Annotated in this window: 41 protein-coding genes (1 of these 41 running past the window's edge); 19 read left to right on the forward strand and 22 right to left on the reverse strand. The window is 61.1% G+C overall.

What is annotated here, in order from left to right:
* The 4 genes from RBB29_RS02560 to RBB29_RS02575 all read right to left on the reverse strand — a co-directional run.
* Positions 1-1,143, reverse strand: partial view of an FAD-binding dehydrogenase gene (locus RBB29_RS02560; protein ID WP_306116171.1) — the 5' portion only. The gene continues 501 nt to the left of window position 1, outside the view; 1,143 of the gene's 1,644 nt are visible here — the first part of the coding sequence; its start codon is at positions 1,141-1,143; its stop codon lies off the left edge, out of view.
* Between the two features lie 68 nt (positions 1,144-1,211).
* Entirely contained in the window at positions 1,212-2,639 is a 1,428-nt protein-coding gene (gene creD, locus RBB29_RS02565) for a cell envelope integrity protein CreD (protein ID WP_306116172.1), read from the reverse strand.
* Between the two features lie 238 nt (positions 2,640-2,877).
* The gene (locus RBB29_RS02570; protein WP_306116173.1) at positions 2,878-3,072 is read right to left on the reverse strand and encodes a hypothetical protein; all 195 of its coding nucleotides are present in this window, start codon (positions 3,070-3,072) and stop codon (positions 2,878-2,880) included.
* A 33-nt stretch (positions 3,073-3,105) separates the two neighbouring features.
* Positions 3,106-3,282: a hypothetical protein gene (locus tag RBB29_RS02575; RefSeq protein ID WP_306116174.1), complete on the reverse strand. Its 177-nt coding sequence runs from the start codon at positions 3,280-3,282 to the stop codon at positions 3,106-3,108.
* A 531-nt stretch (positions 3,283-3,813) separates the two neighbouring features.
* On the opposite strand from RBB29_RS02575, the gene RBB29_RS02580 reads away from it, so the two are divergent.
* Entirely contained in the window at positions 3,814-4,695 is an 882-nt protein-coding gene (locus RBB29_RS02580) for a DMT family transporter (protein ID WP_306116175.1), read from the forward strand.
* Between the two features lie 141 nt (positions 4,696-4,836).
* Positions 4,837-4,965 (forward strand): hypothetical protein, encoded by a 129-nt coding sequence (locus tag RBB29_RS02585; protein WP_306121099.1) that lies wholly within the window; start codon positions 4,837-4,839, stop codon positions 4,963-4,965.
* 99 nt (positions 4,966-5,064) lie between these two features.
* On the opposite strand, the gene RBB29_RS02590 is transcribed toward RBB29_RS02585, so the two are convergent.
* The 6 genes from RBB29_RS02590 to RBB29_RS02615 all read right to left on the reverse strand — a co-directional run bounded on the left by RBB29_RS02590 (position 5,065) and on the right by RBB29_RS02615 (position 9,455).
* Positions 5,065-5,844, reverse strand: a complete 780-nt coding sequence (locus tag RBB29_RS02590) for a succinate dehydrogenase iron-sulfur subunit (RefSeq protein WP_306116177.1) — start codon at positions 5,842-5,844, stop codon at positions 5,065-5,067.
* 13 nt (positions 5,845-5,857) lie between these two features.
* Complete coding sequence (locus RBB29_RS02595; RefSeq protein ID WP_306116178.1) at positions 5,858-6,178, reverse strand: succinate dehydrogenase; 321 nt, start codon at positions 6,176-6,178, stop codon at positions 5,858-5,860.
* The gene (sdhA, locus tag RBB29_RS02600; RefSeq protein ID WP_306116179.1) at positions 6,178-7,980 is read right to left on the reverse strand and encodes a succinate dehydrogenase flavoprotein subunit; all 1,803 of its coding nucleotides are present in this window, start codon (positions 7,978-7,980) and stop codon (positions 6,178-6,180) included. The genes RBB29_RS02595 and sdhA overlap by 1 nt, the downstream gene beginning before the upstream one ends.
* An 18-nt stretch (positions 7,981-7,998) precedes the next feature.
* Entirely contained in the window at positions 7,999-8,370 is a 372-nt protein-coding gene (sdhD, locus tag RBB29_RS02605; RefSeq protein ID WP_306116180.1) for a succinate dehydrogenase, hydrophobic membrane anchor protein, read from the reverse strand.
* Positions 8,371-8,382: 12 nt separating this feature from the next.
* The gene (sdhC, locus tag RBB29_RS02610; protein ID WP_306116181.1) at positions 8,383-8,766 is read right to left on the reverse strand and encodes a succinate dehydrogenase, cytochrome b556 subunit; all 384 of its coding nucleotides are present in this window, start codon (positions 8,764-8,766) and stop codon (positions 8,383-8,385) included.
* Positions 8,767-9,080: 314 nt separating this feature from the next.
* Entirely contained in the window at positions 9,081-9,455 is a 375-nt protein-coding gene (locus tag RBB29_RS02615) for a MerR family DNA-binding transcriptional regulator (RefSeq protein WP_306116182.1), read from the reverse strand.
* Between the two features lie 116 nt (positions 9,456-9,571).
* Here RBB29_RS02615 and RBB29_RS02620 point away from each other — a divergent pair, with 116 nt between their 5' ends.
* From RBB29_RS02620 to RBB29_RS02630, 3 genes are read left to right on the forward strand one after another with little or no spacing between them, the layout of a single operon-like run.
* A complete protein-coding gene (locus RBB29_RS02620; protein ID WP_306116183.1) occupies positions 9,572-9,994 on the forward strand; it encodes a PaaI family thioesterase in 423 nt (140 codons plus the stop codon).
* Positions 9,994-10,503 carry a PaaI family thioesterase gene (locus RBB29_RS02625; RefSeq protein ID WP_306116184.1) on the forward strand — a complete coding sequence of 170 codons (510 nt, stop codon included), beginning with the start codon at positions 9,994-9,996 and terminating at the stop codon, positions 10,501-10,503. The genes RBB29_RS02620 and RBB29_RS02625 overlap by 1 nt, the downstream gene beginning before the upstream one ends.
* Entirely contained in the window at positions 10,496-11,824 is a 1,329-nt protein-coding gene (locus tag RBB29_RS02630) for an MATE family efflux transporter (protein WP_306116185.1), read from the forward strand. Before RBB29_RS02625 ends, RBB29_RS02630 begins: the two co-directional genes overlap by 8 nt.
* Positions 11,825-11,858: 34 nt before the next feature.
* Here the strand turns inward: RBB29_RS02630 and RBB29_RS02635 are convergent, their stop codons facing one another.
* Entirely contained in the window at positions 11,859-12,419 is a 561-nt protein-coding gene (locus RBB29_RS02635; RefSeq protein WP_306116186.1) for a flavodoxin family protein, read from the reverse strand.
* Positions 12,420-12,529: 110 nt separating this feature from the next.
* On the opposite strand from RBB29_RS02635, the gene RBB29_RS02640 reads away from it, so the two are divergent.
* Positions 12,530-13,723 carry a bifunctional 2-polyprenyl-6-hydroxyphenol methylase/3-demethylubiquinol 3-O-methyltransferase UbiG gene (locus RBB29_RS02640; protein WP_306116187.1) on the forward strand — a complete coding sequence of 398 codons (1,194 nt, stop codon included), beginning with the start codon at positions 12,530-12,532 and terminating at the stop codon, positions 13,721-13,723.
* Between the two features lie 9 nt (positions 13,724-13,732).
* On the opposite strand, the gene RBB29_RS02645 is transcribed toward RBB29_RS02640, so the two are convergent.
* Positions 13,733-14,956, reverse strand: coding sequence for a cytochrome b/b6 domain-containing protein (locus RBB29_RS02645; RefSeq protein ID WP_306116188.1), 1,224 nt, complete (start codon positions 14,954-14,956; stop codon positions 13,733-13,735).
* 172 nt (positions 14,957-15,128) lie between these two features.
* On the opposite strand from RBB29_RS02645, the gene fabD reads away from it, so the two are divergent.
* The 6 genes from fabD to mltG all read left to right on the forward strand — a co-directional run bounded on the left by fabD (position 15,129) and on the right by mltG (position 21,237).
* Entirely contained in the window at positions 15,129-16,073 is a 945-nt protein-coding gene (gene fabD / locus RBB29_RS02650) for an ACP S-malonyltransferase (protein WP_306116189.1), read from the forward strand.
* 53 nt (positions 16,074-16,126) lie between these two features.
* Positions 16,127-16,864 carry a 3-oxoacyl-[acyl-carrier-protein] reductase gene (gene fabG, locus RBB29_RS02655; RefSeq protein ID WP_306116190.1) on the forward strand — a complete coding sequence of 246 codons (738 nt, stop codon included), beginning with the start codon at positions 16,127-16,129 and terminating at the stop codon, positions 16,862-16,864.
* A gap of 412 nt (positions 16,865-17,276) precedes the next feature.
* Positions 17,277-17,510, forward strand: a complete 234-nt coding sequence (locus tag RBB29_RS02660) for an acyl carrier protein (RefSeq protein ID WP_085800856.1) — start codon at positions 17,277-17,279, stop codon at positions 17,508-17,510.
* A 445-nt stretch (positions 17,511-17,955) separates the two neighbouring features.
* Complete coding sequence (locus tag RBB29_RS02665) at positions 17,956-18,699, forward strand: 1-(5-phosphoribosyl)-5-[(5-phosphoribosylamino)methylideneamino] imidazole-4-carboxamide isomerase (protein ID WP_306116191.1); 744 nt, start codon at positions 17,956-17,958, stop codon at positions 18,697-18,699.
* Positions 18,700-18,823: 124 nt separating this feature from the next.
* Positions 18,824-20,083 carry a beta-ketoacyl-ACP synthase II gene (fabF, locus tag RBB29_RS02670; RefSeq protein WP_306116192.1) on the forward strand — a complete coding sequence of 420 codons (1,260 nt, stop codon included), beginning with the start codon at positions 18,824-18,826 and terminating at the stop codon, positions 20,081-20,083.
* Entirely contained in the window at positions 20,083-21,237 is a 1,155-nt protein-coding gene (mltG, locus tag RBB29_RS02675; RefSeq protein ID WP_306116193.1) for an endolytic transglycosylase MltG, read from the forward strand. The genes fabF and mltG overlap by 1 nt, the downstream gene beginning before the upstream one ends.
* Positions 21,238-21,327: 90 nt before the next feature.
* On the opposite strand, the gene RBB29_RS02680 is transcribed toward mltG, so the two are convergent.
* Positions 21,328-22,248: a DMT family transporter gene (locus tag RBB29_RS02680; protein WP_306116194.1), complete on the reverse strand. Its 921-nt coding sequence runs from the start codon at positions 22,246-22,248 to the stop codon at positions 21,328-21,330.
* A gap of 371 nt (positions 22,249-22,619) precedes the next feature.
* Between RBB29_RS02680 and RBB29_RS02685 the strand changes: the two genes are divergently transcribed.
* The 4 genes from RBB29_RS02685 (at position 22,620) to RBB29_RS02700 (ending at position 28,104) form a co-directional block, all read left to right on the forward strand.
* Positions 22,620-25,637 carry an aminotransferase class III-fold pyridoxal phosphate-dependent enzyme gene (locus tag RBB29_RS02685; protein WP_306116195.1) on the forward strand — a complete coding sequence of 1,006 codons (3,018 nt, stop codon included), beginning with the start codon at positions 22,620-22,622 and terminating at the stop codon, positions 25,635-25,637.
* Positions 25,638-25,712: 75 nt separating this feature from the next.
* On the forward strand, positions 25,713-26,069 hold the full coding sequence (locus RBB29_RS02690) for a hypothetical protein (RefSeq protein WP_306116196.1): 357 nt from the start codon (positions 25,713-25,715) through the stop codon (positions 26,067-26,069).
* 77 nt (positions 26,070-26,146) lie between these two features.
* A complete protein-coding gene (locus RBB29_RS02695; protein WP_306116197.1) occupies positions 26,147-26,632 on the forward strand; it encodes a copper chaperone PCu(A)C in 486 nt (161 codons plus the stop codon).
* 194 nt (positions 26,633-26,826) lie between these two features.
* Positions 26,827-28,104 (forward strand): 4-aminobutyrate--2-oxoglutarate transaminase, encoded by a 1,278-nt coding sequence (locus RBB29_RS02700; protein ID WP_306116198.1) that lies wholly within the window; start codon positions 26,827-26,829, stop codon positions 28,102-28,104.
* A gap of 76 nt (positions 28,105-28,180) precedes the next feature.
* Here RBB29_RS02700 and RBB29_RS02705 read toward each other — a convergent pair whose 3' ends face one another.
* The 8 genes from RBB29_RS02705 to RBB29_RS02740 all read right to left on the reverse strand — a co-directional run bounded on the left by RBB29_RS02705 (position 28,181) and on the right by RBB29_RS02740 (position 35,508).
* Positions 28,181-28,615 (reverse strand): hypothetical protein, encoded by a 435-nt coding sequence (locus RBB29_RS02705; RefSeq protein ID WP_306116199.1) that lies wholly within the window; start codon positions 28,613-28,615, stop codon positions 28,181-28,183.
* A gap of 140 nt (positions 28,616-28,755) precedes the next feature.
* The gene (gene phoB / locus RBB29_RS02710) at positions 28,756-29,451 is read right to left on the reverse strand and encodes a phosphate regulon transcriptional regulator PhoB (RefSeq protein WP_306116200.1); all 696 of its coding nucleotides are present in this window, start codon (positions 29,449-29,451) and stop codon (positions 28,756-28,758) included.
* Positions 29,452-29,522: 71 nt separating this feature from the next.
* Positions 29,523-30,197 carry a phosphate signaling complex protein PhoU gene (phoU, locus tag RBB29_RS02715; protein WP_306116201.1) on the reverse strand — a complete coding sequence of 225 codons (675 nt, stop codon included), beginning with the start codon at positions 30,195-30,197 and terminating at the stop codon, positions 29,523-29,525.
* A 10-nt stretch (positions 30,198-30,207) separates the two neighbouring features.
* Positions 30,208-30,969 carry a phosphate ABC transporter ATP-binding protein PstB gene (pstB, locus tag RBB29_RS02720; protein WP_306116214.1) on the reverse strand — a complete coding sequence of 254 codons (762 nt, stop codon included), beginning with the start codon at positions 30,967-30,969 and terminating at the stop codon, positions 30,208-30,210.
* A 64-nt stretch (positions 30,970-31,033) separates the two neighbouring features.
* Positions 31,034-32,293: a phosphate ABC transporter permease PstA gene (gene pstA / locus RBB29_RS02725; protein ID WP_306116202.1), complete on the reverse strand. Its 1,260-nt coding sequence runs from the start codon at positions 32,291-32,293 to the stop codon at positions 31,034-31,036.
* A complete protein-coding gene (pstC, locus tag RBB29_RS02730; protein ID WP_306116203.1) occupies positions 32,286-33,236 on the reverse strand; it encodes a phosphate ABC transporter permease subunit PstC in 951 nt (316 codons plus the stop codon). Before pstC ends, pstA begins: the two co-directional genes overlap by 8 nt.
* Positions 33,237-33,308: 72 nt before the next feature.
* Complete coding sequence (locus RBB29_RS02735; protein WP_306116204.1) at positions 33,309-34,346, reverse strand: substrate-binding domain-containing protein; 1,038 nt, start codon at positions 34,344-34,346, stop codon at positions 33,309-33,311.
* 103 nt (positions 34,347-34,449) lie between these two features.
* Positions 34,450-35,508: an ATP-binding protein gene (locus RBB29_RS02740; protein ID WP_306116205.1), complete on the reverse strand. Its 1,059-nt coding sequence runs from the start codon at positions 35,506-35,508 to the stop codon at positions 34,450-34,452.
* Positions 35,509-35,669: 161 nt separating this feature from the next.
* Here RBB29_RS02740 and RBB29_RS02745 point away from each other — a divergent pair, with 161 nt between their 5' ends.
* Both RBB29_RS02745 and RBB29_RS02750 read left to right on the forward strand, forming a co-directional pair.
* Positions 35,670-36,467, forward strand: coding sequence for a DeoR/GlpR family DNA-binding transcription regulator (locus RBB29_RS02745; protein ID WP_306116206.1), 798 nt, complete (start codon positions 35,670-35,672; stop codon positions 36,465-36,467).
* 49 nt (positions 36,468-36,516) lie between these two features.
* Positions 36,517-38,190 (forward strand): Na/Pi cotransporter family protein, encoded by a 1,674-nt coding sequence (locus RBB29_RS02750; RefSeq protein WP_306116207.1) that lies wholly within the window; start codon positions 36,517-36,519, stop codon positions 38,188-38,190.
* Positions 38,191-38,195: 5 nt separating this feature from the next.
* Here RBB29_RS02750 and RBB29_RS02755 read toward each other — a convergent pair whose 3' ends face one another.
* A complete protein-coding gene (locus tag RBB29_RS02755; RefSeq protein WP_306116208.1) occupies positions 38,196-39,071 on the reverse strand; it encodes a LysR substrate-binding domain-containing protein in 876 nt (291 codons plus the stop codon).
* A gap of 116 nt (positions 39,072-39,187) precedes the next feature.
* Between RBB29_RS02755 and RBB29_RS02760 the strand changes: the two genes are divergently transcribed.
* The gene (locus tag RBB29_RS02760; protein WP_306116209.1) at positions 39,188-40,375 is read left to right on the forward strand and encodes a 2-aminoethylphosphonate--pyruvate transaminase; all 1,188 of its coding nucleotides are present in this window, start codon (positions 39,188-39,190) and stop codon (positions 40,373-40,375) included.
* The last annotated feature ends 93 nt before the right edge of the window (positions 40,376-40,468 follow it).

A 40,468-nucleotide genomic window follows, 5' to 3' on the forward strand; every position in this document is an offset into this window, starting at 1 on the left:
GGTGGCGCCTTTGCCCAGCCGTTCGCGCAGGACGTTAAGCCATTTGCCGGATGTCAGGTCGGGGTTCTGTTCGCTGCCTGACAGGGCAAACTCCTTTTCGATGATCTTCTGCGTCAGGATGAACCAGCTATGCTCATGCCCGGCGGCGAGGATGCGTTTGAGCGTCGAGAGCGTGTCAAAGCCGGGCATGCAGGGCGGCTCCATCCGGTCGCCATTGCCGTCAAGCCAGACCGACGAGGGGCCGGGCAGCACCCGAATGCCATGGTTGGGCCAGATCGGATTCCAATTGCGCAACCCTTCGCAATAATGCCACATCCGGTCTTCGTTGATCGCCCCGGCACCCGCGGCCTTGGCCACGGCCTGCATCTGTCCATCGACATAATCCGGCACGCCGGAGACCATATGCGCCGGTGGCTCTCCCAGCCGGTCACGTGGCCAAAGGGCGCGTACCGCGTCATGGTCGCCACCGATCCCGCCTGACGCCACCACGATGCTTTCGGCTGCAAAAGAGAACTCGCCTGTTACGTCCCGCGTCGTCGACGCCCCGCGGGGCGCGTAATCCACGTCAAGGATCTCTCCGGAAACGCCGGTTGCGCGGCCGTCGGTGACATCAATCCGGGACACGCGGTGGCGAAAGGCGTGGCGCAGAAGGCCAATGTCGATCGCCGCATTGGCCAGACGGATGAAGGGGGCAACAACGCCTTCGCCGGTGCCCCAGGTGATGTGAAAACGCGGAACGGAATTGCCATGACCACCCGCCGCCGCGCCGCCGCGTTCGGCCCAGCCCACAACCGGGAACCACCGCATGCCCAACTCGCGCAGGTAGCTGCGCATCGTGCCGCTGGCAAACTCCAGATAGGCATCGGCCCATTGCCGTGGCATGTCGTCTTCGGGGCGGTCAAACTGCGCGCTGCCGAGCCAGTCCTGCCGTGCAAGTTCCGGGCTGTCGCGGATACCCATGCGGCGCTGTTCGGGGGTATCGACCATGAAGAGGCCCCCAAGGGACCAAAACGCCTGACCGCCCATGGATTGCGGTCCCTCCTGGTCGATGAGGATGACGCGGCGACCGCGATTTGTCGCTTCATGTGCCGCGACGAGGCCTGCCAATCCACTCCCGATAATGACTACATCGGCCTTAATCATGGCCCGCTCCCCAACACAATTGACCCCAGCCTAGCAAAAGGCCGGGGTCTTTGGACAGGAAAGTTTTGTTAACCCTGCGGCACCGGCGCTTCGGGCGGCGCGGCGGGTGGGCGGCGGAACCAGCCGCGACCGGATTTTGCGGTTTTCTCACCATACCAGTTTTCGTTGCGCGTGGCGTACATAGTGCCGGCCACCGCGGCAAAGGCCAGGACCGACCCCGCCAGGAGCGCGTAATCGGCACTGCGCAGGATTAGGTAGAGCACCGCGTAAAGCAGGGTCAGGAGCAGCCCCAGCACGACTGTCCGCTTGCCGAGCGCAAGGGCGGTAGCGCCATAGGCCGTGACCAGCGTGACCGTCGCCGCACCGGAGATCAGATAGGCCAAGCCAAAACCCAACTGCTCGGCCAGGGCCAGCATCAGCAGGAAGAAAGTCGACTGCGCGAGGCCAACCAGCAGGTATTGCACCGGATGGGTCGGGCGTTTGGCCTGTCCTTCGATCAGGAAAATGGTCAGGAAGGTCAGCGCGATGAACATCAGGCCATAGCGCGCTGCGCGATAGGATTTCTGATAAAAATCATTCGGCTGGTAGAAATCGACGCCAAAGCTGGCGGCATGGCGGGCGGTGTGTTCCTGGCTGCTGCGCGACACCTGCGGCAGCGGGCGCGCCAGATGGGGGATCAGCCAATGCGCCGAAAACCCTTCGTCAGAGATCTCAGGGTCGGTCGGAAGAAAAGCACCGCGAAAGGACGGATGCGCCCAATCGCTGGTCATGGTCACTTCGCTGTCACGTCCCACGGGCGCGATTGAAAGGGAATGCGCGCCGTTGAACCCCAGCAAGAGCTTGTAGCTTCCCTGCTTGCGCGGATCACCCGTCGGCGCGCGCAGGCCCCCGGTGCTGTTGTCGCCGGGGGCGAGCGGCTCGATCTGGAGCGGCTTGGCATCGGCGGTCAATTCGGCCACCCCGCGGAGCGCGTGGTTAGAACTGACCCTGAGTTCAATTTCGGCCTTGTCCCACATTGCCACCTCCTTGCCCCGCAATGCGTCGGCAATCAGTTCGGTCGGAAAGTCAAAACTCATCTCCGCCGCGGCGGTATAGACCGGCACAGTGAAAATGCCACGATGGCGTTCCTGCGTCGTGGTGTCGATCCTGGTCGTGAACTGACCGGGATAGAGGTAGACCGGATCGCGGTTGACCGTCTTTTCCACATCGACATGCCGAAAAATCGGCTTGTCATTGTCGTTAAGCCTCTGAAGGCCGCTGAGCGGGTCGAGCACCGGCTGCTTTTCCCGCACGGTGACGGTCTCCTGCACCGGCACGACCAGGACCGGCCCGCTAATCAATTGCCGGCCGCCCCATTCCTGACCGACGCTGTCGCGGGTGAGACGGTTGTAATTGGCACGATCATTGATGATCTCGCCGACGAAGAGGATCGGGATGAACATGAGGAGGATGAGAAAGCCGACGGTGATGAACCTCAGGCCGGGGGATCGTAGCATCTTTGCACTTCCTTGCTGATGAATGTCTCCCAGCATTAGGGGTGCAACTGTGCAGAGGCCGTCGGGGCGGTCGTGCAGATTTTCAGCAGATTTCGGTGTTTGGCGATCTAAGGGGAAAGGTTGGATGCATCGGCGGAATCCATCCCCCGTATGGGGCACGGGCAAGGTTTGGTGCCGGTTCGTAGTCCCAAAAGGGTCATCGGGTGGCCGGAGGGCCACCCGGATCAGTCGTTTGCGGTCAGGCCGCTTGTTTCACGCAAGTTACCCGTTGCGGCGACACCTTGCGGCGGGTCGAGAAGACCAGTTGCCGCTGACGGCGCTTCGCTGATTTGCGGGCCTCTGCGAGGACAAAGAGGTTGCTTTCGCGTTGTTTCAGGATCTCGAGAGCGATCAGGCGGTTGGCGCGGGCTTTTTCAAGAAGATTGGCAGACATATTCGTTTCCTTCGGATGTGCGGTGGTAGTGGGTTACGCGGTCAGGCCGCAGGTCAGGAGAACATGTGTACTGGGCAAAACCTTCGGGGAGGCACAGAGCTGGTTTTTGCGTTTCCGCCAGGCGCTCAGGTCGATCACGTTGTCGATGGACGCAAGGACGCTACGGCGGGGACGCGCATTTGTATTTGCGGTGTTTGTGTCGGTCTTCATCAAGTTACCCTCCAGGTAATTCCGAATGTGCCGTTGACCGGCGGTATCGGCTCGTTTTTTGGGGTATCTCGGGCTTGGCGATTGCGGTGCCAAAACTGTTCCTTGATACCCTGATTTGGGTTGGGGGAAACCAAGAGCACTTGCAAAGTCACGTTTGTACTGAACCGCTTGAATTGAGATCTTTCTGCGGCTTGAATATGACTTTGAAACTAAAAGGTGACATGAATTCAACGAGTTAAAGGCTTTTTGGTGGCGCTAACAACAATCTCCTGCCTTCGGTTCCGATTGTCTTCAATCTATCTAAAATTGTGTCGGTTTTGGCTGGATGATGACGGTTTCCCGTGGGTTTTACGGAGCTGTCGCATCATTTTTTTGAGCGTATTTCGGGATTTCTGCGGTGATTTAGCGGAAATGGGGCGTAATTTGGCGCCTCGGGCGCCCAAATCGCGGGGGCCGATGGGCATGGAATACGACAATATGGCGGTCGGAGACAGGACAGACGACCGCGCGGCGCCGTGATCGTCTGCACAAATGCCTATCGACAATGATTTCACCCCCCGGCGCCTGACCCTGATCGACGTCGCGATGGGGGTTGGCGTGGCGCTGACCTGGGGGCTCGGGATTGTCTTTGCCAAGGCGGCGATTGCGCATTTCCCGCCGATCCTCCTGATGGCGTTGCGGTTTTCGGTTACCGCGCTGGCGTTGGTCTGGTTCGTGAAGGTGCCGCGCGGGCAGCTTTGGGCGCTCTTCTGGATCGCGCTGGTATCGGCAGCATTGCAATACAGCATGACCTATTCGGGCCTGAAGGGGCTGGATGCCGGCGTGGCCGCCTTGGTGGTACAGCTAGAGGTGCCGTTCCTGGTGCTGGTCGGGGCGGTTTTCCTCAGGGAAAGACCGGGTTGGCGCAAATGGGCCGGTATCGCGCTGGCCTTTTTGGGCGTCTACCAGATCGCAGGGGAGCCCCGGATTTCCGCGGCGTTGGGCTCGGTAATGCTGGTGATCGGGGGCGCATTCGTCTGGGCGGTGGGGCAGGCGATGATCCGGCGGCTTGAGGATATCGACGGGCTGACGGTGACGGCCTGGGTCGCGGTCATGGCCACGCCGCAGCTGTTCGCCGTCTCCTTCGCGGTCGAGAGCGGCCATTGGCAGGCCATCCAGAGCGCGGGATGGATTGTCTGGGCAACGGTGCTCTATCTCGGCCTGGTGATGACCGCGCTGGGCTATGGGCTCTGGTACACGCTTGTGCGGCGCAATCCGGTCAGCCAGGTCGCGCCCTTCCTGCTCCTCCTGCCGGTTTTCGCCGTCCTGGGCGGTTGGGTGTTCCTCGCCGAAGAAATGTCATTCAGAACGCTTCTGGGCGGTGCCGTCGTGATCACGGGCGTCGCGGTTATCCTGACCGACAGGCAAGGATAGATCGGGCTTTGACAGCCGCTGATCCGTTTGCCATCGCTCGCACCGTCCGCGCCTGCTGCCTTGCTGAAAGCGGGCGGCTGCCGCAGTTGGACCACCAAAGGCAGCCGGACGCGCGACGAACTCGGCGGCAATGACGACCATATGACAGAGGGGTTTCTGCTCGCGGACGAAGGGGTGCCGAACCGGCCCGATACGGTCGTTTACGATGCTGATACGCAAATCACCGGTGTGAGTGGTTCGATGGTGGATGACCGGCGCTATTGCCGTTGACGGGGATCAGATTAACCATTCCTTCACCGCCAACGGGGTACGGCAATAGCCGCGACGCGTCACAAGTGCCAGATCACCTGAAACCGGCGAAACGCGGGGTCAGACCGCGCGTTCCACCATCATCTTCTTGATCTCTGCGATCGCCTTGGCCGGGTTAAGGCCCTTGGGGCAGGTCTTGGTGCAGTTCATGATCGTGTGGCAACGATAGAGCTTGAACGGGTCTTCAAGGTTGTCGAGGCGCTCGCCGGTATGCTCGTCGCGGCTGTCGATGATCCAGCGATAGGCGTGCAACAGGGCGGCGGGCCCGAGATATTTGTCACCGTTCCACCAATAGCTGGGGCAGGAAGTCGAACAGGACGCGCACATCACGCATTCGTATAGCCCGTCGAGTTTTTCGCGGTCTTCAATCGACTGTTTCCACTCTTTCGCGGGCCGGTTCGTCTTGGTCTCCAGCCACGGCATGATCGACGCATGCTGCGCATAGAAATGGGTCAGGTCCGGGATCAGGTCCTTGACCACGGGCATGTGGGGCAGGGGATAGATCTTCACATCGCCCTTGATCTCATCCATCCCATAGATACAGGCCAGCGTGTTGATCCCGTCGATATTCATCGCGCAGGACCCGCAGATCCCTTCGCGGCAGGACCGGCGGAAGGTGAGCGTCGGGTCGATCTCGTTCTTAATCTTGATAAGCGCGTCGAGGACCATCGGCCCGCAACTGTCCATATCGACGAAATAGGTGTCCACGCTGGGGTTTTTGCCGTCATCGGGGTTCCAGCGATAGATCTGGAACTTGCGGACATTGGTGGCGCCCTCTGGCTTGGGCCAGGTCTTGCCCGTCGTCATGCGGGAATTCTTGGGGAGTGTCAGTTGGACCATGTTCTCAACTCCTTCATATGCCAAGCACCTTGATGCCGTTCTCGGCAATACATGTAACAGCCTCGGGGCGCTGGGCAATCTCCAGCACGGTTTCGACCGTGGATTGATCGACACCGGTGACCGACGCACTGGCGATCCCGATGATTTCGCGGGCCGACGCCGCGTCGATGATGCAATCGGTAATCGGCGCCGCTTTCAGGCCCGGAAACTTATCCTGAACCACGCCATTCACCACCGCCTTGGCCCGATCCCGCGCCACCGCATCGGCGGCGTCATTGGCCGCCGCACAGCCGCTCAGCGTTGCCGCGGCCAGGATCATCACCATGGGACGCATCAGAACGTGCGCTCCTTGGGGGCAATTTTCTTGAGGCTGATGCCGCCCTCTTTCTCGGTGGTCAGGGGATCTTCGATGATCGGGCGGTAGCTGAGGTCGACGTTTTTGCCATCAACACGGGCCACGGTGTGGACGCGCCAGTTTTCGTCGTCGCGTGTGGTGTGATCCTCGTGGGCATGGGCGCCGCGGCTTTCCTTGCGGGCCTCTGCCCCGGCGATCGTGGCTAGCGCGTTAGGCATGAGGTTCGTAAGCTCCAGCGTCTCCATCAGGTCGGAGTTCCACACAAGGCTGCGGTCGGTGACCTTGATATCGTCGAGCTTCGCCGCAATCGCGTCCATTTTCTTGACGCCCTCGGCAAGGGTCTTGGACGTCCGGAACACGGCCGCGTCTTCCTGCATGGTGCGCTGCATCTCCAGCCGCAAATCGGCGGTGGGTGTTGCCCCATCGGCGTTGCGCAGCCCGTCGAAACGATCGAACGCCTTGTCGACTTCGGCGGCGTTCGTGGCGGGTATCGCACCATCGCGATCGACGACCTTGCCGGCGCGGATCGCGGCGGCGCGGCCGAACACCACCAGGTCAATGAGCGAGTTCGAGCCCAGACGGTTGGCCCCGTGCACCGACGCACAGCCGGCCTCGCCCACGGCCATCAGGCCCGGGACCACCGCATGGGGATCTTTCTTGGTCGGGTTCAGGACCTCACCCCAGTAATTGGTCGGGATGCCGCCCATGTTGTAATGCACCGTGGGCAGAACCGGGATCGGCTCTTTGGTCACATCCACACCGGCGAAAATCTTGGCGCTTTCCGAGATGCCCGGCAGGCGCAGGTTCAGCGCCTCGGGCGGCAGGTGGCTGAGGTTCAGGTGGATGTGGTCACCCTGATCGCCCACGCCGCGTCCCTCGCGGATTTCCATCGTCATCGAGCGGCTGACATAGTCGCGCGGCGCGAGGTCCTTGTATTGCGGCGCGTAGCGTTCCATGAATCGCTCGCCCTCGGAATTGGTCAGGTAGCCACCTTCGCCGCGGGCGCCCTCGGTAATGAGACAGCCGGAACCGTAAATTCCCGTCGGGTGGAATTGCACGAATTCCATATCCTGAAGCGGCAGACCCGCGCGGGCGACCATGCCGCCGCCATCGCCGGTGCAGGTATGGGCGGAGGTGGCCGAGAAATAGGCGCGGCCATAGCCACCCGTGGCCAGCACAACCATCTTGGCGTTGAAGACATGCATCGTGCCATCGTCGAGCTTCCAACAGACCACGCCGGTGCAGGCGCCGTCGGTCATGATGAGGTCGATGGCGAAATATTCGATGTAGAACTCGGCATTGTTCTTGAGCGATTGGCCGTAGAGCGTGTGCAGAATGGCGTGGCCGGTGCGATCGGCAGCGGCGCAGGTGCGCTGCACCGCGGGGCCTTCGCCGAACTCGGTGGTGTGGCCGCCAAAGGGCCGCTGATAGATCTTGCCTTCCTCAGTGCGCGAAAACGGCACGCCGTAATGCTCCAGCTCATAAACCGCCTTGGGCGCCTCGCGCGCGAGGTATTCCATCGCGTCCGTATCACCCAGCCAATCCGAACCCTTGACGGTATCGTACATGTGCCATTGCCAGTGGTCCGGCCCCATGTTGCTGAGCGATGCGGCAATGCCGCCCTGTGCCGCAACGGTGTGCGAGCGTGTCGGGAACACCTTGGTCACACAGGCCGTGCGCAGACCCTGTTCGGCCATGCCAAGCGTGGCGCGCAGACCGGCACCACCGGCACCGACGACCACGACGTCATAATCATGCGTCTCGTATTCGTAAGCAGCCATTCGTCTAAACTCCGGTCTTTAAAGGGCGATCTTGGCGATGGCGAAAAGGCCCGTGGCCATCGCGCCGTAGGAAAGGCAGGTGAGCAGGATGATCGACACCTTCTGCGCGGTGCCATGCACGTAATCCTCAAGCAACACCTGCGCGCCATCGCGGAAATGCTTGAAGCCCACGATGATCGTGAGCGCCGCGATGATGGCCGGGAAGGGGCGAGAGAAGGTCGCCAGCACCTCTTCGTGGGAACTGCCGAGGGCGGGGCCCACGGTAAAGACAAAGAGCGGCACCAGGATCAGGAGCGCCACGCTCGACATCTTCATGGCCCAGAAATGATGAACGCCGGACTTGGCGGAACCCAGGCCCACGGCGCGTTTGCGGTCGGTGAGATAACGCATCGACTGGCCTCCTCAGATCGCGATGACGGTGAAGAGGGTCAGGCAGACCGACCCGATGATGACCATCCAGCCTAATGCCTCGGCCTTGTCGATTTCGAGCATCATCGCATTGTCCCAGATCAGGTGCCGAACCCCGGCCAGCGTGTGATACCAGAGCGCCCAGACCGAAAGGAACATGATGAGATCGCCGAACCAGCTTGTGACAACCGCATCGGCCACGGCGAAATATTCGGGCGATGTGGCCGCGGCCAGGAACCACCAGACCAGCATCAGCGCCGCCAACAAAAGGGCGTTGCCGGTGATCCGGGTCAGGATCGAGGTCATCGAGGTGAGTTGTGGCCGGTAGATTGTCAGATGTGGCGAAAGCGGGCGTTTGCCCCTGTTCACGTCAGCCAATGTATCGCTCCTATGTCTGTCGCTAGCCCGAAAGTGCCGCTGGCATCCGAATGCCGCAGGCGCAGCATCCCATAAAAGGCCATATTAACGTGCCTGACGCGCTTGCCCAGCAGAAAATCCGGGTGATATCTGGCAAATTGTCGCGTAATTGATGGTTTGTGATCACGTTGTAAATGCTGTGATCACAAATATGCGATCACAGGTCTTTGCTGCTGTGAAATCCGGCAGAAGGTTATTGTCCCGGCGTGGGGTGGATAGAAATTTCAGAGGTTTGTGTTGGAAAACCTGCGGGGATCACGGGGCCGTTCGTGGCCTCAACCCTTGTCCAGCGACGCCTTGGTTTCGTCGCGCAGGGTCTGCAACTCGTCGATGGTCTGATCTAGCTGGCTGCGCTGATCGGCCAGTTCGGACAATTGCCGGTCGGCCAGTTCGATCCAGCTTTGCATCTGCGCTTCGGTGCCTTCGTGTTCATAGATCAAAAGCCACTGGCGAATTTCCTCCAGTGCAAAGCCGAATTTGCGCCCCCTCAGGATCAACGTCATCCGGGCACATTCCCGCGGGCTGTAGAAGCGCGACCGGCCCTGGCGTTCGGGCTGCAGCAGTTCGATATATTCGTAGTAACGAAGCGTACGCGGCGTCACATCGAATTTGGCGCACATTTCCTTGAAGGAAAGTTTGGTATCGGACATCGTTTTGGCTCTCCCGACTCCAAGGGTAAATTCAACCGCGCCCCGGCGCAACAGGTGCTCTTGCGGCACCGCCGATTAAAGGCTCATAAAGGGGCAAATTGGTGAAGGAGCGCCGGATGAGCGTCGATAAAACGAAATTGGCCAGTCAATTCATGCAGGCCCTGCCGCATGCCAGGGCGCTTGGCATGGAGTTGACCGATATCGGCGACGGCAAGGCCGAGTTCGCGATGAATTATGATGAGCGGTTCATTGGCGATCCGGAAACCAAGGTCATCCACGGTGGGGCCGTCTCGGCGCTGATGGATACGTGCTGCGGGGCGGCGGCGCTCAGCCATCCGGCAAACAAGGGCAGCACCGCGACCATCGACCTCAGGATCGACTACATGCGCCCGGCCACGCCCGGCCAGAGGATCAAGGCGCAGGCGGAATGTTATCATGTCACCCGCTCGGTGGCCTTCGTGCGTGCCCGGGCCGTGGATGACGATGAAAGCCTGCCGGTGGCTACCGCAACCGGCACCTTCACCGTGGAGGGTAAGTGATGGCCCGAGCCAAGCCCGAACCCGTTCAAGTGGTCAAACAGCGGCGCGATGCGGCGCTCAAGGCGCTGGTCGATGGCATTCCCTATATCCGCTTTCTCGGGATTGAATTCGAACGCCGCGGGGATGAGTTGACCGCCGTCATGCCCTTTGATGACAAGCTGATCGGAAATCCGATACTGCCCGCGCTGCACGGGGGCGCCACGGCGGCGTTTCTGGAGGTGACGGCGATCATCGGCCTCAGTTGGTCGATGCTTTGGGAAGAGATCGAAAGCGGCGCGTTCGATGCCGAGGAACTGGTCAGCGGTCAGATGCCGCGCCTGCCCAAGACAATCGGGTTTACCGTCGATTACCTGCGTTCCGGATTGCCGCGCGACGCCTATGCGCGGGCCAAGGTCAACCGGTCCGGGCGGCGCTATGCCAGCGTTCATGTCGAGGGCTGGCAGGACAATCGCAATCGCGCCTTTGCCCAGGCCACCGGCCACTTCGTGATGCCGCGCCGCAATGGCTGACACGGCGGACGCGGCCGACGCGGTGACCCACCGCCGGGTTCTCAACATCGCCCTGCCGATCGTGGTGGCCAACGCGACGATTCCAATCCTCGGCATGGTTGATACCGGGGTGGTTGGGCAGTTGGGCGAAGCCGCACCGATTGGCGCGGTGGGGATCGGCGCAATCATCCTGACGGCACTCTACTGGGTTTTCGGGTTCCTGCGGATGGGAACAACCGGCCTGACCAGCCAGGCCAAAGGCGCGGGCAAACCCGGCGAAATCTCCGCCATGCTGACCCGCGCGCTGATGATCGGGCTTGCAGGCGGGTTGGCGATCATTGTCCTGCAGGTACCGGTGTTCTGGGCCGCGTTCGAGGTCTCACCAGCCAGCGCCGAGGTCGAGGCATTGGCGCGCGACTACATGCAGATCCGCGTTTTCAGCGCGCCCGCGATCATCGCGATGTATGGCGTCACAGGCTGGTTGATCGCGCTGGAACGGACGCGCTCGGTGTTGGCGATCCAGCTTTTGATGAATGGGTTGAATATCGCGCTCGATCTTTGGTTCGTTCTGGGTCTTGGCTGGGGCGTCGAGGGCGTCGCCTGGGCAACCTTCATCGCGGAATGGTCCGGCCTGGCGCTTGGGCTGTGGCTTTGCCGGGATGTTCTTGACAACCCCGCCTGGCGCGACTGGGCACGTATCTTTGACGCGGCGCGCCTGCGGCTGATCTTCTCGGTCAATTCGGACATTCTCCTGCGGTCGCTCATGCTCGAGACGATCTTTGTATCGTTTCTGTTTCTCGGCTCCGATTTCGGTGATGTGACGCTCGCGGCCAACCAGGTCTTGCTGCAATTCCTGCACATCTCGGCCTACGCACTTGACGGATTTGCCTTCGCCGCCGAAGCCCTCGTGGGTCAGGCCATGGGCGCCCGGGACCGCCCCCGCCTCAGGCGCAGTGCAATCATGTCGAGCCAATGGGGGCTGACCATCGTCCTGGTCGTCGCCGGCGCGTTTGCGTTCTTCGGCGGGGCAATCGTCGATCTGATGGCCAAGGCGCCGGACGTACAGAACGCGGCGCGGTCCTACCTTGTCTACACGGTCCTAGCCCCGGTCGTCGGATTGGCCGCGTTCATGCTGGACGGTATCTTCATCGGGGCAACACGGACCCGGGACATGCGCAACATGATGGCAGTCAGCCTGGTGATCTACGCCATCGCGGTGGCCATCTTGATGCCGATGATCGGCAATCATGGCCTCTGGACCGCGCTACTCATCAGTTTCATTGCGCGGGCCGTGACGCTTGGCCTGCGCTACCCGGCGTTGGAGGCATCGGTCGCCCGTTAGGTTGCAGGCTGCGGAGGCGTCCTCATCGCTTGTCTTACCTTGCCTCGCGCCAGCGCGCGGCAGCCGCGGCAATCCGTGCGCCAAAGCGACGGGCCGTTTCCATGTCGCCCGCACCAATCATTTCCCGCTTGTCGCGCGAGGATGTTGCCATAAGCCCAAGATGGCTGCCATCGCGGTTGAGGTCGGGATGTTGCGGTGCCACCGGCGCGCCGATCTGGTTGGGCCCAACCCAGATCATCCCCATCTGCGCCGCATAGACCGCCAGCCGCATCAGCGTGTTGAGCTTGTCCCCCGACGGATAGGTCGCAACCGTGAACCCGCCCGCGATCTTGTCGGCCCAGAGTTGGTCCGGCCACCGGTCTGAGGCCTCTTCGAGAAACCGATCAAACCGGGCGGCGCTGGAACCCATGTAGGTCGGGGTGCCAAAGAGGATCGCATCGGCGGCATCCATCGCGGCCCAGTCGTCTTTGCCGATTTCTTCCACATCAATCAGCCGGGCCGAGGGCATGCCTGCCGCCACCGCTTCGGCCAATCGCTTGGTGTGGCCGTTGCCCGAGAAATAGGCGATGGCAATTGCAGGATCACGATGTTTCATGTCCGCGACGCTGCCCGAGCACGACGTGAAAGACAAGGGTGCGGAATGGGTTTTGCAATTGCCCCGTGTTGCGGCCTATCTTGCGCGCCAGGATCAGGCATGAGGCGGTGATGAATCAGGTCAAGGACCAATACGAGGCGTATCCCTATCCGGAACGCAACCCCAAGGATGAGGCAAAGCGCCTGATCAGCGGCTCGCCTTCCCACCCACTCGAGATCGACCATTTTCTCTTTGCCGGGCAGCGGGACTGGACGAAGCCCCTGCGGGCCCTGGCGGCGGGGGGCGGTACCGGTGACGGGCTGATCCAACTGGCCCAGATGCTGACGCAGACCGGCAAGTCTTACGAAATCACCTATGTCGACCTGTCGCGCGCGTCGCGCAAGGTGGCGGAGGCACGGGCGGCGGCGCGGCAGCTCAAGAACATCCGCTTTGTCACTGGCAGTCTTCTGGATGCGGCGGATCTGGGCGTGTTCGACTATATCGACTGCTGTGGTGTGCTGCACCACCTGCCGGAACCGGTCGAAGGGTTTCGGGCGCTGCGGGCGGCGCTCGCCCCAGAGGGCGGGTTGGGGTTTATGGTCTACGCGCCCTATGGCCGGTCCGGAGTCTACCCGCTGCAGGAGGCATTTGGTGCGCTCCATGATGGCCTGTCGCCCAAGGAACGGCTCAAGGCCGCGCGCAAGATCGTCGCCGCCCTGCCCGAAGGCCACCCGTTCAAGGGCAACCCCAATCTGGGCGATCACCATGACAGCGACGCGGGTTTCTATGATCTTCTGTTGCATTCGCAGGACCGGGCCTTTGACGTGCCGGATCTGATCGACACCATGACGGAGGCCGGATGGGAATTGAGTGGCTTCACCATGCCCGCGCTTTATGACCTGTCGCGGATCACCGAGGTGCCGGATCATATCGACGAGGTGCGGGCGATGGCGGTGGCCGAAAAACTGCGCGGGACGATCAAGACCCATGTGGGCTACGCCGTCCCGGCGGGCCAGGGCCAACAGGCGGCAAGCGGCAAGAACCGGGCGCTGGTGCCGCACCTCAAGGGGGTGCAGCCGCAAGCACTTGCGCAGGCCGTGGCGCAGGGCAAGGCACCCAAGCTGAATTTCGCCGGGATCGACGCGCAATTGCGCCTGCCCAAGGCGGCGGCACCGCTGATCGCCGCAATTGATGGGCGGCGGAGCCTGAGCGACATCGCGCAGATGACGAAAACCGACCCCATCGGCATGGGCGCAACCTGGGCCAGGGTCGAGGCCGAACTGGCCGGCTGGGGCATCCTGCTCTATTCGGGGATACTGCGCTAACGGGCTTGGCTACCGGGTCGCGGTGAGCTCGAAGCTGACCTCTACAGCAAAGCCGAGCGAGCCTTCGTCCTTCACATCTGCCCCGATGCCGAAATCGCGGCGGTCCACGCTGAGCGATCCGCTGGCGGTGGCGGTATCGTTTTCGATGTTCAGCTTGAACGGCATTTCCACCGGGACGGATTGGTCGCGGATGGTCAGGGTACCTGTGGCCACATGCCCGCCATCGCGGGCAATGAGATCGGCGGCGAAAACTGCTGTCGGATGCGTGCCGGTGTCGAGATATCCGGCGCCCTTGGCCTGATCCGTGACCGAACCGAGGCTGAGCGAGCTGGTGGCAATCGTGACCTCGACCGCGCCGTGTTTGCCGGCAGAATCGGGCGTTTCGTCATAGGTGATGTCGGCGGTCCAATCCGCAAACTGACCGGTGACGGCCGATCCCAATTGCTGCACCGAAAGGGCGAGCGTTCCTTCCTGAACCTGCCAGTCGCTTTCGACCTCGGCCAGGGCCGCAGGTGCGTCAGTCGCCGCGTGTTTGCCCGAGAACCAGCCCAAGGTTGACGCACCACCGAGAGCCATCGCCCAGATCGCCAGTGCAGTCACAAACGGCAGCGCGTGGTTTGGCTGTTGTGCGGTGGGCTCCGCCGGGGCGTGACCGGGCAGCATCCGGCGCAGCGTTGCGTCCCGGTCGATGACATGGTGTTTCAGCGCCCCGGCAATATGGAGGCCAATGGCCCCGAGGAGGATCCATTGCAGTACGTAGTGCAACACACCGGTCAGTTCGGCCAGGCCGGGATCTTTTGGCACGAAGGGCAGTGATTGCCCGAAGGGCCACCAGATCGGCGCAAATCCCGTGGTGGCCGCATGATGAACCCAGCCCGAAAGCGGCACCGCGACAAGGGAGCCATAGAGCAGCCAATGCACGGTTTCGGCCAGCCATGCTTCGGGCGCATTATCACCGTTCAGGAGGCCGGGCTTGGGTTGACCCAATGCCCAGGCGATACGGGCGAGGGCCACGAGAAACACCGTGACGCCGATCGTCTTGTGCAGGGAAAAGAGCGTGGCCGTCAGGGTGATCGTCGCCTCATCAGGTGTGGCGGACGGATCCTCTAATCCATGGGCCAGGTTGCTTGCGATAATGCCCAAGGGGATAGCCGACAGGATCAGCAGCGCGGTCAACCAGTGGAACGTCTTGGCAACGGCGCCATAGGTCGTGTTCGTGTTGCGAAGTGCCATGTTTTCCTGTCCTCTTTTCGCGTCTTGCGGAATGTAACGCACCGCGCGGGATCGGCAATCGCAACCTGTGCACATGTGTCGTGCAATGATGCGTTTGCGGGGGCTTGGGCGTTGCCTATGGCGTAGAGGCGCGGTATCCGGGAGAAACGATAATAAAGGAGGCAAGGGACAGATGAGCCGAGCATTCGTATTTCCGGGACAGGGCGCGCAAACGATCGGGATGGGCAAGGCGCTAGCCGATACCTACCCCGAAGCCAAGGCGGTTTTTGACGAGGTGGACGAGGCGCTTGGCGAAAAGCTCTCGGATCTGATCTGGGAGGGCGAGCAGGAAACCCTGACGCTCACGCAGAATGCGCAACCGGCGCTGATGGCCACATCTCTGGCCGCGATGCGCGCGCTTGAGGCCGAAGGGGTCAACATCACCGCCGCGTCTTGCGTGGCGGGCCATTCGCTGGGTGAATATTCCGCATTGGCGGCTGCCGGGGCGCTCAGCGTGGCTGATACGGCGCGTCTCTTGCGTATTCGTGGCGAGGCGATGCAGAAGGCCGTGCCGGTGGGCGTCGGTGCGATGGCCGCGCTTCTTGGGCTTGATTTCGAGACTGCCGGGCAGGTTGCCGAGGCCGCGGCCCAGGGCGAGGTGTGTCAGGCCGCCAATGACAATGATCCCGGGCAGGTCGTCGTCTCCGGTCACAAGGCGGCGGTCGAACGGGCTGTGGATCTGGCCAAGGAACGGGGGGCTAAACGCGCCATGCTGCTGCCCGTCAGTGCGCCGTTTCATTGCGCCCTAATGGAACCCGCGGCCGAGGCGATGGCAAAGGCCCTTTCGGAAGTTGACATTATCCGCCCCGCCGTGCCGGTCGTGGCCAATGTGGTGGCCGACAAAGTCGACGATCCCGCGGAGATCCGCCGGCTTCTGGTCGAGCAGGTCACGGGCTCCGTGCGCTGGCGCGAGAGTGTGGCTAACATGGGGTCTGCTGGTGTGACCGAAATTTGGGAGATCGGCGCGGGCAAGGCTCTGTCGGGGATGGTGCGGCGGATTAATCGCGATATCGCCTGCCGGACCGTCGGGACGCCCGACGAGGTCAAAGCCGCCGCCGAGGCGCTGCAGAACGGCTAAGCCGCAAAGCGCCGGCAATTTGGAAACGGGACAGTTTTGAAAGGACCAAAGGGATGTTCGATCTTACAGGGAAATGCGCACTGATCACCGGCGCATCGGGTGGCATCGGGGGCGCCATTGCACGGGCGTTGCACGATGCGGGGGCGACCGTTGCGCTGAGCGGCACGCGTGTTGAGCCGCTTGAGGCGCTGGCCGCCGATCTTGGTGAGCGGGCGCATGTCCTGCCCTGTAACCTGGGCGATCCGGAAGCGGTCGATGCCTTGCCGAAACAGGCGGCGGAGGTGATGGGCGCGGTCGACATCCTGGTCAACAATGCGGGCATCACCCGCGATCAGATCTTCATGCGGATGTCCGATGACGAATGGCAGAATGTGATCGACGTCAACCTGACCGCGACGATGCGCCTCTGTCGCGGCGTCATGCGCCCGATGATGAAGGCACGCTGGGGCCGGATCATCAACATCAGCTCCATCGTGGGCGCCACGGGCAACCCGGGGCAGGTGAATTACGCGGCCTCCAAGGCGGGTATGGTCGGCATGACCAAATCCATCGCCGCCGAAGTGGCCAGCCGGGGCATCACCGCCAACGCGGTTGCTCCGGGTTTCATCGCCACGGCCATGACCGACAAGCTCAACGATGACCAGAAGGAAAAGATCAATGCGCAGATCCCCGCGGCCCGGATGGGATCGGCCGAAGAAATCGCCGCGGCAGTTCTTTACCTGGCCAGTCCCGAGGCCGGTTACGTCACCGGTGCCACCTTGCATGTGAATGGCGGGATGGCGATGCTCTGAAGCCTTTCGCGGGAATCATCGGCGACGGGTTCGCCGCTTGGGGAAGGGGTGTGCCACGCGAAAACCTTGGTGCTTTGCCATATGCCGGATCGTGTTGATGGTTGTTTGCACCCGTTGGCGGCTGCGAATTGGCTTGAGATTTCAGTTTCTTACCGCAGTGCCGTGACAGTGAACCGTTCGTTGCCCCCCTTGCAATTTCCGCGGGATTGCCCAATTTGGGAAAACATTTGCCAAAGGCGCGCCATGTGCTATAGGCGGCGCAGATTGGCCTAAGGGGCGGTGCAACATGCCCTGTGGCAGCCCTTCGATGGGCGACAAGAGCCGCCCGAGGGGGCAAGTATCAAGGCCGTTGCCCTGCTGGGGTGGAGGCAAAAACGGGCCAGGGCGCCCAGCAGACTATGAGGATTATGACATGAGCGATACCGCAGACCGCGTAAAAAAGATCGTTGTTGAGCACCTGGGTGTTGAAGAAGACAAGGTGACAGAGAACGCCTCTTTCATCGACGATCTGGGCGCAGACAGCCTGGACACGGTCGAACTGGTCATGGCTTTTGAAGAGGAATTCGGCATCGAGATCCCTGACGACGCCGCCGAAAACATCCAGACTTTCGGTGATGCGGTCAAATTCATCTCGGACGCTTCCTAAGCTACAGACGCCAAGTGCGTTTCAAGGCCCTGCCATTGGCGGGGTCTTTCTTGTTTGGAAGGGACGGTAGAAAGTCTTTTCTGAACAAGACATCCTTGCTCGGGATCGAGTCGTGTAGCATCGCCGGGCAGCGTCCGACCGTCCCATGGGCGTGCGCTTCGTTGGCGTTGCAAAAACGTCAAATGTTGGAGGTGCTCGTCGCCATAAAATGCGATGAATGGCCTGAGCATTGCCCACCCGCAGCGGGGCGGTGCCGGGCTTCGTAAATGTCCGCTTCACCCGCAATGCGCCCAAGAGAGTCGTTGTTTCCCGCCCATGTCTCTCCGGAATTAGGCCGCGAACAGACGCTATCATGCCGATTTGGTGATATCGGGATTCGGGATTAGAATGCATAGCTGTCTCGTCCTGACACAACGTCAGGGAGATTGATTCTGAGGATCTGCAAATGATCATCTATCCCACTTTGGAACTATTGAATGGAAAATGCGTCTCCCTGACCCGGGGGCGCCTCGAAGAGCCTGTTATCTGGCATGTCGATCCCGTCGAGACAGCGCAGCATTTTGCCGCCGCCGGTGCGGAATGGATGCATGTCACCGATATGAACGGTTTGCGCGGTGATGGTGAAAATGACGCCCTGATCGAAGAGATCATCCGCACGGCGCGTATCCCCGTGCAACTGGGCGGCGGTTTCCGGTCCCGCGAGCGGGTCGAGCACTGGATCGACCGCGGCGCCGGTCGGATCGTGATCGGCACGATGGCCTCGCACGATCCGGATCTGGTCAAGGAGCTGGCCAAACGGCACCCGGATCAGATTGTCCTCGCCATCGACATCTTCGAAGGTCAGATGATGACTGATGGCTGGCGCTCCTACAGCGCGTTCAGCCCGGAAACTTTCCTCGAAGCCTTCGACACGACGCCGCTCGCCGGTGTGATCGTGACCGATATCGACTCGGATATCGCCGACCAGGATGCGCATCTGGGCGTGATATCGGGGCTGGCGGCAAAAACTCGCCATCCGGTGATCGCCCGCGGTACCGTCCACAACGCCGATGACGTGGCCCGCCTGAAATACGTTCAGAACATTGCCGGGTCGCTGATCGGGCGCGCACTTCTGGCCAAGGATATCGACCTTGCCGAGGCGCTCGACGTGGCGCGTCCGCAGCCGGAACTGACCGCGGAATTCCAGTAAGGCGACAAGATCAGGGAGCGACCGGATGGGCAAAACCTTTCCGGTCGTTACCGCGTCATGGTCTTGCCCCCCGGGTGCAAGGCAGGGTATGAGCAGCCATTGAATGACTAGAAAGGGCAGCATCATGCGGCGTGTCGTTGTCACCGGCCTCGGGCTGGTTACGCCTCTGGCGGATGGGGTTGAGGAAAGCTGGAAACGGCTGCTGGACGGGCAATCCGGCGCGGGACCGATCACGCGGTTCGATGCCTCGAACGTGGCCACCACCTATGCCTGCGAAGTGCCGTTGGGCGATGGCAGCGATGGCACCTTCCAGACCGACAAATACATGGAGCCGAAGGAGCGTCGCAAGGTCGACGATTTCATCTGTTACGGCATTGCCGCCGCGCAACAGGCGGTCGAAGATGCGGGCTGGATGCCCGAGGACGAGGAAAGCCGCCTGCGCACCGGCGTTCTGATCGGGTCCGGCATCGGCGGGTTGCGGTCGATCGAGGAAACAACGCTCATCATCCGCGACAAGGGTGTGCGGCGCGTGTCGCCCTTCTTTATCCCTGGCGCGCTCATCAACCTCATCAGTGGTCAGGTCGGGATCCGCTATGGCTTCAAGGGGCCGAACCACTCGGTCGTGACCGCCTGCTCCACGGGCGCCCATGCCATTGGCGATGCGGCACGTCTCATCATGTTTGGCGATGCCGATGTGATGGTGGCCGGTGGCGCCGAAGCGGCGATTTGCGAGATCGGCATTGCCGGGTTCAATGCCTGCAAGGCCCTGTCGACCAAACGCGCCGATGATCCCAAGGCCGCCAGCCGTCCCTATGACGAGGACCGCGACGGGTTTGTCATGGGCGAAGGCGCCGGCATCGTTGTGCTTGAAGATTACGAACACGCCAAGGCGCGTGGCGCCAAGATCTATGCCGAAATCCTGGGCTATGGCCTCAGCGGTGACGCCTATCACATCACCGCACCGTCCGAGGATGGCGATGGCGGCTACCGCGCGATGGTCTCGGCCCTGAAACACGCCGGTCTCGATCCTTCGGAGGTCGATTACATCAACGCGCATGGCACCTCGACCATGGCTGACACGATCGAATTGCAGGCGGTTGAGCGTCTGCTGGGTGATGCAGCGTCCAAAGCCACGATGAGTTCGACCAAATCCGCCACCGGGCACTTGCTGGGGGCTGCGGGTGCGATCGAGGCGATTTTCTCGATCCTTGCAATCCGCGATCAGGTGGCGCCACCCACGATCAACCTCGACAATCCGGCGGTGGAAACCCCGCTCGATCTGGCACCCAAGGCAAAACGCGAACGCGAGATCAACGTGGCCATGTCCAACAGCTTTGGCTTTGGCGGGACGAATGCCTCGCTCTGCGTCGGGAAAGTGCGCTGATGTGGCGGCATATCGCCTCGAATGCGCTGACCTTCCTTGTTGTTCTGGCCTTCCTGCTTGGTGGTGTGATCCTCTGGGGCCAGAATGAATATACGGCCGAAGGACCGTTGGAGGACCGCGTTTGCCTGCAGGTCAGGTCGGGCTCGAACATGCGCGGCGTGTCACGGCAGCTCGAAGAGATGGGCGCAGTCTCTAACGCATCCATTTACCGCGTCGGCGCAGAATATTCCGGTAAAAACAGTCAGTTGAAAGCCGGAAGCTGGCTCCTGCCGGAAGGTGCCAGCATGCAGGAGATCGTCGATATCGTGACCCGCGGCGGCGCCAGCACCTGCGGCACCGAGGTGGTGTATCGCATCGGCGTGACCCGGTCAGAGGCACAGGTGCGGGAGCTTGATCCGGCGACCGACGAGTTCGTAACCCGCGCCGAATTCGATCTTGGCGCGGAAGATCAACCGGAGATTTACGGCAAGGTGCGCGGCGAAAGCGATACGCGCTATCGCATCGCCATCGCCGAAGGTGTGACCAGTTGGCAGATCGCAACTACATTGGGTCAGATCGACGTCCTCGAGGGTGAGGCGGCCGAGGTGCCGGCGGAAGGCAGCCTTGCACCGGACAGCTATGAGGTCAGCGAGGGTGACACAGTGGCCGCCGTGCTCGAGCGTATGGACGCGGCACAGGATCTTCTCCTCGCCGCCGCGTGGGAGAACCGCGCCGAAGGTATCCCGCTCAAGGATCCTTACGAGGCTCTGATCCTCGCGTCGATCATCGAGAAGGAAACCGGTGTAGCCGAAGAACGCGGGCAGGTGGCAAGCGTCTTTACCAACCGCCTGGAGCGGGGGATGAAACTGCAGACCGACCCGACGGTGATCTACGGCATCACCGAAGGAAAGGGCGTCCTGGGGCGCGGCTTGCGGCAGAGCGAGCTGCGGAAGCGGACCGACTGGAATACCTATGTGATCGACGGCTTGCCCCCCACACCGATCGCCAATCCGGGCAAGGCCAGCCTTGAAGCGGCGGTGAACCCGGACACGACCGACTACATTTTTTTCGTGGCGGACGGAACCGGCGGCCATGCCTTTGCCAGGACCCTGGAAGAGCACAACAAGAACGTCGCCGAATGGCGCAAGATCGAAGCGGAACGCGCGGCGGACTAGAGCCTGTAGTCGGATCGGGAAGAATGGCCCAACAGAGCGCACCTTTCCCATTCGTCAGGGCGCGGCGAATGTCTGCTCTTGGGGCATCGCCTAACGAGAATCTTTGCGCCTATCCGCTGGCCTCTGTTTCTGCTCACGCCAGAAGATAAGGAGCCCACCGCCGACGATCAGAAAAACTCCAGGAATGAGGTCGTCGAAAGGTGTCTCTGAGAAAAAGATCCAGCCCAGAATGAATGACGATGGGATCCCAAAGTACTGAAACGGTGATAGGCTACTCGGGTCCGCCATTCTGTTGGCCGTCGTCATGCAAAACGCTGCTAGCCCTCCGACAAGACCCATGCATCCCAGCCACATCCAATCCATTGCTACAGCAATCGTTGTGAAACCAGATGTCGCAATTACCAGAATAGTTGAGCCGAGAAGTGCAGCGGTCGTGTAGTAGAGATTTATCAGAGCACTTGGAACGGATACATCAAACAGCTTCGAGGTGACTGCGGTTGTGGCGTAACCTAGCGCCGCGCACACTGGAAGCAGCAAATACCATGTTAGGCTAGCGGTATCAGGCCTCAGAACCGCCATCACGCCGACGAAACCGATGATAACAGCCGCCCACCGCCAAAGCCCGATTTGATGTCGCAAGATTGGCACGGACAAAGCAGTGATAAAGAGCGGACCGGCAAACACCAATGTCGAAGCCGTTGCGAAGTCCATATAGATCAAGGACAGGTAAAAGCTCATCTGGGCAAGAACACCTATGCATCCGCGTCCGATTGCGAGGCGCCATTGTCTGACGACGATTGGTCGCCCCGCTTCTATCCAGCTGCGCGAGGTGAAAAGGATTGCGACGGCGGGTACAAGGCCGAAGAGGTTTCTGAAAACAGTGAGTTCCTGAGTAGAATACCTTTCGCTTAGATGCTTCACGATGGCGCCCATTACGTCATAAAGAACGATGGCGAGGATGATAACCAGAACGGCTCCATAGAACGACCGAGAAGGGCTGTTTGATTTCATTGTGGTTTCTCCGGCAAGAGGCTTTGCTACATGACTCGACTCATTCCAGAGAAGCGATAACGCATTGACAAATTTAAAAAAATAGGTGTTGTATAGCGTGCCTGGAGTCGGAGTCGGTTATCTGCGGCGCCTAGAGCATGGTGAAAATCCTCCTTGCTGAGTTAAGAGCTTCAGTATCTGGTGGTTTCGTCAGTCTGAAAGTGGCCGTTAGGCGAACCGCAAATTCCTGCAGCAATCCCGCCAAGCAAACTCCAGGAGCATCTTCGTCACCCACCGAATTTCCGTCCCCATTGGCCATTTCTGGGGTTCAGGTCGGTTCGGATTTCGGGCTAACTGGCGCTGAACACCACGATCCGCAGGGACCTCCCAAGATGACAGCGCATTGGCAGAAAGCCCTTTTCGACACTTGGGGGATTGATGCTCAACTGACTCGGCTTGACGGGGAGTATGACCTGAATTTCCAGGTGGCGGGTGTGCCGGGATACATCCTCAAGGTCATGCGAGCGGAGTGCGACGCCGACCTCGTCGATATGCAATGCCGGGCCATCGCGCATATCAATCATGCGGCCCCGAACGTGCCCGTCCCTGCCGTTGTTCCAACCGGCAATGGCGATCTTTTCACCTCCCTGCCGGATGAAAGCGGCGCGCCCCGTCTTGTCTGGCTCCTGCACAAAGCCAACGGCGTGCCTTATGCGAGTTACCGCCCCCATACGCGGGAGATGGCCCGTCAGTTGGGCGGATATTTGGGGGCGATGGACCAGGCGCTGACCGGCTTCGCCCATCCCGGCCTCATGCGCGATTTCAAGTGGAACCTGATGCAAGGTGACTGGATCACCGATGAGACGGGCGTGGTCGGCAATCCAGCCCGGCGGGCGATCTTGGACCGGATCATTGCCACATTTGCGGACATCAAACCGTCCCTTGAGGCGCTGCCGAAACAAGCGATCCATAATGACCTGAACGATTACAATATCCTCGTCGATGGCGGGATCGGGGCCGCGCCACAGATCACCGGGCTTATTGATTTCGGGGATATGTGCGCGGCGCCCCGGATTTGCGATCTGGCCATCGCGGGGGCCTATGTGGTGCTCGGTCATGACGCGCCCGAGGCCATGTTGGCGGCGCTCGTGGCGGGGTATCACGCGGCCTGTCCACTAACGCCTGCCGAGGTTGATCTGATCTGGCCGCTGGTCGAGATGCGCCTGGCGGTCAGCCTTGTGAACTCGACACAGATGGCCCTGGCGCATCCCGATGACCCCTATGTGGTAATCTCGCAAGGCCCCGCCTGGGCGTTCCTTGAGGCGGGACAAGTTGATGCGGCGCTTGTTGGTCCACGCCTGCGGGTGGCTTGCGGGTTGCCGGTCACCGACGCCGCCCCGCGGGTGATGGCATGGATCGAGGCCGAGCGCGGCAGTTTTGCGCCGCTGATCGGGCAGGCGCTTGACGATGTGCCGATGGGGTCGCTCTCGGTCGAGGTTAGCACGACACCGCAAAACCCCTTCCAAATCACGGCCGAAGAGGCCGCGACCGCCGGAGCCGAATACCATGCCGACGCCCCCGTCTGGATGGGCCATTACGGCGAGCCGCGCCTGATCTATACCGAAAGTTTCTTCCGCCTCGGCCCGTGGAAGGCCAGCGACCGGCGCAGCGTGCATATCGCCGTCGATGTCTTTGCGGAGGCCGAGACGCCGCTTTTTGCGCCTCTTGACGGGGTGGTGGCCTATGCCGGGTTCCGCGACAGCAATCTCGACTATGGCGGGCTGGTGATGTTGCGCCATGAGACACCCGAGGGCGATGCGTTCTACACGCTTTACGGCCATCTCTCCAAGGCGTCGGCAACCGCCCTCACGGCCGGGCAGGAAGTCAAGAAAGGTCAGGAATTCGCCCGCTTGGGCATCCCCGCCGAAAACGGCCGCTGGAGCCCGCATGTGCATTTCCAGATGTCGCTGACCTTCGACGGGGTCGAGGACGAATTGCCGGGCGTGGCCGCACCGGATCAATTGGCGTTCTGGGAGGCGCTCTGCCCCAACCCGGCGGCGCTTTTGAACCTGCCTGACGCCAAGACCCGGTTTGTGCCGACCTCCCGCGAGGTGGTGCTGGACAAACGCCGCCGTCATTTTGGCGCCAACCTCAAGCTCAGCTATGACGCGCCGGTGATGCTGATGCGCGGCTGGAAACACCACCTTTTCGACGAATGGGGGCGGCCCTATCTCGACGCCTATAACAACGTGCCGCATGTGGGCCACGCCCATCCCCGCATTCAGGCTGTCGCGGCAGAGCAGCTCAGGCGGATGAATTCCAACACCCGCTACCTGCACCCGGCGCAGACCGATTTTGCCGACAAGATCCTGTCGAAAATGCCCGAGGGCCTCTCGGTCTGTTATTTCGTGAATTCCGGGACGGAGGCGAACGAGCTGGCGCTGCGGCTGGCGCGGGCGGCGACCGGTGGCAAGGACATGATCACGCCCGACCACGGCTATCACGGCAACACCACCGGGGTGATCGATATTTCGGCCTACAAGTTCAACGCACCGGGCGGGGTGGGGCAATCCGACTGGGTGCACCTGATCGAGGTGGCGGATGACTATCGCGGCTCCTTCCGGCGTGACGATCCGGACCGTGCCGGGAAATTCGCGGCGCTGACCGATGGCGCATTGCAGGCGATTGCCACGCGCGGCGGCACCCTTGCCGGGTTCATTGCCGAGACCTTCCCCAGTGTCGGCGGGCAGATCATTCCGCCCGACGGGTATCTTGCCGACGTGTATGCGCGCATCCGGGCAGCAGGCGGCATTTGCATCGCGGACGAGGTGCAAACCGGGCTTGGCCGTCTCGGCACGCATTACTTCGGTTTTGAGCAGCAGGGCGCCCAGCCGGATATCGTCGTGATGGGCAAGCCCATCGGCAATGGCCATCCCTTGGGGGTCGTTGTCACAACGCCCGCCATTGCCGAGGCTTTCGCACGGGGGCCTGAATACTTCTCGACCTTTGGTGGCTCCACGCTGTCGTGCCGGATCGGCAAGGAGGTTCTGGATATCGTCGACGACGAGGGGCTGATGCAAAGCGCCCGGGCGATGGGCGACCGGCTGCTTGCCGGGCTGCGGGCGCTGGAGGCCGAGTTCGACGTGATCGGTGATGTGCGCGGCATGGGGCTATTCATCGGCGTGGAACTGGTCAGCGACCGGGATACCCGCGCGCCCGGCACCGAGATTGCGGATTACATCAAGAACCGGATGCGAGATGCGCGTATTCTGATCGGCAGTGAGGGCCCGCATGACAACGTGCTCAAGATCCGCCCGCCGCTGAGCTTCGATGAGGAAGGGTGCGAGATGATCCTGCATGTGCTGCGGCGCATTCTGACCGAGGTTCATATCCGCCGCGACCTGGGCTGAGCGCGACCCCATAGCACAGGTGGGTGCGCGCGGTCAGGGCTTTCAAATACCGCGGTGATTTAGTATCCCCCCGCCATGTTCCGTGCTGTGTCCAGATACCTGATCCTGGCCTTCCTGGCCCTGGGCCTCCTGCTGCCGCAGGCATCGGGCGTGATGGCGGGTCTTGGCCTCGCAGATGGCCGGGTGCTGGTGATTTGCACGGGCGACGGGTTGCGGACACTTCGGATTGATGACGCGGGCAATCCCGTTGAGGTGTCGCAAGAGGCTGAACTTTGCGCGCTTCTCCATGCGACGCCCCTGACCGCAGCGGAGTTGCCGCAGTCCGCTGCGCCCCGGCTGATCGAGACTGCCGGTTTTTCGCTGCCGCAGGCGCGCTGCACACCCCCGTTTGAGCATTCTCCGTCTCAACCCCGGGCGCCACCCACTGTTTGAACCCCGAAACCACGCTTTTATTTTGCCCCGCGACGGATCAATCCGCGCAGGCGGGGCCGACATACGGAGAACGACCCATGAAACTTATTCCTATCCTGAGCGCCCTTGCCCTCGGCCTGCCGACACTTGCGGCTGCCCATGACTTCAAGGTGGCCGACCTGGAAATCCACCACCCGATGGCGTTTGAAACCCCGCGCGCCGCGAAATCCGGTGCGGGGTACCTGATGATCGTCAACAACGGGACCACCGATGACAGCCTGCTTGCCGTGCGGGCGGATTTCCCCAAGGTGCAGCTTCACCTTTCCGAGGAAAAGGATGGCATTGCCAAGATGATCCATGTCGACAAGATCGACATTCCCGCCGGTCAATCCGTCGAACTGATGCCTGGTGGTCTGCATGTCATGTTCATGGGACTTAACGGCGATCCCCTGGAGGAGGGCGAAGAGATTAAGGCGACCCTCGTCTTCGAACACGCCGGCGAAGTGGACGTTGTGTTCAATGTCGAGTCGCGCTCCGAGGGTGCCGAGGGTGCGGATCATTCCGGTCATTCAGACAGCAACTGATCCGTCGCGCATCTACGCAGGACAAGGGGCCCGGAGCGGAAGTGCCGGGCCTTTTTTGCATGGCTTGCATAATTTGATCAAATTTTTTGATCTGGCGCCTGAATCGGGTTGTGAAGCCCGGTAGCTTTGGTAAAGGATTGGCGGGTCTGGCGCGCCGCCTTGATGGACGGCCCCGAGAACATGAGGATTTGACCATGCTGAATACGGAAATGAGCAGCAGGCGCGATACGGCGATTGCCCGTGGCGTCGGTATGATGACCCAGGTTTACGCCGAAAAGGCCCGCAATGCCGAGGTCTGGGATGTGGAGGGCAACCGTTACATCGACTTCGCCGCCGGGATCGCCGTGGTGAACACCGGCCATTGTCACCCCAAGGTGATGGAAGCGGTGGAGAAGCAATTGCACTCTTTCACCCATACCTGCCACCAGGTGATGCCCTATGCCAACTACATCCAACTGGCCGAGCGTCTGAACGACCTGGTCCCCGGTGATTTCGAGAAAAAGACCGTGTTCGTAACCACCGGCGCCGAGGCGGTCGAAAACGCGATCAAGGTCGCCCGCGCGGCCACGAACCGCCCCGCGATCATCGCCTTTGGCGGTGGTTTCCATGGCCGGACCTTCATGGGGATGAGCCTGACCGGCAAGGTTGTGCCCTACAAGAAGGGCTTTGGCGCGATGATGCCCGATGTTTACCACGTGCCGTTCCCGGTCGATCTGCATGGCCGTGCGCCAGAGGATGCGATGGATGCGCTGACGGGTCTTTTCAAGGCCGATCTCGATCCAGGCCGCGTTGCCGCGATCATCATCGAGCCGGTGCAGGGCGAGGGTGGGTTCTATCCCGCGCCCGCGGAGTTGATGCGCGGTATCAGGGCGCTTTGTGATGAGCATGGCATCGTGATGATCGCCGACGAGGTGCAGACCGGTTTTGCCCGCACCGGCAACATGTTCGCGATGGAAGGCTATGACGTGGCCGCCGACATCACCACGATGGCCAAGGGTCTGGCCGGTGGCCTGCCGCTGGCGGCGGTAACGGGTCGTGCCGACCTCATGGACGCCGCCGACCCGGGCGGGCTGGGCGGTACTTATGCGGGCAATCCGTTGGGGGTTGCGGCCTCGCATGCGGTGCTTGACGTGATCGAAGAAGAAGACCTCTGCGCCCGCGCAAATGAGCTTGGCTCGCGTTTGAAACAACGTCTTGAGGCGATCCGCGAAAACACGCCGCAACTGGTTGATATTCGCGGGCCCGGTTTCATGGTCGCGGCAGAATTCAACACTGCCGATGGCAGCGCACCGGATGCCGATTTCGCCAACCGTGTGCGCGCCGAGGCGCTGAGCCGGAACCTCGTGCTGCTGACCTGCGGGGTCTATGGCAACGTCGTGCGGTTCCTTGCACCGATCACGATCCAGGATGAGGTCTTTGCCGAAGGTCTCGACATTCTCGAAGCGTCGATCGAGGCTGCGAAAGCCGCCTGATCCGACCGCTCAGTTATCAGACAGCAGCGCCGGAAATCTCCGGCGCTGTTTTCGTTTGCGGGGACAGCGTATCGGTTCAGCCGGACAGCGCCCGGGCATGGCGCGGCTCATCCTCGATCGCATACATGCTGTCTGAAACTCTCCAAATGCCACTATCGTCGCGGCAAAGGAGCGACATGACCGGGTAGGGTTTTTGCACCAACGACGTGCCGCTGACCACGCGGGACATGTGGGTCGCAACGATGGTGTCGGGGTCGCGGTAGGTGGCCTCGATGCAATGCCGGGCCAGGTGCGTCACGTTCTTCTGTCGGAAATAGGCCGTGACCCCATCGAAAACGGTCCGAAGGTCGTCCAAGGTTTTGATGTACCGGCACCCTTCAAACGTCTCCATCTGCTGCGGGAGCACAAAACAGGCGGCAAACAGATCGAAATCGTCGGTCATCAATGCCGTTCCCGTCCGGTCCAGCAAATGTTCCGATACGTCTTTGGCAGAGGCGAATTGGTGAGCCATGAAAACCCGTAAACAATTGGAATTCGCCAACTATTACTTATGAGACGGGTTTTCTCAACAATGACAGCCTATGCGGTATCGCCCCTTGCGGAGAGGGGCGATTTATCAACGCGTGGTTGAAATTTCTGGCTTGAGGTCGCTTATTCGGCCGAGAGCGCGTAGCCAAAGCCGCGGATCGTGCGGATCAGACCCTCGCCATCCGCGCTGTCCAGAACCCGCCTGAGCCGTCCGACATGGACGTCCACCGTGCGCGTATCGACATCCGCCGTGATGCCCCAAACCATGTCCAGAAGCTGATCTCGGGAAAAGACGCGTCCCGGGCTCTGCATCAGCGTGACCAGCAGCCGGAATTCCGTCGGGCTTAGCGAAATGTCCTTGCCGGCCACCTTGACCGTGTGCTTCTCCAGGTCGATTTCGATCTTGCCATTGACCAGCTTGCTGTCGGCGACACGGGCCGCGGGACGGCGCAGGGCGGCGCGGACCCGGGCGATCAGCTCTTTGACCGAATAGGGTTTGGTCACATAGTCATCCGCCCCCACATCAAGGCCCCGCACCTTGTCGCGCTCTTCCGAGCGGGCGGTGAGCATGATGATCGGAACCTCGCGGGTCGCACGATCACGGCGAAGCTGACGGCAGACCTCGATGCCCGAGAGGTTGGGCAGCATCCAGTCGAGCAGGATCAGGTCCGGCGGATCTTCCCGCGCGGCATCGACGCCTTCTTCGCCATCCATCGCGACGCGGACGTCGAACCCTTGCTTGGTCAGATTGTAGCGCAGCAATTCGACCTGCGAGGGTTCATCTTCGATGACCAGGAGGCGGGGATTGGAGAGGCTCAAACGTCGGGTCCGTTGGTTGGTTTTGAGGGCGTGGGAAGGTTTAACAATCTCAAGACGCATCGGTAAACCCGCTAGTCGCTGGCCTTGAGGTCGATACCGGTGACGATCTGGTGGACGTGGCGGGCAATGTTGACGACGTGGTCGCCCGCACGTTCAAAACCACGCGCCAGCAGGATCAGGTGCACATTGGCCTCGACATCCTCGGGGGTGTCGGACAGGGTCGCCACTTGCATCGCAAAGACGTCCTTGTTGATCTGGTCGATTGTGAGGTCGGTCTCACGCACCGTTGCGGCCAGTTCCACGTTGCTCTCGTCATAGGCGCGCAATGCCTCGGCCAACATTGCCTGCACTTTTTCGCTCATCTCGCGGACCTTGTCGCAGGCGGGCTGGCTCGGTTCCCGCTCGGCCAGGATGCGGGCGCGTTTCGCGGTCGATTTGGCGTGGTCGCCGATGCGTTCAAGCTCATGGGCGATGTTGATCGGCAAGAGCACCTGCCGCAGATCAAGTGCCATGGGCTGGCGCAGCGCGATCAGGCGTTCGGAGCGGGTATAGATATCCTGGTGCATGCCGTTGATGGTGCGGTCGAAAGCGACGAGGCGATCGACCTCCTTAGCGTCGAACTGATCCAGGGCTTCGGTCGCATCGGCCATCTGGTCGATGACCTGTGTGCCCATCGAAAGGATCCGGCGCTTGAGCTTGCCGAGGTCCTTGTCATAGCGGGACATGATGTGGGGAGTTGCTTGCATGGGTGCGGTCCTAGCCTATGCGTCCGGTGATGTAATTCTGTGTCTGCTCTTCACGCGGGTTGGTGAAGATGTCCTTGGTATTGCCGACCTCGATCAATTTACCGAGGTGGAAAAACGCGGTGCGCTGCGAAATTCGCGCCGCCTGCTGCATCGAGTGGGTGACGATCACGATCGTGTAGTGTTCCCGCAGACTGTCGATCAGGTCTTCGACCTTGGCGGTGGCAATCGGGTCGAGCGCCGAACAGGGTTCGTCCATCAGGATCACCTTGGGCGCAACGGCCACGGTGCGCGCGATGCAAAGGCGCTGCTGCTGACCGCCCGACAGGCTGTTGCCCGGCTGATCGAGGCGGTCGGCCACCTCGTCCCAGAGCCCCGCGCTTTTCAGGCTCCATTCCACCCGGTCGGCCATTTCCGACTTCGACGGCGTCATGCCATGAATCTTGAGGCCGTAAGCGACGTTTTCAAAAATCGACTTGGGGAAAGGGTTGGGTTTTTGAAACACCATCCCCACCTGCGCGCGCAGGGCCACCACGTCCACGGCAGGGTCATACACCTCTTGTCCGTCGATCGTCAGGCTGCCATCGAACCGGCAGATGGGGATCAGGTCGTTCATCCGGTTGATGGCCCGCAGGAAGGTGGATTTGCCGCAACCAGACGGCCCGATCAGGGAGGTGACGCGCTTTTCCTCGATATCGAGGTCGATGCCGAACAGCGCCTGTTTGTCGCCGTAGAAGACGTCGGCGCCGCGGGCTTGTATGAAAGCCTGTTCCATGGCCGGGTTTTCCTTTCGGGGGTCGGGGGCAGCAGCGGGGGTAATGGTCATTTGCTTCATGTCTCTAAAACCTCGTTTCGAGTTTGCGGCGCAGCAGGATCGCGATGAGGTTCATGAGGATCAGAAACGTCAGCAGCACGATGATCGCGGCGGCAGTTTTTTCGGTAAAGGCCCGTTCCGGCGCATCGGCCCAGAGGAAGATCTGCACCGGCAGGGCAGTGGCAGGTTCCAGCACCGAGGTCGGCACATCGACGATAAAGGCCACCATGCCGATCATCAGAAGAGGCGCGGTTTCGCCCAGGGCCTGCGCCATCCCGACGATGGCCCCGGTGAGCATGCCGGGCATGGCGACGGGGACGACATGGTGGAACACCGCCTGCACCGGCGTGGCGCCCAAGGCAAGTGCTGCTTCCTTGAACGACGGCGGGACCGAGCGCAGCGCGGCGCGCGAAGCGATGATGATCGTGGGCAGCGTCATCAGGGCCAGTACCATGCCCCCCACCAGCGGCGTGGAGCGCGGCAGACCAAGGTAGCCGAGGAAAATCGCAAGCCCGAGCAGGCCGAACACGATGGAGGGGACCGCGGCGAGATTGTTGATGTTGACCTCGATCAGGTCTGACATGCGGTTCTTCGGCGCGAACTCTTCCAGATAGATCGCGGCGCCGATCCCGAGGGGGAAGGACAGCACGAAACACACCAGCAGCGTCAGGAACGATCCCATGAGCGCGCTCAGGATACCGGCGATCTCGGGCTCGCGGCTGTCGCCGCTGGTGAAGAACCCCTTGTTGAACGTCTCGCGCGCGGCGCCACTTGCCATCAGCTTGTCCAGAAGGGCAATCTCGGCATCGGAAACGCGGCGTTGCTTTTCGGGAAGGTCGGTATCGACCTGGCCGCTGATATAGAGGTCGGCGTCGTCCGAGGCAGTCACCCAAAGCGTCTGCGGACCGCCCAGAAGGCTCGGGTCCTGCGTGATCTGACGTTCGATTTCAAAGGCCGCTTCGGTGCTGACCAGCCCGTAGAGGCGTTTTTTGTCCTTGCGGCTTTCGACCTCGGGGAAGGCGTTGCGCAGGCTTTTCTTGAGCAGGCTGTTGAAGCTCGTGTCTCCGACATTTTCCGGATCCACCTCTTCGGCGCTGAGGTCCACGGTGACCGCGATCTGCGATTGCTGCAATGCGCCCAGGCCGGTCGAGATGATCGAGAAGAACATGATGACCAGGAAGGCCAGCGAGATGGCGATGGCCCCGCGCCCGGCCCATTGAAAGCGTTTTTCGGACTTGTTGCGGCCGCGTAGGCCGAACCCGGCATCTTGTGTGAAGTTAATCATATTGCTCTCGGTATTTCTTGACGATCCTGAGCGCGATGACGTTCATGATCAGGGTCAGGATGAAAAGGAGCAGACCAAGGGCGAAGGCCGACAGGGTCTTGGCGCTGTCAAACTCCTGGTCTCCGGTCAAAAGGGCCACGATCTGCACCGTGATGGTGGTGACCGCATCGAGCGGGTTGAGCGACATTTTTGCTGCCAGCCCCGCGGCCATCAGCACGATCATCGTTTCGCCGATGGCCCGCGATGTGGCCAGCAGGAGCGAGCCTGCGATGCCAGGTAGGGCGGCGGGCATGACGACCTTGCGGATGGTCTCGGAATGGGTGGCACCCATGCCGAGCGAGGCATCGCGCAGGGATTGCGGCACGGCGTTGATGACGTCATCGGAGAGCGACGAGATCAACGGCACGATCATGATCCCCATGACCATGCCCGCCGCCAACGCGCTTTCCGACGCGACCTCCAGGCCGAACTGGCCGCCGGTCATGCGGATGAACGGGGCCACGGTCAGCGCGGCGAAGAAGCCGTAGACGACGGTGGGGATGCCCGCGAGGATTTCCAGTGCCGGTTTGACCCAATCACGCGCCCGTTTGCTCGCATATTCCGACAGGTAAATCGCGGAGGTGAGGCCCAGAGGGGTGGCAACGGCCATGGCGATGGCACTGATGAGCAGGGTCCCGTTGATAAGCGGAATGACCCCGAAACTGCCCTCGGCACCGACTTGATCTGCGCGGATCGCGGTCTGGGGGCTCCATTCAAGGCCGAAAAGGAAATTGGTGATCGAGACCTTCTCGAAGAAGATGATGGTCTCAAAAACAAGCGACAGGACGATCCCGAGGGTCACGAGGATGGCGACACCGGCTGCCGCCGCCATGATCCCGATGATGATATTGTCGCGCCAGCGTGGTCGATCCGACCGGGTGATGATCAACGTCCCGTCAGGCATCTCGCAGACTTTCTGTAGGAGGGAGGCAGCAGGGTGCACCGGCCCGGTTGTCCCGGGCCGGTGCGATGCGATTTACATGCTGAGGTTGGTCAGCGATTTCACCTTGTCGGCCCAATCGTCACGCTCGTCATCGCTGAGCGGGATCAGACCCTTGTCGGCGAGGTATCCGTCTTCACCCCAGGCGTCTTCCGACGTGAACTCGGCCAGGAATTCCTCGATCCCGGGCACGACACCGACATGATCTTTCTTGACGTAGAAATAAAGCGAACGGGCGATCGGATAATCGCCGTCGGCGATCAGTTCGAACTCGGGCGCGACACCGTCAACCAGCGAGCCTTGCACCTTGTCGCTGTTCTGCTCAAGGAAGCTGTAGCCGAAGACACCGAAGGCATCGGGGTTGGCTTCGAGCTTCTGCACGATCAGGTTGTCGTTTTCACCGGCTTCGATATAGGCACCGTCTTCGCGAACCGTGTGGCAGACCGATTTATAGGCCGATTTGTCTTCCTTCTTCATGGCTTTGATCCAATCGAAGGTCTTGCATCCGCCTTCCAGCGCCAGTTCGGCAAAGGCATCACGGGTGCCCGATGTCGGCGGCGGTCCCAGAACCTCGATCTTAACGGCAGGTAGATCGGGGTTGATCTCGTTCCACATCTTGTAGGGGTTTGGCTGCAGCGCGCCTTCGCCGTTCGGGACGTCCTTGGCGAGCGCCAGGAAGATATCCCGCAGGCTCAGTTCAACCGGCTCACCGGCAATGGCATTGGCCAGAACGATGCCGTCAAAGCCGATCTTGACCTCAACGATGTCATTGACGCCGTTTTCGGCACAAAGCGCGACCTCGGAGGATTTGATGCGGCGCGATGCGTTGGTGATATCGGGTGTGTCAACGCCCGCACCCGAACAGAAGAGTTTCAGACCACCGCCAGAGCCGGTGCTCTCGACGATGGGTGTTTTGAAGTCGGTGGATTTGCCGAAACGCTCGGCGACGGTGGTTGAAAAGGGGAAAACGGTCGAGGAACCGACGATGTTGATCTGATCGCGCGCGATGGCAGGGGCGGCGAGTGCGGTGGTCAACACAGTGGTGGCGGCAAGGGTTTTCAGGCGAACAGACATGATGTCTCCTTAACGTGTCTCAATGGTCCCGGCTGGGACGGCGCCTGTGTCGGTGGCGCATGCAACACGAGTACGACGATTCTGTAACAGTTAGATGACAGCGTCAGGTTTTCTGCAGCGCAGCAACGGGCAGGTAGGCCGTAAAGGTCGAGCCCTTGCCGACCGTGCTTTCGATGGTCAGCAGACCACGGTGCCGCACCAGGATGTGTTTGACGATCGCGAGGCCAAGGCCGGTGCCACCAATATTGCGCGAACGGCTTTTATCTACACGATAAAACCGCTCCGTGAGGCGGGGAATTTCAGCCGCCGGAATGCCTTCGCCTTCGTCGTTTACCGCGATGCAGACGGCGGCACCCCCCAGCGGATTGTCCGCCGGGGCAGAATGCGCACTGAGCCTGACCGTGCCGCCATCTCGACTGTAGTTGATCGCGTTTTCGAGCAGATTAATCAGCGCGCGGGCGAGATCATCGCGTTTTCCGCGAATCGAAGGCAGGTTGGGCGTGACGTCGATTTCGAGCGTTTTGCCGCGTTTATCTGCCAGGGCGGAGACCGATTCGATGGATTGATGAATTGTCTGGTTCACATCGAGCGGGTTCTTGGGCGCGCGCCGTTCCTTGGCCTCAACCTTGGAGAGCGACAGCAGGTCCGACACCAGGTTGGTCATCCGCGCCACTTCCTTCTCCATCAACCCCAGAAACAGTTTGCTTGCATCGGGGTCGTCACTGGCGTCGCCCTGAAGGGTTTCGACAAAGCCCGAAATGGCGGTCAGTGGTGAACGGATTTCATGTGACACGTTGGCGACGAAATCGCTGCGCATGGATTTGGCGACGCGCAGTGGGGTCTGATCTTCGAAAGTGACAACGAGGGTCGGTTCGGGAAAGTCCTTCAAATCGACAACCGTCTTGACCGAGATCAGGAACTCGCGCTGAAAGGTCTCATCGGTAACGATGGTCACCGAGGCTGATCCGCGATTGGCCAGAGTGTCGCGGAAAAGCTGATCAATGTCGCGGTCGATATCGCCCAGTTTTTCAAGCCCCGCGCCGGTTTCCAGTTCCGGAAAACTCTTGAACGCGGCCTTGTTTGCCAGCGAGATATGCAGATCGTTATCCAGCACCATGACCGGGACCGAAATGCCGTCGATGACTTTTTGCTGGTTCTTCATCTGTGTCCCCGAAACCTGGTCGTGTCGCATTCGAAATCTCACTGTAGATGTCGTTTACTTCAGTACTGCAACAACCGCCAGATGAGGTTCGCGGGCAGAAACCGTCACAGATATGGACAAATGAATGGTTTTGTGGTTTTTTGACCGACTAAAGGTAAGAAATGCGCAAAATCAACAAGAATACGAGCAATCATCGCGAAGTCGAAGTGCTGGACGCCTTGCGCCGCCTTGGCGGCTCGGCGCGAAATTCGAACATTGCCGATCTTTTAGGCGTCTCCGAGGAGACCGTGCGCAGGACCACCAAGGCCCTGGCAAAAGCGGATCTGGTCCGGCGGGTGCATGGCGGTGCCTACCTGCCCGACGCGCATGGTGAGGCGGGTGTGTTTTCGCGCCTTGGCCAGCGGTCGGATGAGAAAAACCTGATCGCCCGGGCCACGGCCCGCCTGATCCCCGATGGCGCCTGCCTCTTTCTTGATGTCGGTTCCACCACCGCCTTCGTGGCCCATGCCTTGCGCAAACACGAAAACCTCTTTGTCGTGACCAATTCCCTGAATGCGGCGCAATCGCTGGCCAAGCGGCGGGGCAACCGCGTGTTCCTCGCCGGTGGAGAGCTGCGCGATGCCGAATGGGGCACGTTCGGGCAGGAGACCGAGGCTTACGTCAAGAAATTCCGGTTCGATTTTGCAGTGTTCAGCGTCGATGGGATCGACCCCGAAACCGGCTTCCTGCTGTCAGTCCCGAACGAAGCGGCGCTGGCCCGTACGGTGATTGCGCAAGCCGGCCACACCATCGTTGCAGCAGACCAGCAGAAATTCGGGCAACGCGCGCCGCTGGTGATGTGCGATGGCGCCGACGTCGACACGCTTGTCACCGATACGCCGCCGGGTGTGGCCTATTCATCGGTATTCGAGAACTGGCAGATCGCGGTCGTGACCGCAGTACCCGCGGAGGCCGCATGACGGACATCAATGTGCCATGCGGTTTTGCGCCGGAAAGAGGGGCCGGGCAATGACCATTATCTATTTCGTCGTGCAACTCATGGGCGCCACGATGCTGCTCCTCTATGCCGTGCGGATGGTCCGTACCGGGATCGAGCGCGCCTTCGGGGCATCGTTCCGCCGGGTTGTGACGACGGCGACCTCCCCGGTCAGTTCCGCGGCGACCGGCCTTGTGCTTGCGATCGTCTTGCAGAGCTCGGCGGCGGTGGGCCTGCTGGTCGCGGGGTTTGCAGGCACGGGCGCCTTGGGGTTTCCGGCGGGGCTGGCCGTGGTGTTGGGCGCCGATCTCGGCTCTGCGCTGCTGATCCAGGTCCTGTCGTTCAAGCTCGAATGGCTGGTGCCGTTCCTTCTGGCCACGGGCGGGGCGTTCTTCATCAAATCCGACAGCCGCAAGCTCAAACAGGCGGGCCGGATCATCCTCGGCATCGCGTTTATCCTCATCTCGCTCCGTTTCCTGCGGGAAACCATGGACCCCATTCGTGACAGCAGCTTCCTGCCGTCCATCGCGGGCTACCTTGAGCGTGATTTCGTCACTGCCTTTATCGTTGGCGCGGTGCTGGCGTGGGTCATGCATTCAAGCGTCGCTGTCATCCTCATGTGCGTGACCTTGGTGGCCATCGACGCGATCCCCGTGGCGGCGGGCGTGTCGCTGGTGCTGGGCGCCAATCTCGGCAGTGCGATCATCCCGGTCTGGCTGACCCGCAATATGGGACCTATCGCACGACGTGTGCCGGTGGCCAATTTCCTATTGCGTGGCAGCGGCGCTGTGATCGCGCTCCTGGTGGTGAACCGGTTGCCCGTGTTGCCTTATCTCGAATGGCTGGGGCCTGCACAAACGCTCATCAACGCGCATCTTGCCTTCAACGCCTGCCTGCTGCTGGCTTTGCCATTCTGTCGCTTGCTGGAGCGTCCGGTTGCCCGGTTCCTGCCTGTCGATGAAGCGACCGAAGAGGACCTGCCGCAACTGCATCGCTCGGTCCTGGACGAGGCATCGCTCAAGACGCCGCAACTGGCGCTGGCCAATCTTAAGCGCGAAGTGTTGCGCATGTCGCAGGTGATCGACGGTATGACGGCCCCGATCATGGATTTCTTCGTCACTTACGACAAGGACAAGGCCACGGCGATCATTGCCCGCGACGCGATCGTGAACGACGCCCTGGATGACATCCGACGGTTCGTGGCCGATATGCCCATGGATGAGGCAACCAAGCAGCAGAAGAAGCGCGCGCGGGAACTGACGGAATATGCCATTGCGCTGGAGACCGTCGGCGATCTGGTGGCCAAGCTGGTTCTGCCGCTGGCGCAGGAGAAGTCGGAGAAGGGCATCAAGTTCTCCAAGGCCGGTCAGGAGGAGCTGATCAGCATCCATGAACGCATGATGGCCAATATGGGGCTGGCGTCGAATGTGTTGATCTCGGATGACCTCGAAAGCGCAAGGCTGCTTCTTGAGGAAAAAGCCGAGATGACGCGCCTTGAGCGGTCGAGCCGCAAAAAGCACCTCAAACGGTTGACCGAAGGCACGCAGGCCAGCTTTGATTCAAGCGATGTTCACCTCGAGGTGCTCAGGGCGCTGCGCGAGATGAACAGCCATATCGCCTCGGTCAGCTATCCGATCCTCTACCGCGGCGGGCAATTGCTTGAAACGCGGCTGATCGAGACGATGACGGACGACGACGAGGATTGAATCGCTCAGGTGTTGTCCTGCGTCAGGCTGCGGGCCAGTTCCATGAAGGCGCGGATCACCTTGACCTCGCGGCGCTGCACGAGATGCACAAGGGATTCACCCATCCGCAGGTCCATGTCCTTCAACTCGATCTGAACCAGCCTTTCATCGTGACCGAACTCGGCCTGCGACACGAAGCCGACACCGGCGCCGGACGCCACGACCTCGCGCACGGTTTCGCGCCCCTCGGCTTCGATCGCCGGCAAAAGGGCCAGTCCGCGCCTGACCGCCTCTTCTTCGAGTTTCTGGCGGGTTTTTGATCCGGTTTCCCGGAAGATCAGCGGCAGTTTGGCCAGTTCCCGCATCGTGATGCTGGACTTGTCCTCGGGTAAAAGCCCCTTCGCGGCGAAGGCGACGATGGGCGTGTTGCCGAGGCTGAGCGTTTCCATGTCGCGCCCCGGTGTCAGGCTACCTGCCACGCCCACCTCGGCGTTGAAGGCGCGCAACTCCTCGATCACCTCATCCGAGTTCCCGGTGCGCAGCGACACAACGACATTGGGATAGCGTTGGCGAAAGGCGCTCAGGATATCGGTCACGTGATGGGCCGAATCCGCGATGATCCGCAACGAGCCGTCAACCGCCGCGCGGGTTTCGGACATGTATTCCCCGATCTGCTGTTCGATCTCGAAATAGTGCTTGGTCAGGCGAAAGAGGCGCTCCCCGGCATCGGTCAGTTGCACCCGCTTGCGTTCGCGGTGAAAGAGCAGCACATCGTGGTCCTGCTCCAGCTTCCGCACCTGCTCCGAGATCGCCGGCTGCGTCAGGTACAGTGCCTCTGCCGCGCGGGAAAAGCCGCCATGCAGGGCGACGAAATGAAATGCTTTCAACTGGCTGTGGCGCATTATCGGGCTTTCTTATGGTCTATCGGTTTTACCTATAGATCAATCGTATTTTACAATTTCACATATGGAAGAGAATCCTGCATTTGTAAATCCGAGATGCCAGTTTGGAGGCCGAAATGACCACCCCTCGGACAGAAATCAGAGCACCTGAACTTGGTGAGCCCTATCTGCTGACACCCGGTCCGCTGACCACGTCCTTTCCGGTCAAGCAGGCCATGCTGAGGGATTGGGGCAGTTGGGACGATGATTTCCGCGCGATGACCCGAGAGATGCGGTCGCGGCTTCTGGCACTGCTAGGCCCGGGTGGGGACGATTTCGACTGCGTGCCGATGCAGGGCAGCGGCTCGTTCTGCGTCGAGGCGATGCTCGGCAGTTTTGTGCCCCGGGATGGCAAGGTCCTGGTCCTCGCCAACGGCGCCTATGGGCAACGGTCCGCCAAGACGATGGCGTATCTGGGCCGCGATCACGTTGTGCTGGACAAGGGCGATTACCTGCCACCGCGGGGTGACGAGGTGGCGCAGGTCCTGGCCGAAGACCCGGCGATCACCCATGTGGTCGCAATCCATTGCGAGACCAGCTCCGGCATCCTGAACCCGGTCGAAGAGATCTCCGAAGTGACCTATGCCGCGGGCCGCAAATTGCTGGTCGACAGCATGTCGGCTTTCGGGGCGATCCCGCTTGAGGTGGCGCAGATCCGTTATGAGGCGATGGTCAGTTCCGCCAATAAATGTATCGAAGGCGTGCCGGGTTTCGGCTTCGTTATCGCCCGAAAATCCGAGCTTGAGGCCGCCAAGGGCAACAGTCATTCGCTGAGCCTTGATGTCCATGCCCAGTGGGAGAACATGGAGAAGACAGGACAATGGCGTTTCACACCGCCCACCCATGTGGTCGCGGCCTTCCTGGAGGCGCTCAAGAGCCACGAGGCCGAGGGCGGCGTCGACGGGCGCGGGGCGCGGTATACGCGCAATCGCGATGTGATGGTCGATGGCATGCGCAGCCTCGGGTTCGAGACACTGCTCAAGGATCGCTGGCTCAGCCCGATCATCGTCACGTTCTTTTGCCCGGCCTCTCCGGCATTTGAATTTGCGAAGTTCTACGAGCTGATGAAAGACAAGGGCTTTATCATCTATCCCGGCAAGCTGACTGTGGTCGACAGTTTCCGCATCGGGTGTATCGGGCAGATGGATGAAGGCGTCATGCGGCAGGTCGTAGCTGCCGCGGGCGAGGCCCTTGCCGAGATGGGTGTAAACGATGCGTCGCCGCCACAGGCGGCACTTGATGAACGTGCCAAACTGGCCGCCTGAGTAAGAAGGAAGACGAGACATGAACATTCAGTTGCCGGTTTTGGCGAATGATCGGGAGTATTTGGTGCCGAAGGTTTGTGCGGTTGCGATATG

Origin of the sequence: Roseovarius sp. MMSF_3359 (genome assembly GCF_030733385.1) — a bacterium.
Classification (GTDB): Bacteria; Pseudomonadota; Alphaproteobacteria; order Rhodobacterales; family Rhodobacteraceae; genus Roseovarius.

Bases quoted from the DNA above. Each gene is read 5' to 3' on its own strand.
- fabF (WP_306116192.1), top strand. From the start codon at position 18,824: ATGCGGCGTGTCGTTGTCACCGGCCTCGGGCTGGTTACGCCTCTGGCG.
- pstC (WP_306116203.1), bottom strand. From the start codon at position 33,236: ATGCCTGACGGGACGTTGATCATCACCCGGTCGGATCGACCACGCTGG.
- pstA (WP_306116202.1), bottom strand. From the start codon at position 32,293: ATGATTAACTTCACACAAGATGCCGGGTTCGGCCTACGCGGCCGCAAC.
- sdhA (WP_306116179.1), bottom strand. From the start codon at position 7,980: ATGGCTGCTTACGAATACGAGACGCATGATTATGACGTCGTGGTCGTC.
- phoU (WP_306116201.1), bottom strand. From the start codon at position 30,197: ATGCAAGCAACTCCCCACATCATGTCCCGCTATGACAAGGACCTCGGC.
- RBB29_RS02680 (WP_306116194.1), bottom strand. From the start codon at position 22,248: ATGAAATCAAACAGCCCTTCTCGGTCGTTCTATGGAGCCGTTCTGGTT.
- RBB29_RS02615 (WP_306116182.1), bottom strand. From the start codon at position 9,455: ATGTCCGATACCAAACTTTCCTTCAAGGAAATGTGCGCCAAATTCGAT.
- RBB29_RS02640 (WP_306116187.1), top strand. From the start codon at position 12,530: ATGAATCAGGTCAAGGACCAATACGAGGCGTATCCCTATCCGGAACGC.
- RBB29_RS02695 (WP_306116197.1), top strand. From the start codon at position 26,147: ATGAAACTTATTCCTATCCTGAGCGCCCTTGCCCTCGGCCTGCCGACA.
- RBB29_RS02580 (WP_306116175.1), top strand. From the start codon at position 3,814: ATGCCTATCGACAATGATTTCACCCCCCGGCGCCTGACCCTGATCGAC.
- RBB29_RS02575 (WP_306116174.1), bottom strand. From the start codon at position 3,282: ATGAAGACCGACACAAACACCGCAAATACAAATGCGCGTCCCCGCCGT.
- sdhD (WP_306116180.1), bottom strand. From the start codon at position 8,370: ATGCGTTATCTCACCGACCGCAAACGCGCCGTGGGCCTGGGTTCCGCC.
- creD (WP_306116172.1), bottom strand. From the start codon at position 2,639: ATGCTACGATCCCCCGGCCTGAGGTTCATCACCGTCGGCTTTCTCATC.
- pstB (WP_306116214.1), bottom strand. From the start codon at position 30,969: ATGGAACAGGCTTTCATACAAGCCCGCGGCGCCGACGTCTTCTACGGC.
- RBB29_RS02660 (WP_085800856.1), top strand. From the start codon at position 17,277: ATGAGCGATACCGCAGACCGCGTAAAAAAGATCGTTGTTGAGCACCTG.
- RBB29_RS02645 (WP_306116188.1), bottom strand. From the start codon at position 14,956: ATGGCACTTCGCAACACGAACACGACCTATGGCGCCGTTGCCAAGACG.
- RBB29_RS02665 (WP_306116191.1), top strand. From the start codon at position 17,956: ATGATCATCTATCCCACTTTGGAACTATTGAATGGAAAATGCGTCTCC.
- fabG (WP_306116190.1), top strand. From the start codon at position 16,127: ATGTTCGATCTTACAGGGAAATGCGCACTGATCACCGGCGCATCGGGT.
- fabD (WP_306116189.1), top strand. From the start codon at position 15,129: ATGAGCCGAGCATTCGTATTTCCGGGACAGGGCGCGCAAACGATCGGG.
- RBB29_RS02625 (WP_306116184.1), top strand. From the start codon at position 9,994: ATGGCCCGAGCCAAGCCCGAACCCGTTCAAGTGGTCAAACAGCGGCGC.
- RBB29_RS02700 (WP_306116198.1), top strand. From the start codon at position 26,827: ATGCTGAATACGGAAATGAGCAGCAGGCGCGATACGGCGATTGCCCGT.
- RBB29_RS02760 (WP_306116209.1), top strand. From the start codon at position 39,188: ATGACCACCCCTCGGACAGAAATCAGAGCACCTGAACTTGGTGAGCCC.
- RBB29_RS02745 (WP_306116206.1), top strand. From the start codon at position 35,670: ATGCGCAAAATCAACAAGAATACGAGCAATCATCGCGAAGTCGAAGTG.
- RBB29_RS02740 (WP_306116205.1), bottom strand. From the start codon at position 35,508: ATGAAGAACCAGCAAAAAGTCATCGACGGCATTTCGGTCCCGGTCATG.
- RBB29_RS02635 (WP_306116186.1), bottom strand. From the start codon at position 12,419: ATGAAACATCGTGATCCTGCAATTGCCATCGCCTATTTCTCGGGCAAC.
- RBB29_RS02630 (WP_306116185.1), top strand. From the start codon at position 10,496: ATGGCTGACACGGCGGACGCGGCCGACGCGGTGACCCACCGCCGGGTT.
- RBB29_RS02755 (WP_306116208.1), bottom strand. From the start codon at position 39,071: ATGCGCCACAGCCAGTTGAAAGCATTTCATTTCGTCGCCCTGCATGGC.
- RBB29_RS02690 (WP_306116196.1), top strand. From the start codon at position 25,713: ATGTTCCGTGCTGTGTCCAGATACCTGATCCTGGCCTTCCTGGCCCTG.
- RBB29_RS02585 (WP_306121099.1), top strand. From the start codon at position 4,837: ATGACAGAGGGGTTTCTGCTCGCGGACGAAGGGGTGCCGAACCGGCCC.
- RBB29_RS02620 (WP_306116183.1), top strand. From the start codon at position 9,572: ATGAGCGTCGATAAAACGAAATTGGCCAGTCAATTCATGCAGGCCCTG.
- RBB29_RS02705 (WP_306116199.1), bottom strand. From the start codon at position 28,615: ATGGCTCACCAATTCGCCTCTGCCAAAGACGTATCGGAACATTTGCTG.
- RBB29_RS02595 (WP_306116178.1), bottom strand. From the start codon at position 6,178: ATGCGTCCCATGGTGATGATCCTGGCCGCGGCAACGCTGAGCGGCTGT.
- RBB29_RS02685 (WP_306116195.1), top strand. From the start codon at position 22,620: ATGACAGCGCATTGGCAGAAAGCCCTTTTCGACACTTGGGGGATTGAT.
- mltG (WP_306116193.1), top strand. From the start codon at position 20,083: ATGTGGCGGCATATCGCCTCGAATGCGCTGACCTTCCTTGTTGTTCTG.
- RBB29_RS02590 (WP_306116177.1), bottom strand. From the start codon at position 5,844: ATGGTCCAACTGACACTCCCCAAGAATTCCCGCATGACGACGGGCAAG.
- RBB29_RS02735 (WP_306116204.1), bottom strand. From the start codon at position 34,346: ATGTCTGTTCGCCTGAAAACCCTTGCCGCCACCACTGTGTTGACCACC.
- RBB29_RS02750 (WP_306116207.1), top strand. From the start codon at position 36,517: ATGACCATTATCTATTTCGTCGTGCAACTCATGGGCGCCACGATGCTG.
- RBB29_RS02570 (WP_306116173.1), bottom strand. From the start codon at position 3,072: ATGTCTGCCAATCTTCTTGAAAAAGCCCGCGCCAACCGCCTGATCGCT.